The 56,800-nt window shown below is 61.2% G+C and carries 53 protein-coding genes (2 of these 53 only partly in view); 27 read left to right on the top strand and 26 right to left on the bottom strand.

The features are described from left to right. Positions 1-1,086: the 5' portion of a PQQ-dependent sugar dehydrogenase gene (locus D0Y96_RS09010; RefSeq protein ID WP_199480223.1), read on the bottom strand. The gene continues 159 nt to the left of window position 1, outside the view; the window shows 1,086 of its 1,245 coding nt (coding positions 1-1,086); its start codon is at positions 1,084-1,086; its stop codon lies off the left edge, out of view. Positions 1,087-1,483: 397 nt separating this feature from the next. On the opposite strand from D0Y96_RS09010, the gene D0Y96_RS09005 reads away from it, so the two are divergent. The 6 genes from D0Y96_RS09005 to D0Y96_RS08980 all read left to right on the top strand — a co-directional run bounded on the left by D0Y96_RS09005 (position 1,484) and on the right by D0Y96_RS08980 (position 8,410). Next, on the top strand, positions 1,484-2,374 hold the full coding sequence (locus D0Y96_RS09005; protein WP_117299041.1) for an SMP-30/gluconolactonase/LRE family protein: 891 nt from the start codon (positions 1,484-1,486) through the stop codon (positions 2,372-2,374). Positions 2,375-2,592: 218 nt separating this feature from the next. After that, entirely contained in the window at positions 2,593-4,260 is a 1,668-nt protein-coding gene (locus tag D0Y96_RS09000) for a toll/interleukin-1 receptor domain-containing protein (protein ID WP_117299040.1), read from the top strand. A 431-nt stretch (positions 4,261-4,691) separates the two neighbouring features. After that, a complete protein-coding gene (locus tag D0Y96_RS08995) occupies positions 4,692-6,002 on the top strand; it encodes a serine hydrolase (RefSeq protein WP_158562321.1) in 1,311 nt (436 codons plus the stop codon). Between the two features lie 104 nt (positions 6,003-6,106). Then, on the top strand, positions 6,107-7,600 hold the full coding sequence (locus D0Y96_RS08990) for an aldehyde dehydrogenase family protein (RefSeq protein WP_117299038.1): 1,494 nt from the start codon (positions 6,107-6,109) through the stop codon (positions 7,598-7,600). An 82-nt stretch (positions 7,601-7,682) separates the two neighbouring features. Then, positions 7,683-7,958: a type II toxin-antitoxin system Phd/YefM family antitoxin gene (locus tag D0Y96_RS08985; protein ID WP_117299037.1), complete on the top strand. Its 276-nt coding sequence runs from the start codon at positions 7,683-7,685 to the stop codon at positions 7,956-7,958. Then, entirely contained in the window at positions 7,955-8,410 is a 456-nt protein-coding gene (locus D0Y96_RS08980; protein WP_199480222.1) for a putative toxin-antitoxin system toxin component, PIN family, read from the top strand. Before D0Y96_RS08985 ends, D0Y96_RS08980 begins: the two co-directional genes overlap by 4 nt. A gap of 25 nt (positions 8,411-8,435) precedes the next feature. On the opposite strand, the gene D0Y96_RS08975 is transcribed toward D0Y96_RS08980, so the two are convergent. Together D0Y96_RS08975 and D0Y96_RS08970 are read right to left on the bottom strand one after the other, a co-directional pair. Continuing rightward, on the bottom strand, positions 8,436-8,939 hold the full coding sequence (locus D0Y96_RS08975) for a DinB family protein (RefSeq protein WP_117299035.1): 504 nt from the start codon (positions 8,937-8,939) through the stop codon (positions 8,436-8,438). A gap of 70 nt (positions 8,940-9,009) precedes the next feature. Continuing rightward, positions 9,010-9,468, bottom strand: coding sequence for a DUF3574 domain-containing protein (locus D0Y96_RS08970; RefSeq protein ID WP_117299034.1), 459 nt, complete (start codon positions 9,466-9,468; stop codon positions 9,010-9,012). Between the two features lie 171 nt (positions 9,469-9,639). On the opposite strand from D0Y96_RS08970, the gene D0Y96_RS08965 reads away from it, so the two are divergent. Then, a complete protein-coding gene (locus tag D0Y96_RS08965; protein WP_117299033.1) occupies positions 9,640-10,194 on the top strand; it encodes a hypothetical protein in 555 nt (184 codons plus the stop codon). A gap of 10 nt (positions 10,195-10,204) precedes the next feature. On the opposite strand, the gene D0Y96_RS08960 is transcribed toward D0Y96_RS08965, so the two are convergent. Continuing rightward, positions 10,205-11,497, bottom strand: coding sequence for a hypothetical protein (locus tag D0Y96_RS08960; RefSeq protein WP_117299032.1), 1,293 nt, complete (start codon positions 11,495-11,497; stop codon positions 10,205-10,207). Positions 11,498-11,647: 150 nt separating this feature from the next. Here D0Y96_RS08960 and ald point away from each other — a divergent pair, with 150 nt between their 5' ends. Beyond that, positions 11,648-12,763, top strand: coding sequence for an alanine dehydrogenase (ald, locus tag D0Y96_RS08955; protein ID WP_117299031.1), 1,116 nt, complete (start codon positions 11,648-11,650; stop codon positions 12,761-12,763). A 142-nt stretch (positions 12,764-12,905) separates the two neighbouring features. Here ald and D0Y96_RS08950 read toward each other — a convergent pair whose 3' ends face one another. After that, on the bottom strand, positions 12,906-13,664 hold the full coding sequence (locus D0Y96_RS08950; RefSeq protein WP_199480221.1) for a hypothetical protein: 759 nt from the start codon (positions 13,662-13,664) through the stop codon (positions 12,906-12,908). A 148-nt stretch (positions 13,665-13,812) separates the two neighbouring features. Between D0Y96_RS08950 and D0Y96_RS08945 the strand changes: the two genes are divergently transcribed. After that, on the top strand, positions 13,813-16,116 hold the full coding sequence (locus D0Y96_RS08945; RefSeq protein WP_252263620.1) for a sensor histidine kinase: 2,304 nt from the start codon (positions 13,813-13,815) through the stop codon (positions 16,114-16,116). Beyond that, positions 16,113-17,474 (top strand): sigma-54-dependent transcriptional regulator, encoded by a 1,362-nt coding sequence (locus D0Y96_RS08940; RefSeq protein ID WP_117299030.1) that lies wholly within the window; start codon positions 16,113-16,115, stop codon positions 17,472-17,474. Before D0Y96_RS08945 ends, D0Y96_RS08940 begins: the two co-directional genes overlap by 4 nt. Positions 17,475-17,479: 5 nt before the next feature. Here D0Y96_RS08940 and D0Y96_RS08935 read toward each other — a convergent pair whose 3' ends face one another. The 8 genes from D0Y96_RS08935 to D0Y96_RS08900 form a co-directional block, all read right to left on the bottom strand. Then, entirely contained in the window at positions 17,480-18,334 is an 855-nt protein-coding gene (locus D0Y96_RS08935) for a DUF1003 domain-containing protein (protein ID WP_350449016.1), read from the bottom strand. A 142-nt stretch (positions 18,335-18,476) separates the two neighbouring features. Further along, on the bottom strand, positions 18,477-19,589 hold the full coding sequence (gene era, locus D0Y96_RS08930; protein ID WP_117299028.1) for a GTPase Era: 1,113 nt from the start codon (positions 19,587-19,589) through the stop codon (positions 18,477-18,479). Further along, entirely contained in the window at positions 19,586-20,866 is a 1,281-nt protein-coding gene (locus D0Y96_RS08925; protein ID WP_117299027.1) for a hemolysin family protein, read from the bottom strand. Before D0Y96_RS08925 ends, era begins: the two co-directional genes overlap by 4 nt. Next, a complete protein-coding gene (gene ybeY, locus D0Y96_RS08920) occupies positions 20,863-21,447 on the bottom strand; it encodes an rRNA maturation RNase YbeY (RefSeq protein ID WP_117299026.1) in 585 nt (194 codons plus the stop codon). The genes D0Y96_RS08925 and ybeY overlap by 4 nt, the downstream gene beginning before the upstream one ends. Positions 21,448-21,577: 130 nt before the next feature. Further along, positions 21,578-22,438, bottom strand: a complete 861-nt coding sequence (locus D0Y96_RS08915) for a FecR family protein (RefSeq protein WP_350449015.1) — start codon at positions 22,436-22,438, stop codon at positions 21,578-21,580. 293 nt (positions 22,439-22,731) lie between these two features. Continuing rightward, positions 22,732-23,733, bottom strand: a complete 1,002-nt coding sequence (locus D0Y96_RS08910) for a PhoH family protein (protein WP_117299025.1) — start codon at positions 23,731-23,733, stop codon at positions 22,732-22,734. A gap of 286 nt (positions 23,734-24,019) precedes the next feature. Then, a complete protein-coding gene (locus D0Y96_RS08905; protein WP_117299024.1) occupies positions 24,020-25,519 on the bottom strand; it encodes a hypothetical protein in 1,500 nt (499 codons plus the stop codon). Between the two features lie 166 nt (positions 25,520-25,685). Next, positions 25,686-26,279 carry a DJ-1/PfpI family protein gene (locus D0Y96_RS08900; protein ID WP_350449014.1) on the bottom strand — a complete coding sequence of 198 codons (594 nt, stop codon included), beginning with the start codon at positions 26,277-26,279 and terminating at the stop codon, positions 25,686-25,688. Between the two features lie 132 nt (positions 26,280-26,411). Between D0Y96_RS08900 and D0Y96_RS08895 the strand changes: the two genes are divergently transcribed. Then, complete coding sequence (locus tag D0Y96_RS08895) at positions 26,412-27,299, top strand: aldo/keto reductase (protein WP_117299023.1); 888 nt, start codon at positions 26,412-26,414, stop codon at positions 27,297-27,299. A 10-nt stretch (positions 27,300-27,309) separates the two neighbouring features. Here the strand turns inward: D0Y96_RS08895 and D0Y96_RS08890 are convergent, their stop codons facing one another. After that, the gene (locus D0Y96_RS08890) at positions 27,310-29,754 is read right to left on the bottom strand and encodes an ABC transporter permease (RefSeq protein WP_117299022.1); all 2,445 of its coding nucleotides are present in this window, start codon (positions 29,752-29,754) and stop codon (positions 27,310-27,312) included. Between the two features lie 26 nt (positions 29,755-29,780). Beyond that, positions 29,781-32,210 (bottom strand): ABC transporter permease, encoded by a 2,430-nt coding sequence (locus D0Y96_RS08885; RefSeq protein WP_117299021.1) that lies wholly within the window; start codon positions 32,208-32,210, stop codon positions 29,781-29,783. Positions 32,211-32,555: 345 nt separating this feature from the next. Between D0Y96_RS08885 and rpsT the strand changes: the two genes are divergently transcribed. Next, positions 32,556-32,834 (top strand): 30S ribosomal protein S20, encoded by a 279-nt coding sequence (gene rpsT, locus D0Y96_RS08880; protein ID WP_117299709.1) that lies wholly within the window; start codon positions 32,556-32,558, stop codon positions 32,832-32,834. 172 nt (positions 32,835-33,006) lie between these two features. Here the strand turns inward: rpsT and D0Y96_RS08875 are convergent, their stop codons facing one another. After that, entirely contained in the window at positions 33,007-33,642 is a 636-nt protein-coding gene (locus D0Y96_RS08875) for a hypothetical protein (protein WP_147324992.1), read from the bottom strand. A gap of 65 nt (positions 33,643-33,707) precedes the next feature. On the opposite strand from D0Y96_RS08875, the gene D0Y96_RS08870 reads away from it, so the two are divergent. Further along, positions 33,708-34,076, top strand: a complete 369-nt coding sequence (locus D0Y96_RS08870; RefSeq protein ID WP_147324990.1) for a hypothetical protein — start codon at positions 33,708-33,710, stop codon at positions 34,074-34,076. Between the two features lie 632 nt (positions 34,077-34,708). Here the strand turns inward: D0Y96_RS08870 and D0Y96_RS08865 are convergent. Next, the gene (locus D0Y96_RS08865) at positions 34,709-35,971 is read right to left on the bottom strand and encodes a metallophosphoesterase family protein (protein WP_117299018.1); all 1,263 of its coding nucleotides are present in this window, start codon (positions 35,969-35,971) and stop codon (positions 34,709-34,711) included. Positions 35,972-36,290: 319 nt separating this feature from the next. On the opposite strand from D0Y96_RS08865, the gene D0Y96_RS08860 reads away from it, so the two are divergent. Then, positions 36,291-36,827 carry a hypothetical protein gene (locus tag D0Y96_RS08860; RefSeq protein ID WP_147324988.1) on the top strand — a complete coding sequence of 179 codons (537 nt, stop codon included), beginning with the start codon at positions 36,291-36,293 and terminating at the stop codon, positions 36,825-36,827. Between the two features lie 49 nt (positions 36,828-36,876). Further along, entirely contained in the window at positions 36,877-37,416 is a 540-nt protein-coding gene (locus D0Y96_RS08855; RefSeq protein WP_199480220.1) for a GNAT family N-acetyltransferase, read from the top strand. On the opposite strand, the gene hslU is transcribed toward D0Y96_RS08855, so the two are convergent. From hslU to D0Y96_RS08840, 3 genes are all read right to left on the bottom strand, one after another. Continuing rightward, positions 37,417-38,967 carry an ATP-dependent protease ATPase subunit HslU gene (hslU, locus tag D0Y96_RS08850; protein WP_117299015.1) on the bottom strand — a complete coding sequence of 517 codons (1,551 nt, stop codon included), beginning with the start codon at positions 38,965-38,967 and terminating at the stop codon, positions 37,417-37,419. It abuts the gene before it with no gap. Between the two features lie 37 nt (positions 38,968-39,004). Continuing rightward, entirely contained in the window at positions 39,005-39,619 is a 615-nt protein-coding gene (gene hslV, locus D0Y96_RS08845) for an ATP-dependent protease subunit HslV (protein WP_117299014.1), read from the bottom strand. A gap of 187 nt (positions 39,620-39,806) precedes the next feature. Next, positions 39,807-40,376: a YbhB/YbcL family Raf kinase inhibitor-like protein gene (locus D0Y96_RS08840; RefSeq protein ID WP_199480219.1), complete on the bottom strand. Its 570-nt coding sequence runs from the start codon at positions 40,374-40,376 to the stop codon at positions 39,807-39,809. Between the two features lie 328 nt (positions 40,377-40,704). Between D0Y96_RS08840 and D0Y96_RS08835 the strand changes: the two genes are divergently transcribed. Beyond that, complete coding sequence (locus tag D0Y96_RS08835) at positions 40,705-41,199, top strand: hypothetical protein (RefSeq protein ID WP_117299013.1); 495 nt, start codon at positions 40,705-40,707, stop codon at positions 41,197-41,199. 58 nt (positions 41,200-41,257) lie between these two features. Then, positions 41,258-42,196, top strand: coding sequence for a cation diffusion facilitator family transporter (locus D0Y96_RS08830; protein WP_117299012.1), 939 nt, complete (start codon positions 41,258-41,260; stop codon positions 42,194-42,196). Here D0Y96_RS08830 and D0Y96_RS08825 read toward each other — a convergent pair. Then, positions 42,193-44,073 (bottom strand): ATP-dependent DNA ligase, encoded by a 1,881-nt coding sequence (locus D0Y96_RS08825; protein WP_117299011.1) that lies wholly within the window; start codon positions 44,071-44,073, stop codon positions 42,193-42,195. The genes D0Y96_RS08830 and D0Y96_RS08825 overlap by 4 nt on opposite strands. Positions 44,074-44,402: 329 nt before the next feature. Between D0Y96_RS08825 and prfA the strand changes: the two genes are divergently transcribed. Genes prfA through D0Y96_RS08800 form a run of 5 tightly spaced genes read left to right on the top strand, consistent with a single transcriptional unit; the run spans position 44,403 to position 48,257 of the window. Next, entirely contained in the window at positions 44,403-45,479 is a 1,077-nt protein-coding gene (gene prfA, locus D0Y96_RS08820) for a peptide chain release factor 1 (protein WP_117299009.1), read from the top strand. Positions 45,480-45,537: 58 nt separating this feature from the next. Beyond that, on the top strand, positions 45,538-45,813 hold the full coding sequence (locus D0Y96_RS08815) for a BrnT family toxin (RefSeq protein ID WP_117299008.1): 276 nt from the start codon (positions 45,538-45,540) through the stop codon (positions 45,811-45,813). Further along, entirely contained in the window at positions 45,791-46,087 is a 297-nt protein-coding gene (locus tag D0Y96_RS08810) for a BrnA antitoxin family protein (protein WP_117299007.1), read from the top strand. The genes D0Y96_RS08815 and D0Y96_RS08810 overlap by 23 nt, the downstream gene beginning before the upstream one ends. A gap of 41 nt (positions 46,088-46,128) precedes the next feature. After that, positions 46,129-46,962: a peptide chain release factor N(5)-glutamine methyltransferase gene (prmC, locus tag D0Y96_RS08805; protein ID WP_117299006.1), complete on the top strand. Its 834-nt coding sequence runs from the start codon at positions 46,129-46,131 to the stop codon at positions 46,960-46,962. 14 nt (positions 46,963-46,976) lie between these two features. Then, positions 46,977-48,257, top strand: coding sequence for an aminopeptidase (locus D0Y96_RS08800; protein WP_117299005.1), 1,281 nt, complete (start codon positions 46,977-46,979; stop codon positions 48,255-48,257). Between the two features lie 47 nt (positions 48,258-48,304). Here D0Y96_RS08800 and D0Y96_RS08795 read toward each other — a convergent pair whose 3' ends face one another. Beyond that, a complete protein-coding gene (locus D0Y96_RS08795; RefSeq protein ID WP_117299004.1) occupies positions 48,305-49,144 on the bottom strand; it encodes a hypothetical protein in 840 nt (279 codons plus the stop codon). A gap of 210 nt (positions 49,145-49,354) precedes the next feature. Further along, entirely contained in the window at positions 49,355-49,918 is a 564-nt protein-coding gene (locus D0Y96_RS08790; protein ID WP_117299003.1) for a glutathione peroxidase, read from the bottom strand. Positions 49,919-50,142: 224 nt separating this feature from the next. Between D0Y96_RS08790 and D0Y96_RS08785 the strand changes: the two genes are divergently transcribed. Then, positions 50,143-51,135 (top strand): zinc-dependent alcohol dehydrogenase family protein, encoded by a 993-nt coding sequence (locus D0Y96_RS08785; RefSeq protein WP_117299002.1) that lies wholly within the window; start codon positions 50,143-50,145, stop codon positions 51,133-51,135. A 10-nt stretch (positions 51,136-51,145) separates the two neighbouring features. Here the strand turns inward: D0Y96_RS08785 and D0Y96_RS08780 are convergent, their stop codons facing one another. Genes D0Y96_RS08780 through clpB form a run of 3 tightly spaced genes read right to left on the bottom strand, consistent with a single transcriptional unit; the run spans position 51,146 to position 54,508 of the window. Next, positions 51,146-51,556, bottom strand: coding sequence for a type II toxin-antitoxin system VapC family toxin (locus D0Y96_RS08780; protein WP_117299001.1), 411 nt, complete (start codon positions 51,554-51,556; stop codon positions 51,146-51,148). Continuing rightward, positions 51,556-51,801 (bottom strand): type II toxin-antitoxin system Phd/YefM family antitoxin, encoded by a 246-nt coding sequence (locus D0Y96_RS08775; protein WP_117299000.1) that lies wholly within the window; start codon positions 51,799-51,801, stop codon positions 51,556-51,558. Before D0Y96_RS08775 ends, D0Y96_RS08780 begins: the two co-directional genes overlap by 1 nt. 52 nt (positions 51,802-51,853) lie before the next feature. Further along, entirely contained in the window at positions 51,854-54,508 is a 2,655-nt protein-coding gene (gene clpB, locus D0Y96_RS08770; protein ID WP_117298999.1) for an ATP-dependent chaperone ClpB, read from the bottom strand. Between the two features lie 353 nt (positions 54,509-54,861). Between clpB and D0Y96_RS08765 the strand changes: the two genes are divergently transcribed. The 4 genes from D0Y96_RS08765 to nusB all read left to right on the top strand — a co-directional run. Next, positions 54,862-55,155 (top strand): type II toxin-antitoxin system Phd/YefM family antitoxin, encoded by a 294-nt coding sequence (locus tag D0Y96_RS08765; protein WP_117298998.1) that lies wholly within the window; start codon positions 54,862-54,864, stop codon positions 55,153-55,155. Further along, positions 55,152-55,538 carry a type II toxin-antitoxin system VapC family toxin gene (locus D0Y96_RS08760; protein WP_117298997.1) on the top strand — a complete coding sequence of 129 codons (387 nt, stop codon included), beginning with the start codon at positions 55,152-55,154 and terminating at the stop codon, positions 55,536-55,538. The genes D0Y96_RS08765 and D0Y96_RS08760 overlap by 4 nt, the downstream gene beginning before the upstream one ends. A 175-nt stretch (positions 55,539-55,713) precedes the next feature. After that, on the top strand, positions 55,714-56,610 hold the full coding sequence (gene ribH, locus D0Y96_RS08755) for a 6,7-dimethyl-8-ribityllumazine synthase (RefSeq protein ID WP_117298996.1): 897 nt from the start codon (positions 55,714-55,716) through the stop codon (positions 56,608-56,610). Further along, on the top strand, positions 56,607-56,800 hold the beginning of the coding sequence (gene nusB, locus D0Y96_RS08750) for a transcription antitermination factor NusB (RefSeq protein ID WP_117298995.1). 232 nt of this gene lie beyond the right edge of the window; 194 of the gene's 426 nt are visible here — the first part of the coding sequence; it begins with the start codon at positions 56,607-56,609; the stop codon falls past the right edge of the window. Before ribH ends, nusB begins: the two co-directional genes overlap by 4 nt.

Genomic DNA, 56,800 nt, shown 5'->3' with positions numbered 1-56,800 from the left:
GTTAAGCGATTCCGTTGCCATACCGCCGATCAGAGCCGAGCCCTTCCACTCCGGAAACATTGAGCCGTTGTAGAAGGCAAGGTTGCCCGGCGCGATGACCGGCTTCCAGTAGATGACGGGCTTCGCCAGATCCGGGCGCGTGTCCGGACTGGGGATCGGCACGCCATCGTAATTCATCCCGTAGGAGACCAGCGGCCAGCCATAATTTTTGCCGGGCTCGATCAGGTTCAGCTCGTCGCCGCCCCGCGGACCATGCTCGAGTTCCCACAGCCGGCCGTCGGGCGCAAAGGCCAGACCATAAGGCGTGCGGTGGCCGGTAGTCCAGGTCTCGGACGGTGTCAGATTCGGACCGGGGAAGGTATACGTTCTTACCACCGGAGCCGTTTGGGCAGCTACGGTATCCGCCGGCGGATCAATTACAGGCACGCTGGCAGCGCCTTTCTTTCCTGCCATCGGATTGCCTTTGGCCGGCTTGCCATCCAGCGTCAGACGCAGAATCTTGCCCAACGGCTGATTGGGGTCCTGGGCCGGCGTGAAGCGCTGCCGTTCGCCAACGGTGAGGAACAGGTATTTGCCATCCGGCGAAAAAGCAACCTGCGCGCCGAACTGGCCGCCATTGCCCCGCTCGCCATCGCGCCAGATCACCGCAAGCTCTTCAAGGCTTGCCGAATCCTGGCCGATCACCAGCTTAGCGCGCGCCAGCGCCAGGCTCGAACCGCCGTCGCCCGGCTCAGAATAGGTGAGATAAATGTAGTGGTCTTTGGCATAGTGGGGCGACAGAAAGACACCCAGCATGCCGCCCTGTCCCTTCCAGAGAACAGCCGGCACATTCTTCACAGGCGTCTTGTCTCCCTGCTGCGTGACCAGCCACAGAGCGCCGACTTTTTCGGTAATCAGCATGCGGCCGTCGGGCAGAAACGCAATCCGCCAGGGCAGATTGAGGGTCGTTACCTGAACCATATTGAAGGGCAGGCTGGCCTCGGGCTTCTGTTCGCCTGCATTGATCTGCGCAAAGGCGTGGGTGGCCGGCAGAGCCGCGAACAGCCCCGCAAATACCCCCAGGATCACTGCTTTTTTAATCCTCATTTTCCCTCTGTCTGTATGAATTCGTCCTTCATGAGCCCGTCGTAAAACCCGTTCCCGGCATCTTCGGCGCGGTGTTTCCCGCGTTTCACGCACCTTATCGCTGACTTGCGCCTATGAGCATTTATACAGGTTTGGTCTGACCTCGTTCGCAGTCCCGGCGTGAAACTCCGGAACCGCGCGATGCTTTCAGGCACGGAGGGCGGCGCAGGAAGGCCGGATCGGGGTTCGCCCGCGGCCGCAGGAAGCTGCTCCTCTCTGCTTATAATCTCTTCCCATAACTCTGCTTATCACGCATACTGGACCAGCGAATCCAGCACGGCTTCCGCTCCTTCTGCAAATTGAAATCCGGATAAACCATCGGGCAGTCGTACATAAGCCCCTTTGAGGAGACTTTACGATGTGTCTTTCGAACGCTCGTCGTCTTGCTGTCTGCATCGCTCTGGCAATGAGCTTTGCGCAGGCCGCTTTCGCCGCTGAAATCCTGATCGCCGATGCGAAGTCCCAGCCGGAAAGCCTGACTGTGGCGCCGGGCGGCGTGCTGATCGTGGGCAGCGCCAGCTCGCCGTTTGTCTATAAGGTGCGTCCAGGCTCTTCCACCGCCGAGAAGTTTGTCGATGCCAGCGCCGAAGGCCCTGGAACGTTTTTCTTCGGCATGCTGGCGGATGCTTCCACCAATACGCTGTGGACCTGCCAGCTGACTCCGGTGCCGAACACCACTCCGGCACGGCGGCACACCGCGCTGAGAGGCTTCGATCTCAACACCGGCGCGCCGAAGCTCCGCTGGGACCTGCCCGGGGACAATACCGTGTGCAACGACTTTACGATCGGACCGGATAAAGCGCTCTATATCAGCGACACCGCCACCGGCAGAATCTACAGGCTTCCGGCAGGCGCTTCCAGCGCGGAGCTGTACCTCGAGGCCAAGGTGCTTGAGGGCATCGACGGCATCACCTTCCTGGACGGCACGCTCTATGTGAACAATGTGATCTTCAACAAGCTCTACCGCATTCCCGTCGATGCCTCCGGCAAACCGGGAAAACCGGTCGATATCTGGATGGACCAGCCGGTCAGCGGGCCTGACGGCATGCGCGCCGCGAACGGCAAGCTCTATGTTGCCGAAAATGGCAACGGCACAATCGCCTCCATCACCGTTCATGGCGATAAGGCGAGCGTGATGGTCATTAAAGACGGACTCAAAACGCCGACCGGCATCGAGCCCGCGGGCGATACGCTCTGGTTCACCGAACGCGCCATCGGCAAGGCCGAGTCGGTCCCGATGCCCAGATAGCCGGCCCGCTCAGCAGAGCCCTGATATGCAGCAGCAACGCGGCCTCTCCTCTTTCCTGAGGAGGGGCCTGACTTTTTCGGGGATATGCGCACCTTCAGCGGCAATCCTCGAGAATTCTATGGAATCAGCTTTGGAACCTGAGAATCTAAAATAGGAGATTCTCCGTACATACTCCTAGGGCGGAAGATGTAATTGGAAGTTATCTTTTGGGGTCTCCAATGACAAACTTTGACTTCGATGTGTTCATTTCACATGCCTCCGAGGATAAGGCTGGTTTCGTCACGTCACTCTCAAATGAGCTACGAAAACATGGACTGAAAGTGTGGTTTGACAAGTTCACGCTGAAGGTAGGCGATAGTTTACATCGTTCTATCGAGAAGGGACTTGCCCGTTCGCGCTATGGCGTCGTGGTCTTTAGTCCAAAATTCCTTACAAAAAATTGGCCCCAAGCGGAATTGGATGGGCTTTTTGCAAGGGAGATGGATGGACACAAAGTCATTTTGCCGATTTGGCACAATATATCTTCCGCCCGCATGAAAGATGCTCTGCCGATGCTGGCGGACAAAGTTGCTCTAAGAAGCTCAGATGGCATCGAAGCTGTCGCACGATCGCTGGTCGAGGTCATTCGGCCTGAACTTCTTGAACTGGATAATAAAAAAGCGTCTGCCTTTGAAGCTGCGGATACTTTCATGGCGGAGGCGCGGAGGAAACATCCCGGTTACGATTTCGCAATTCAATCCGGCTCATTCTCCGCCCCCAAACTAACTGGCGCGCCATCTGCGATAGCGAACGCAAAGCAACGAATTCAAATCAGTGTTTCTGATCCTGCAATCATTGGAACATCTCCCGGTGGACGTATTGAGTTTTTTGGAGAAGGCGCAAGAAAAGCGATTGAATTTGTACGTACGGGCAAACCACAAAAGTGGGAATCTGGAGAGTTCCGGTTGTTGGATTGGAATGTGCCTCTTATGCCCACGCACGTGGAAGGAAGCACGCTGGAAGTCGGAATAGACAATAACCTGCTCAATATTCCGCCGAAATATATGCGCGTCGAGGTTAGGTCTCGCCCGCCTATTGTATTTCCAATAATGGAGATGAAACCTGTTCGTCTTGGCACGGATGAGGTGGAAGCTATTCTTTCGGATAAGGAAACACCCCTAAGCATCAGTCTCGTGTTTTCTGTCGGCTCTAATTCACTTTCCAATGCGTCTCGGGAGATAGACTTCACACTGTCCTGGGAGACCACGGGAAAGAAAATATCCGAGTGCAAAAACTTGATTGAAGCTATTGATGCGTTACGGCGCGGAAATGTTCTGCGCTTGATTGATATACGTCTCGATAAGCCTATTTTTGAATCAAAAGCGCGCGTGGCTAGTCGTACCGATCCATTTGCAGGAACTTTGCGACGGACCGTTCTTCTGGCATCTCAGATCGAAAAAGAATTCTCCGTGTCCTTGCGAATGCCCGAAGTTGTCTCGGAAGAAGATGGTGAATCATTGTTGCACCTAGATTGCTTGCTGAATGATCACCCATACCAACAGGTAAACGATACGCAACTGCGATTAACGAAAGCTGATGGAGAGGTGGGTGCCGGTCAACTGGCTTTCATCAGAGGCGAATTGTCTGCGACGTACACAGACGTGCCATCGAATTATCCGGGATACTTTCCATTGTTCGGGCAACAAATTGCAACTCGAAATTGGGTTCGGGTTGTGGAGCTTGTTCCGAAAGAACCTTGTGCTTGTCTCAAGGAGTTCAGCGAATCGCCAATAGGCACCCAGTTCAGCATCGAAATTACAGCAAAGGGTCCTGTATTTCTTCGCTGGAGGGACGATTCGATTTTGAGGAATATCGAGGTTGGGAGCCTAGCACAATTACAGCTGTAACCCAATTCGCACAGGCATCCGGTAAACAAAATCAGTGATTCACAACGGTCTACCTCAACATGCATGATCATAGCCGATTCACTCATTGAGAACGGATCAAGGACGATTAGTCGGCTTCTCGTCAGTGATCCATGTCTTTGCATAGATTGACTGGCGATGCGGACGACGGCCGATTTCGTTCCGATTGATTATGATGATCCGGCGAAAGCAACCAGCGTTTTGCTTTCCTGAGGGGACCAGTGAAGGTTGAGCTTACGATGAACATCCCTGAGAGCAGAATTTTGGCTAATGCATGCTTGTCCGCCTGTTTCTGCGCCGTGTCGATACTTCCGGTTTGCGGGCAAACTGCTCAATCAGCCCAACAGCGCATGGAGGCTGTGCAGAGTCACCTCTCTCGATACGTCGTCATTACAAACAGCACAAATGACGAAATGAATCTGGCCTCGCAGATGAAGGCGCTCGGTGTTCCTGCAGTGAGTATCGCCGCCATTCGAAATGGAGCGATTGACTGGACGCAGGCTTATGGCGTTTCGTCCCTACAGGGTGCGCCGGCATCGACGGAGACTTTGTTCGGCGCGGCTTCCATTTCAAAGCCCGTTACCGCACTTGGAGTGCTCAGGCTTGTGGAAGAGGGCAAAATCGACCTGGATGCAGACGTCAATCAGTACCTGAAACGCTGGAAGATTCCGGAGAATCAATTCACCACAACACAGAAGGTCACGGTTCGTGAACTTCTGAACCACACTTCGGGTATCGGGACACATAACGGCGAGATCTATGATCCAGCTACGCCGATCCCCACACTGCTTCAGCTTCTGGACGGTGAAAAGCCTGCGAAGACGCCCCCGGTTCGGGTCGAGGCGATTCCAGGCACGAAATTTGCTTATTCCAATGGCGGTTATCTCGTGCTCTCCCTGCTGATCGAGGATGTGACCGGAGAATCGTTCGCCGCCTACATGAAGCGAACTGTACTCGACCCGATCGGGATGAAGCACAGCACCTTCGACGCGCCGCTGCCGCTCAAGTGGCAGGAGAATGGGGCCACAGCCTATGGAGCAGATGGAAAATGGGCGGTGCCTCCTTCAAAATTTGTTGAGCCGAACCTGGCCGCTGGCGGGCTCTGGTCCACGCCTGCTGATCTGGCGAAACTACTCCTCGAAGTTCAGCGCGAATACGAAGGAAAATCGCACAAAGTCCTTCACCGGCAAACAATCCACATGATGGTTTCGCCCGGCAAGGGCCCCGCGCCGACAAGACGCTATGGACTTGGCTTCGAGGTGGGTGGCAGCCCGGAAAATCCATATATCCGCCACGAGGGTTCCGCGTTTTTCCAGGATGACATGGTGGAATACCTCGGCGGCAACGGCATTGTCGTGATGACGAGTGGCGGCGGAGGCGGAGCGCTCGCCGACGAAGTCCTTCGCAGCGCGGGAACCGTATACGGCTTTCCCGATTTCAAGTCGGTTGAACACACGGTCGCAGACGTTCCGGTCTCGGTTCTGCGTAGCTACGTCGGCACCTATGCTTACGTCAAAGTGGCTCTCGAGGGCGGCCATCTTACTGCGGAGATTCCGGCCGGATCGCCCGCTGCCCAGCTCTATCCGGAATCGTCCACGCGGTTCTTCGTGCTTGATGGACCGCAGGAATTATCCTTCATTCTCGATCCGCAGCAGAACGTTACAGGCACAGAGTTCATCGCACCCATGGGACATCATCGTCTGGACAAAACTGCGGCGCACTGACACGGTGAGCCTGCAAAGAACAGGCTGATTTCCACGCTCTCCGCCTTTTCGACTATGCTGAAGTGTTTTCGGATCGGCGTCTGCGACACAGGGAGGATTTTCACGTGCCAGCAACCACGTACAAAAACCTTATCGGCGGCGAGTGGGTCACCGCTCGTACCGGCAGCACCTTTCAGAACCTCAGCCCGGCGAATCACGATGACGTCATCGGCATCTTCCAGGCCTCCGGCGCAAAGGACGTGGATGCGGCCGTCACCGCGGCTGCCGAGGCCTTCAAAAGCTGGCGGCTCGTCCCCGCTCCGAAGCGTGCCGAGATCCTCTACCGCACCGGCGAGCTGCTGACCCGCCGCAAGGAGCAGTATGCCCGCGAGATGACCCGCGAGATGGGCAAGGTGCTGAGCGAGACGCGCGGCGACGTGCAGGAGGCCATCGATACCGCTTACTACATGGCCGGCGAAGGCCGCCGCCTCTTCGGTCAGACCACCCCGTCGGAGCTGCAGAATAAGTTCGCCATGTCCGTTCGCATGCCGGTCGGCGTTATCGGCATGATCGCGCCGTGGAACTTCCCCATGGCCATCCCCTCGTGGAAGCTCTTCCCGGCGCTGGTCTGCGGCAACACCTGCGTCATCAAACCTGCGGAAGACACACCGCTTTCCACATTCAACCTCGTGCAGACGCTCATCGACGCGGGCCTGCCGCCGGGCGTGGTCAACATCGTCACCGGCTTCGGCCCTGATGCGGGCGCACCGCTTGTCGAGCACCCCGGCGTGCGCGCCGTCTCCTTCACCGGATCGTCCGAGGTGGGCCGCATCATCGGCCAGACCGCTGCAGGACTCTTCAAGCCCTGCTCGCTCGAGATGGGCGGCAAGAACGCCATGATCGTGCTCGATGACGCCAACCTCGACCTCGCCCTCGACGGCGCGGTCTGGGGAGCCTTCGGCACTACCGGCCAGCGCTGCACCGCGACCAGCCGCATCATCGTGCAGAAAGGCGTGGTGAAGGAGTTCACGAAGCGCCTGGTGGAACGGGCAAAGGCTCTGAAGATCGGCGATGGCCTCGACGAGTCCATCCAGATGGGCCCGCAGGTGAACGAACAGCAGATCGAGACCTCGGCCCGCTACTGTGAGATCGCCCGCAAAGAAGGTGCGAAGCTGCTGACCGGCGGCAGGCGGCCTGCCCGCGGCGCGTTTGGCCGAGGAACCTTCTTCGAGCCGACCGTCTTCGGCGGCGTGAAGCCGCAGATGCGCATCGCGCAGGAGGAGGTCTTCGGACCGGTGGTCAGCGTTCTCGAATGCCGCAGCTTCGACGAGGCCCTCGAGATAGCCAACGGCATTCAGTACGGCCTTTCGACGGCGCTCTACTCACGCGACGTGAATCACGCCTTTAAAGCCATGCGCGATCTCGAAGCCGGCATCACCTACATCAACGCTCCAACCATCGGCGCTGAAGTGCATCTGCCCTTTGGCGGCGTCAAGCAGACAGGCAACGGCCACCGCGAAGGCGGCACCGGCGCGCTGGACTTCTACACCACGTGGAAATCTGTATACGTGGATTATTCCGACAAGCTGCAGCGCGCGCAGATCGATGCAGGGGAGTAAGGCCTGTCAAATAATCGGCAAAGAAATCGAGTTTAGCTAAAATAGCTATATCATCTATTTTAGCTAAACTCAGGAATCATTCATGATCACCGTCACCTCAGCGGAAGCACAGAACAAGTTTGGTCAGCTGCTCGATACTGCGCAGCGCGAAACCGTCGCGATTACGCGGCATGGCCGTCCGGCAGCGTTCATCGTGTCGCCGCGGGAAATGGGTGAACTTCTCGACGCGCGGCGCCGGCGCAGCAAGGCTGTATCCAATCTGCAGAAGTGGAGCGCGCAGGCAAAAAAACGACTGAAGCCAGCCGCCGCCAAACTGTCCGATGAGGATATCGTTCGGCTGGTGCACGAATCCCGGTGAGCCGGCGCGTCATCCTCGACACCAGTGTGCTGGTGAGCGCAGCTTTACGCCCTGAATCGATACCTCATCAGGCATTGCAGGAAGCGCTGGCCGTCTGTGCTGTATGCGCAAGCGCAGAGACACTTGCCGAACTGGAACGAATCCTGAGCCTTGAAAAATTCAACCGCTATCTCAATCGAACCTTATGCCTTGAATTTGTCGCTCTGATTCGCCGCCATATCCATCTGTTCACTGTGCAGGACTCAGACTTCGAGGCTGTTAACCCTCCATGCCGCGATCCAGGCGACAACAAGTTTCTCGCACTGGCAATAGCGGCTGAGGCTGACGCTCTGGTCAGCAGCGATGACGACCTGCTGGTGTTACATCCATGGCGCGGTATGAAAATTGTGACACCTGCAGACTTTCTGGCTCACTCCAAAGCGCTGCCCAGGAAGAGCGCGGAAAGTAAATAAGCCGCGGCGTGGAATACACGCTCATCTATTCCGCAGCTCTTCTCGCCCCCATCATCAGATAATCCATCGGCCAGCCTGGGTTGATGCCATGCTGGCGCACCAGCGTCGCAAGCTGGCCATAGTGGCGGATGCTGTGCAGCAGCATATGAAACACAATGGTCTTCGCTGTCGACTCGATCGGCCCCAGCGTGCGCGTCTGAAAGACCATCGTCTGCGACCAGTTATATCCCTCATCGACGAGCATTTCGCGCACCAGCGCCATGGCGCGGTCATGCGTGGCGTAAATCTCGTCTACGGTGCCCGAAGGAATCTGCTCGTAGCTCGTTTCAGGCAGCCCCTTCAGCCGCTCCGCGTAGCGCAGCTCCACGGCGACAATGTGCTGCAGCAGCCCTGAGACAACAGACACGCCGGCCACATCGCAGGGCAGTGCCAGCACCTCCGGATGGTCTGTCAGCAGCCGCTTCCACTTCTCTGAAGTCTTCTCTACCCACGCCAGCACCTCGGTCGCCGACAACGATGGCTCACTCATCTTTCCTCCGTATGCAAAAAGCAGCTTTCGTCCTGTCCTGGCGCGCAATCCGAATCACCGGCATTGCAGCTCAGAAGGAAACATCCGCCGGCTCGGTCACCTTCAGCACCGACTGATCGCCGGTCTTCTGCTTCCACGCTTTGCGAATGGCCTCGATGTTTGCGCGGTTCTCCGCCGTATCTGGATAATCGATCACCAGACACTTCGACCGCAGCCGCTCGGGCTCGGTCTTTCCTTTGTTCAGCCACTGGCCATACACATCCAGCACGCTGAGGCCGTCAGGAAAGCGCGGCGTCACTTCCTTATCCAGAAATGCGCGCCAGTCTGCCTCACTGACGCCGGCCTGCGGCGTGTCCGCCAGTCCGAGGCCGAAGTAGAGGCGCGTATCCACCCATCCCTGCGTGTGGCCGGGATGCGCACGATCGCCGTGCAGCGTCGCCGTCTGCGCAAACGAAGCGACAGATGCGGGAACGACGGTGACAGCGAAAACCAGCGACAGAGCAGCGGGCAGAAGCAATCGAGTCTTCATCGTTTTCCGGATCTTTCCTGTGCGTTGTATTTCGGCCGTGGAAAACCCCTAGCCTGTTTCAAGTCTATGCGTCCCTCAAAAGTCTATGCACGCCGAAGAAGAAAGCGGGCAGGAAAGCTGCTTCTGTCCGTCGCTGCCGGCCATTACGCCTGCGCGTAATAAGATAAGCAGATGCGCGCCCTGCTGCAGCGTCTCGGGCAATTCCTTGGCCGGAAAAGGAATGACAAAGAGGTATGGGCATCGGTCGTACTGCTGCTGCAGACGGCGCCTTCTCTCAGCGATGAGGCGCTGCTCGCCGCCGCCAGGGCCGCTTACCGGAACATCGAGAATGTCGAAATCGTCGGCAGACTCGACAACACACGCATTCTGCGCATCTCCAGCCTTCTGATCAGCGTCATCATCGCCGACGCGCCTTACATCCATCCTTCGCATCCCGTCGAAGAGGCATCGCAGAGCGCTTACGACCGCGCCTGGTCCGAACAGCGCGCCTGGCTCTCCATTGACGCGCCGCAGACCACGGGCAAGCCCAAAGAGGCTCGCATGGCTGTCTACAAGGTTCTGATGGTACTGGCTGAGCACCTCTGGAGCGACCAGTGCACCGGCCTCTATCTGCCGGCCGAAGGCATCACTGCGCCATCCATGGGGGAATGGGGACCCACGCTGCGCTGGTTTGGAGAGAACCAGGAGCGTCGGCGCTCAGAGACGCCGCAGGACTTTCCCTCCTGAAAGCGGCAGATCATGCCGCCCGGGATGATTCGGGCACTCGCTCGCGCGGCGGACGGCTCCCGGTCGAAGACGCCTCCATTCGCCATGCATAGAGGCGGGCGAGCACGGCCATCCAGAGAAAGAGGTTCAGAGCAAAACCGAATCGCGGATCGGAGTTGGTCAGCAGAAACGGCACGGTATAGCACACAGCCAGCACCAGCGTGAACGTGTCGAAGATTCTCCAGCCCATTCGCCGCGACAGAAAAAGCACGATCAGCCACAGGGGAAGAGCGATGCTGATCAGCAGCCGGATCAGGCCCTCCGCCGAACGAAGAGAGTGCACCTTCGTATCCGGGCGGAGCATGGTGAAACACTTCAGCGCGCCGTAGTCGAAGAGCCACGTCGCCGTATGCGTGTGGACGAACTGCAGACCATACTGCATGTACAGCTTCTGCATCGCGGGGTCGGCGTGCTGGTCCGTGGTATAGGCGACTCCGGCTTTGTGCAGCGCCTCCTCAATAGAAGGCTCACCGTTGAGATACTGCCTGAGTGAGTTGCCCGTAAACTCGTTTGCGCCGGCAAAGAAGTTATAGGGACCGTTTTTTGCCCAGTAAGGAGCGCCGTGGGCAAAGCTGCTGAGCGACGCCAGCGTAGCCACGCCCAGTGCCGACATCAGCAGCAGATACAGCGCAAATCTTCCGAACCGCTGCCTGCCCGCCGGAAGCGCCGTCCACAACACAAGAGCCAGTGGGATACCGAGAAACGGCAAGTTGGGACGAACGGCAATGCCCGCACCCCAGACGATGCCCGTCAGAATGGCCTTCGGCAGGCTGACGCCTCGCCACAGCAGCAGCATGCAGAACACCAGGACGGCGAGCGCCGCGCAACTGGCGTCCATGTCCCATATCTTGCTGATGCCGGTCACCATATCCGGGCAAAGCGCAATGGCAAGAGCAAAGACAGAGGCCGCCAGCCTGGAGACGTTCAGCAGCCGGAAAACTCCGTACACGGTGATCGCGAATATCTCATAGATCACCCACTGCAGGAAGATCGGACCGTGCGCGCCGAAGAGGCGCAATGACTCACCCAGCAGCGCCGGGTAAAAGTCGGGTGTAAATGTATCGGCGATTTTTGCGTTGCGGGCAAACTCCTGCGCGTCGATCCAATAGACAGGCATCGGCGTGGAAAAGTGCGTACCCACCGCACCAGCGAGACCGGCCAGCAGAACCAGCAAAAGAAATGCGGGCAGGATATACGGGCTTCCCGATATCTTTCCGGTGGAGAAACGTCCCTCAGCCGCCTGCGCATTGATCGGAAGAGTCATAAGAGAAAAGGCTACTGCTGAATAATGAACCTATTATTGCACCCGCATCTGTCTTCTTCTTCCAGGCTTTCCTGACCGGCCTGCGGATGTTCTGTTCTTCAGCAGCTCTCACAACTGCGATAGGATGGAAAGTTCTCTCAGGGAGCTGCCATGATCATCGGAGTCCCAAAGGAAGTAAAGGATCACGAAAGCCGCGTGGGCATTACGCCTGCCGGAGTGAAAGCGCTGACCGAAGCCGGCCATACCGTTCTGGTGGAGACCAGCGCCGGAGACCTCTCCGCGTTTACAGACGATGAATATCAGGCCGCCGGAGCTGAGATCACCGGCGCGGCCGGCAACGTCTGGGGCCTCGCCGATATGGTCGTCAAGGTCAAGGAGCCTGTCGAAAAAGAGTACCGCTTCTTTCGCGAAGGTCTTGTGCTCTTTACCTACCTGCACCTTGCTCCGCTTCCCGAGCTCACCGAGCAGATGCTGGCCAGGAAAGTCACCGGCATCGCCTATGAGACCATCCGCGATCGCGCCGGGACGCTTCCGCTGCTGACGCCGATGTCCGAGGTCGCCGGACGCATGTCCGTGCAGGTTGGCGCGGCCTATCTTGAAAAAGAGCGCGGCGGACGCGGGCTGCTGCTGGGCGGTGTGCCCGGCGTGCCGCCCGCAAATGTGTGCGTCATCGGCGGCGGCATCGTGGGCACCAATGCGGCGAAGATCGCTGTCGGCATGGGCGCAAAGGTTACGCTCGTCGATCTGAATCTTAATCGCCTGCGCGAGCTCGACGACATCTTCGGGGGCAGAGTCTTCACTCTCGCATCGAACTCATACAACATCACCCGCGCCGTGCAGGAGGCCGATCTGGTGATCGGCGGCGTGCTTATTCCGGGCGCTGCAGCGCCGAAGATCGTGACGAAAGAGATGGTTGCAAAGATGAAGAAGGGCGCGGTCATCGTCGACGTAGCCATCGATCAGGGCGGATGCATCGAGACTGCGCATCCCACGACGCACAGCGACCCGTCCTATGAAGTAAACGGCGTGGTCCACTACTGCGTGACGAATATGCCCGCCGCTGTACCAAACACCTCCACGCTGGCGCTGACCAACGCGACCTTTCCTTACGTCATGCGGCTGGCGCATCAGGGCGCGAAGGCGGCGATTCTGGCAGACGACGGCATTCGCGACGGCGTAAATACATACGACGGCACGATTACGTGCGAGCCGGTCGCCGTCTCTCAGAAGAAAGCATGGAAGCCGGTGCGCGAGCTGCTTTCCTGAAAGAGTGCAAAGCTCAGAGCACAGCGCTCAGAAAAAACAAACGCCACCTCATCTGAGTGGCGTTTTGTTTTGTGCAGAATTTTTCATTGCCAGGAGCAACATCCCAGCAGTTTTAGTTCGATTCTGAGCCCTGAGCCCTGATTTACTGTGCCGTCACGTGAACCGGCCGTTCGAGACGGAAGGTCAGCAGCGTCTCCGACGGCAAAAAGATCTGCTTGTTGCCGGTCATCGCCGATCCTGCCGTACCTGCCCCACCGCCAACAAGACCACCGATCAGCGCGCCTTTGCCGCCTCCGGCGATGCCGCCGATAATCGCGCCCAGTCCCGCGCCGCCACCGATGAACCCGGCCGTGCGCTTGCCTTTTCCTTGTTCGGCGCGCTCCATGGTGCTGGTTTCAACCGGATAGCTGCCCCAGTTTGTGCGCACCCGGTCGATGCGCAGCGCCAGCAGCGCTCCGCCCTTGAAGTGGCCGAGCGGCTTCGCGTCGACGACCGTCCCGGTCGCATGCGCGCCACGCGGAATCACCGTCTGCCCGTCGACAATCACCGGATCGGCAACCGTCGCGCCGAAGGCCTGACCGGGCTGGCTGATCTTCGAGCCGAGATCCTGATCCAGCCGCACCCGCAGGTGGGTCCGCACAGGAATCACCAGCACCGTAGGCGCAGGCGCGGCAGGCGCGCTCTGTGCCGCAGTTGTATCGGCCGGAACAGCAGCCGAAGACGTCGGAGCCGCAGCAGGGGCCGCCGGCGCGGCAGCCGGCTGTGCGCTCTGATCCTGCGGCGGAGCCGGAGGATTCTGGGCCGCAGGCTGCGCCTGAGGATTCGTGGCAGCCGTCTGCTGGTCGCTCTTCTTGCTGCAGCCGCTGGCCAGCAGCAGGCCGGCCAGCATCAGTGAAACCATCGGAAAAGTCTGTCGTCTGAAGGTCATAGCGTCCCCTTGTGATGCCATTTTCTATGTTCCGGTTGCGTTTGCGCTACTCCGATTCCCGTCTATCTCTGTGGACGCGGTTTTCACGCGCCTATAATCTCCTCGACGGGAGCAGTCCGACTTGGCGGAATCCAGACACCGGCGCACAACCCTGATCATTCTCGCTGCAGGTATGTTCCTGCTGCTCTTCGTTCTCGCCGCGCTCAATGCCTTCAATCTGCGTTTTCTACATCCGCGCAGCACCGGGCAGATCCTCATCTTCACCTCGCTCTCGGTGGTTGTCTTCCTGCTGCTCATCACGGTGATGGTGCTGCTGTCACGGAATACCCTGCGGCTGCTGGCCGAGCAGCGCAGTCATGTGCTGGGCTCGCGTCTGCGCACGCGCATGTTCATGGGCGCCGTGCTGCTCTCCTTCGTTCCCGCATTTTTCATGTTTCTCTTCAGCTTTCTGCTGATGAACCGCTCCATCGACCGCTGGTTCTCGCAGCCCGTCGCCGAGCTGCGAGAAGACACCTCCCGGCTGGCCATGGAGCTTTCGCACTACGCCGCGCTCAACGCGCGGGCCGAAGCCGAGTCCTTCGCGCGCTCGCCCGAATTTACGCAGAGCTATGAAACCGGCAACACCCAGGCGCTGCTCGATGACATTCGCGCGCATCGCATCACTCTCCAGGGCGGCTTCACCGTACTCTATCGCGACAACGCAGCCGTCGCGCAGTATGAGCTGCCTCCGGCCTCCGGAGCGGTCGTCGTCAGCTCCTGGATCGACAGCGACGCACAGGCGCAGCCGGAGCCCTCGGGCGGGCCGCTTACCGCCACCGTACTCAGCGCCTCGCAGCGTACGGACGAGCCGGTTCTCTCCGTCGGCGGACGCGAATTCGCGCTGGGCTCGGCCAGCCTCGCCGGCGGAGGCACCATTATCGTCGGCCTGCCCATGCCCTCCGGCCTCAGCTCGGTCATCCGCCAGGTGCGCGTCGGCGCGTCAGAGTACTGGATGCTCTACCGCGAGCGCCGCACCATTCGCACCACTTACTTTCTGCTTCTGCTGCTGCTCACCGTTCTGGTCTTCTTTGCCAGCAGCTGGCTGGCGCTCTATCTCTCCAAGCAGATCACCCGGCCGGTCGAAGCGCTGGCCGACGCCATGAACGAGATCGCTCAGGGCCACTACGATCAGCGCATCACAGTCACCGCTACCGGAGAGATGGCTGAGCTGACCGTATCGTTCAACCACATGGCGGCCGATCTCGAACAGAGCCGCCGGCTCGCCGACACCTCGACGCGCGAGCTCTCGCAGGCCAACCTCGCCCTGCAGGCGCGGCGCAACGAGCTGGAGACGATCCTTGAGACTATCCCTACCGGCGTCGTCACCCTCGATGGCGAACGCCGCATCCTCGGCACCAACCGCACCTTCGCCGATCTGCTCGGTCTCGACCTGCAGCGCGATCTCTCCGGCGTGCCTCTCGATTCGCTGCTGCCCCTCGAAATGACCGAGGAGCTGCAAAGGCTGGACCGCCGCGCGCACCGCATGGGCGTTGCTGCGTCGGAGTTCGAGATGCGCACCACACGCGGCCGTCTCAGCATCTCCGCCACCATGGCCGCGCTCGATCTGGGCGAGAGCCGGCGCGGCTCGATTCTTGTCATCGAAGACGTTACCGAATTCCTGCGCGCGCAGCGCCAGGTCGCCTGGAAGGAAGTGGCGCAGCGTGTGGCGCACGAGATCCGGAATCCGCTGACGCCGATCGGCCTCTCCGCCGAGCGCATTCGCCGCCACATCGACCGCAATCTTCCGGAATCGCCCGCCGTCATCCGCAAATGCTGCGATGTCATCCTCGGCTCGGTCGAGTCGATGCGCACACTCGTCGACCAGTTCGCCGCGCTCGCCGAGTTTCCCGCGGCGCAGCCGCGCCCCGCAGCTCTCAACGCCATCGTTGAAAGTGCCGTCAGCCTCTTTCACGGACGCATCGAAAACATTCGCATCGAGCAGCACCTGACCGCGGATCTTCCGCCCGTCATGGCCGATCCCGAGGCGCTGAAGCGCGCCCTGGCCAACCTCATCGACAATGCCGCCGAGGCCATGCAGGACAGCCTGCTGCGCGTTCTCTCCATCGAGACCTGCCTGAGCGAGCATCGCGGCATCGCCGAGATTGTAGTAGCCGACACCGGCCCCGGCCTTACCGACGAGATGCGCGAGCGCATCTTCCTCCCCTGGGTTTCGACCCGGCAGCGCGGCACCGGCCTCGGCCTCGCCATCGCCGCCAAGATCGTGCAGGATCACGGCGGGGCCATTCGCGCCGAGCGCAACGCGCCCGCCGGGGCACGCTTTATCATCGAACTGCCGCTGGCGGAAAACCCGAACGGAAACGGGAACGGCCATGGCAGCGGAAAAACCGCCGCCGCGCTCACTTCCTCCGGCGCCATTCTGTCATGAACCATATCCTCATCTGCGACGACGAAGCGGAGATTCGCGAATCGCTGGCGGAGATCCTGCGCGAAGAGGGCTACTCCGTCGCCGGAGCCGGCACAGCGACCGAAGCCCTGACCCTGCTGCATGATTCCGCCTGGGATCTGTTGCTGCTCGACATCTGGCTGCCCGACCGCGACGGCCTCGAAGTGCTTGCCGAGCTCGCTTCGATCAACCCCGACGGACGCCCCGAGGTCATCGTCATCTCAGGGCATGCCACCATCGAAACCGCGGTCAAGGCCACCCGCCTCGGCGCCTTCGACTTTCTCGAAAAGCCGCTGAGCCTCGAACGTACACTGGTTCTGGTGCGCAATGCGATTGAAGCCCGCCGCCTGCGCATGGAGAACATCGAACTGCGGCGGCAGTTCTCGCTCGAATCGCAGATCACCGGCGAAAGCGTCTCGGCCAAAGCTCTCCGCCAGCAGATTCGTCTGATGGCGCCCACCAACGGACGCGTACTGATCTACGGCGAATCCGGTTCCGGCAAGGAGCTGATCGCGCGCGCCATCCACGCCGAAAGCCTGCGCAGCGAGCGCCTCTTCGTCGAGCTGAACTGCGCCGCCATTCCTGAGGACTACATCGAAAGCGAGCTCTTCGGCTACCGCAACAGCGCCATCGCCGGCAACGCTCCGGAGAAGCGCGGCGCCTTTGAGCGCGCCAACAGCGGCACTCTCTTTCTCGATGAGGTCGGCGATATGAGCCTGAAAACCCAGGCCAAGATTCTGCGCACCCTCGATGAGCAGCGCTTCGTACCCGTCGGCGCCACGCAGCCCGTCAGCGTGGACGTGCGCGTCATCGCGGCAACCAATAAAAATCTCGAGGAGGAGATCGCCAAGGGCAATTTCCGCGAGGATCTCTTCTACCGCCTCAACGTCATTCCCTTCTATGTGCCGCCGCTGCGCGAGCGCCGCGAAGACATTCCGCTGCTGACGCGCGAGTTTCTCCGCGCGTTCGGACGTGAGTATGGACGGCCGCGCATCGAGATCGCCGATGACGCCGTGGAGCTGCTGCGGCAGTATCACTGGCCCGGCAATGTGCGCGAGCTGAAGAACATCGTCGAGCGCGTCGTCATTCTCAATCCGCAGACGCAGCGCATCGAGCGCAAACACCTGCCCATGCTGGTGCATCGCACCGCAACGCGGCAAAGCACCGATTTCTCGACCCTGCAGAACGCGCGCGAAGCCTACGAGCGCGAATACATTCTGCGCAAAATCGACGACTGCCACGGCAATATGAGCCGCGCAGCCGAGGCGCTGGGCCTCGAGCGCAGCCATCTCTACCGCAAGATGCGCGCTCTCGGGATCGCCGTGCGCGAGCAGGTATAACGGCTTTACAGGGAAGACCTCTGCGGCGCATCCGCACGTCCGGTCAGCGTCTCGCGCAGCAGATCGTCCACATCGCCCAGCTTGTCGCTCAGCAGGTTCAGCCTGCCTGCAAGCCGCTGAATCTCGGCCTCCGCGCGCCGGTTGACCTCATAATCCAGCTCGCCGCGCAGCCGGTCTTTCATATCCTGGCGGTTCTGGCTCATCATGATCACCGGCGCCTGAATGGCCGCGAGCATCGACAGAAACAGATTGAGCAGGATGAACGGATACGGGTCCCAGGACTTCTGCCTCAGCGCCACGTTGATCGTGGTGTAAATCATCAGCACCACGCAGAACGAAATGATGAATGTCCACGAGCCGCCGAACTTTGCCACCGTGTCGGCGATGCGCTCTCCGAAGGTCGACTCCTCTTCGATCACCTCGTTCACGTTGCGGCTCGCCCGGCCGCGCACCAGCTGCTGCGATGCATGAAACTGACGGCTCGCCATCGTCAGCAGATCCATACCCGCCTGCGGCTTCCGCTGCAGCAGTGCAGTAATGTCATCGCGGCTGATCTCGATGCAGACCGTCGCTTCCACAGCGACCGCATTGGTCTGATGTGGCGTCTGCTCCAGCATGGAGGCAAACCCAAAGAGCTCGCCATGCTGCGGCTCGTCGACCAGCACCTGCTGATGATCCTCATCGACGGTGGTCACCTGTACCGCGCCGGAGATCAGGATGTAGGCGTTCTTTCCCGGGTCGCCGATTTTGTAGATGCGCTGCCGCGGCGCAAATGTCTTCCGCTCCACCTGGGCAGCCAGAACCGCGCCTTCCTCCTCATCGAGCAGGGAAAAGAGCGGAACATGCTTGAGTTCATCCATACTGCAGGCCATCGTTCACCTCGTTCAGCCTTATCTATCCGGCTCGCTTTAAGAGAGGATGAATTTTCGCCACAGGATGGGATACCGCAGGCCCGGACAGAGAGAAGATCGGCATCGATCCCCGCGCGACTCCCGCAAAGTGCTACTCCGAAGATTCGTCCTTATCGTTTCGCGAGGCAAGATCTTCAAGCTGTCTGCGCCAGTCGAGAGACTCGAGAAAGCCGCGCGACTCCCGCCAGTTCTCTTCGACGATCACGCGCAGCTCCAGATAGACGCGGGTACCGAGCAGCGACTCGATCTCTTTGCGCGCGCCAGCGCCGATCTCTTTCAGCTTGCCGCCGCCCTTGCCGATCAGGATCGCCTTCTGCCCCTGGCGCTCGCAGTAGATCGCCGCCGCGATGCGGGTGAGCGGCAGCCGCGGCTCGGGTCTTGCGGGCTCGACGGTTCCGGCTTTCATGGGGCGCGGCTTGCGGATCTTTTGCGGAGGCTGCGGAGGCGGCTCCTCGAACTGCTCGACGACGACGGCCGAGGCATACGGCACCTCCTCGCCCGTCTCCATCAGAATGCGCTCGCGAATCAGCTCCGCCACCAGAAAGCGCTCCGGCTGATCGGTGAACTGATCCTTCGGGAAATAGCGCTGCCCCTCCGGCAGATGTGCGATCAGCTTCTCCACAAGGCGGTTGAGCCCGTCGCCCTTCCTCGCCGAAATCGGAATCACCTCTGTAAAGGAGTGCAGCGCGCTGAGCTGCGCGATCATCGGCAGCAGCTTTTCGCGCTCGATGAGATCGATCTTGTTGATGACCAGAAAGACCGGGCAGTCGAGTTTGCGAATCAGCTCGAAGACGAATGCATCTTCACTGTCTTTCTTTGTGCTGTCTTTCTTTGTGCTGTCCTTCTTTTCGTCCTGCGGCTTCTCTTCGTTCTCCGGCTCCGGCACCAGCAGACGGCGTGTGGCATCCACCATCAGAATGACGACGTCGCGTGTTTCAAGCGCTTCATGCACTTCATGCATCATGCGCCGGTCCAGCAGTGAGCCGGGCTTATGCACGCCGGGTGTATCGACAAAGACAATCTGTGCCGCAGGGTGCTTCCCTTTTTTGGCCTCGACCTCCACAATGCCGCGGATGCGGTTGCGTGTCGTCTGCGGCTTGCTGGTCACGATGGCAATCTTTTCACCGGCCAGGCGGTTCAGCAGTGTCGACTTGCCTGCGTTCGGCCTGCCGACGATCGAAACAAATCCGGAGCGCAGCTTCATGCGGCACTCTCCGCCGCGCGCGAAACGCGCAGCCGCACGATCCGGCGATCGGTTGACGCCGTCACCTCGAAGCGCAGGCCATACTTCTCGATCACTTCGCCGGCGAGCGGAATCCGCCCCGCCGTTTCACTGACCAGGCCGCCGACCGTCGTCGCATCCATATCTTCCGGCGAAACAAAATCGTCTTCCAGCAGCTCTTCAAGACGCGTAATTTCCAGACTACCCGGCACTACCCACGCTCCTCCCGGCTCGCGAGTCACCTCCGAGCCGTCTTCATCCTCATGTTCATCGCGGATCGCGCCCACCAGCTCCTCGATCAGGTCCTCGATCGTCACCAGCCCGGCCACGCCGCCATACTCGTCGATCACAATGCTCATATGCTGCTTGTCGCGCTGCATCTCGCGCAGCAGCTCATTCACTTTTTTGGTCTCGGGAACAAACATCGCCGGCCTCTGAATACTGGTGACCGTGCGCGTGCGCGCCGCCTCATCGGTGACCTGCAGCAGATCGTGCGTGAACGCGATGCCGATGATATTGTCGAGCGTCCCGCTGAAGACCGGCACGCGCGATAGCGGCCGCTCACGAATGATCTCAAGAAACTGCTCAAGCGTCAGCGAGCCGGGCACGGCCATCATCTCCGGACGCGGCGTCATTACCTCGCGCACCACCTTGTCGCCGAACTCGACCGCGGAGCGCACCAGATCGCGCGCGCTCTCTTCGATAATGCCTTCTTCCTCCCCCGCTTCGAGCAGCGCATCCACTGCGCCGGAGTCGTCCGCCTCATCGTTATGCTCGCGGCTCTCCGCCAGCGCCGCAATCGACAGCAGAAACTGCAGAAACAGCGTTATCGGCAGCACCGCCCACAACATCACGCGCAGCAGCCAGGTCCAGCGCTTCACCCACAGTCCCTGCGTGCGCGTAAAGAACATGAAGGGCAGCAGCTGGTTGAACAGCACAATCACCAGCACCACGCCCAGCGCCACCTGCGCTATCTCGGCCGGAGCCGGCAGGTCATGCGGAGGACGGTCAAAGAGCAGCATGCTGAAGACAAACGTGAGACCGGCCATCGCCAGCATCGCCAGAATCGCCGCCGAAAGCGCAATGCGCTCGCGGCTCAGACCCAGGTGCGGCTCAATATTCTGCTCCCAGACGTCGATATTTTCCTGGAACTCGCGCGCCAGCAGCCGGCCCATCTCGGAGTACAACCGCTCGATGTACGACGAGAAGGTAAGCACCACCAGCAGCACCGCGATCAGAACAGCGGCAAGCGGGGTCATGGCCGCTTCCCCTTTACAGCTTTTTTAACTGCGGCGGTTTTCGCGGCTGTTCCGGATTTCGCCTGAGCTCTCCGCCCCGGCGAAGATTTGCCGATGGAGGCTCCGGGCCCTGTGCCCTGCGCGCCATTTTTCGCGCGCTCGATCAGCCCGGCCGTAAGCCCCAGGCGGCGGCGCAGCAGCGCCTCGCGCCGCGCCATCTGCCCATTGTCAGCCTCGTGGTCGTAGCCGGCCAGATGCAGCAGCCCATGCAGGATAAGAATCTTCAGCTCGGCAGCCAGCGGATGCTGCTGCTCCTCTGCCTGCCGTGCCGCCGTCTCGACCGAGATGGCGAGATCGCCCGCATGCGCCGCGGCCCTTCCCTTCGGCATCTCCGCCGCCGGAAAGGAGAGCACATCGGTGGCTTTATCTTTATTGCGGAAGTCGCGATTCAGCCGACGAATCTGCGCATCGCCGGTCAGCAGCAGCGAAACGCTGCCGCGCAGCCCGGCCAGCTCCGTCCCCTGCCCGAGAAAAGCGGTCAGCTCGCGTCTGCGCAACGTTCGGCCGAATGTAGTTTGTATCGCAGGATCAATCAGGATCATGGTGAGGCGCGCTCCAGCCTCTGTATACCGCCAGGCGCACAAAAAACAGCAGGGAGGGCTTTACCCTCCCTGTCAATGGTATCGCAGGTATCGCAATCGCGGGCCGGTCACATCACCGGAAGAGCCGAGTTCAGCGGCGGCCTCCGCCCATTCCCCCACCGTGAAAACCGCCAGCCGATCCGCCGTGGAAGCCGCCGGCCGCTCCGCCATGAAAAGCGCCCGGTGCGCCGTGGAAGCCATGCGCGGGGCCGCGGTAGACGCCATGATAGCCGTATCCGTAGTATCCGCCGCGTACTGGGCCATAGGCATATATCCACCAGGGGGAGTAGAAGCCCCATCCGAAGGGGTTCAGAAACATGCCGTCTCCCGGCAGCCAGGTATAGGAGAGCAGCCAGGGGTCCCACATCCAGCCGGGAGCATAAGCCGATCCGGCATATTCGGTGGCCAGCTGCGAATTGGCCTGCGTGAGGTACTGCGAGCGCAGACTGCTCCAGTTGTAGAAATCGTCTTCGGAAGAGGCGGGGTCGAATTTCACGGACTTTTCCGCCTCGCCGGTGAGGGCAAGCATGTGATCGCCCTTCACCACCTCAGGCTTGCCGGAAGCATCGAAGACAGCCGCTTTGCCGTCGAAGACGCGAAGGTTCCCGGGGGCTGCGTTGAAGGCATAAAGGCCGTTCTTCAGAAGCTGCGTGGTGGTTCCGTTTTCGGCGACTTCAACGTTGTTCTGACGAAGAAGATTGTCGGCCTCCACCTCGGCCTGACCATGGACCAGCTCCAGTTCTGTATGTGTCAGGCCAGGCGCGACCATGCGCACAGCGCTGTTTTCATCGAGACGGAAAAAAATGCCCGGAGTAAGAAGAATTTCGACGCGGCCGTTGCCGGTGGTGAGCACCTGGCCGGGATCGAGCTGCGCGCTGCCAACGGCGCGCTGGGTAAGCGGCTGACCGGCAATGGCAGCCGATCCTTCCACATAGTTAATCGTTCCCGGCACGGCCGGATTCGCTTCCTGCGCAAACGTGGCAGACGCAAAAAGAAGCGCAAAAGAAAGAGTGAGAAGTCCTTTTGGCTTCGAAAAGATCACTTTTATCAACCTCGATTTTTAGATGGAGGTCGAAGTAAAAAGTATCTGCCCGAGATCAAACGCGCTTTGACCGAATGCAGGTCAATTGCCGGTGGAGGAACAACAAATCGCAGCGAATCGTGTTGACCAGGACAAGCCCGGAATCAGGCAGGTAAGCATGCCGCGCGGACTTCGCGGAGATGCAAAAGTCCGCGCAGGCAGAGTTAACTGGCGGCGTGCGCTCCGGTCGCGGGCATGGCGAGCGGAAGCTCCTGCTGATTGCGGCCAAAGCTGTCGTAGGCGCGGATGATGCGCTGCACCAGATGATGACGCACGACGTCGCCATCCTGAAAGTGAATGAACTGAATCCCGTCGACGCCGGTAAGGATGTCGATGGCCTCGATCAGACCCGACTTGCGCGGATTGGGCAGATCGATCTGCGTGATGTCTCCGGTGATCACGGCCTTCGCATTGTTGCCCAGACGCGTCAGGAACATCTTCATCTGCTCGCTGGTCGTGTTCTGCGCCTCGTCCATGATGATGAAGGCATCGTTCAGCGTGCGTCCGCGCATGAAGGCCAGCGGCGCAATCTCGATCACATTGCGCTCCAGCATCTTGTCCACGCGCTCGGGCTCGATCAGGTCGTACAGCGCGTCGTAGAGCGGGCGCAGGTACGGATCGACCTTCTCCTGCAGTGTGCCCGGCAAAAAGCCGAGCCGCTCGCCGGCCTCGACCGCCGGGCGCACCAGCACAATGCGGCTCACCTTTTTGGCCAGCAGCCACGAAGCCGCCATCGCCACCGCCAGATAGGTTTTGCCCGTGCCCGCCGGACCCACGCCGAAGACCATGTCGGACTGCTCGATGGCCTCGACGTAGCGGCGCTGATTGATCGAGCGCGGCTGCACCATGCGTTTGGCGCCCGCCGAGCGCTGGCGGCCGCTTTCCCCAAGGCTGCGCAGCGTAATCGAGGGATCGCTCACCACCAGCCGCAGCATGCCGTTCAGCTCTCCGTTCTGGAGCGTGACGCCCGAACGCCGCAGCGCTTCATAGTCGTGAAAAATGCGCTCCACGCGAGACACATCTTCCGGTGCCCCCTCCACCATCACCGCATCCGATTCCAGATCGATGCGCACATGGAGAGAGTCTTCCATCAGTCTCAGATTTTCATCGCGGGTCCCGAAGAGGGGCTCAAGGCTGGGCGTGATTTCCAGAGCTTTCTTCATCAAAAGGAGATATCACCTCCTGGCGCTCCCGCAGAAACAAATGCGGACGCCAATTGCAGAGTGGATGAGGATGTACGGGAGACGAGTTGCGTGCGGGGAGACACCACATCCGTTAGATGCGGCATCCTGAGCTTCGAATTGGCGGTCGGCACCAAATCCTTGCTGTTAATGGGGCCAGAGTAGCCCCGCTTCCCGCCGCCGTCAATGGGCAATCTGTAAATTCGAGCGACGCGGTGCCAAAGTGGTTCCTCTGTGCATTCAATGGAAAAAATGCCGCCGCGAGATGCGGTCAGACGGTGGCCGGTTTGAGCGAGATGACCTTTGCCACCAGATCGCCCAGCAGCCTTTCCTGCCCCATCAGATCCTGAATCTCGTCATAGGTCTTCCCCATATCGGCCCACAGCCTGTGCACCGTGTCGCGGGGATCGAGGCCGGAGAGATCGGTCTTCGTGACCGGCTTGCTTTCCGCCATGCTGCCGAGCTTGCCCGACAGTTTGCGGAGGTCGTAGCCGGCGTCGACGGTGCGCTTGTCCTGCCCGAGCATGCTGGCGAAGATCACAGCGCGGCGCTGCTGTGCCGCCATCTGGTCATTCAGCATCTCCGCCAAAAGGATATTGAGGCCCATGATGGCCTTGCCGGCGCGATCGGTAATGGTCTTCTCCTGCGCCGTGGCCTTCGTGATATACGCTTCGACGGTTCCCATCAGATGCATGAGGATTTCGACGCTGCCTTCGAGGACCTTGGCGGCGACGAAGATCTCGAAGCGGTCCTCGAAATTCATCAGAGCTTCGAGCGCTTCGTTGCTCGACCGGCTGGTTCCCCGCAGCGCCTCGAAGAGCTTCTGCAGCTGCTCGAAGCCGCGGAAGCCGGTGAGCAGACCGGTGCCGGTTTCCGGATGCGGAGTAACGGCGGAGTCGCCGAGGATGACGGCGGGAAAGTACGGGCTGTACAGATGGCGCACGCGCTGGATGGAGATTTTGAATGCGCCGACATTCGATTCGACGCCGGCAAGCTGGCTGAGCACCTGGCGCTTGTAGCCGTCTCCCACTGCTCCGAGCATGTTGCGCAGGGCCGTGTTGTCACCGCGAATCTGCTCGAAATCCCTGGCGGTACAGCCCTTGAGGGTGAGCAGCAGGTAATTATGCTGCGTGGAAGAAAGATCGGTGGCGATGCCGATCTTTTTGATCTCATCGGTGAACTGCCGGCGCAGCCGGTTATCGTATTGCGGCTTGCTGCTGTCGCCCTCGTAGATTCCGAAGACGCCGAAGTTCTCGGCCTTCAGCACTTCGTAGCTGAAGCCCAGGGTTTCGAGCACGATGCGCTCATTGACGGCGCCGCCGCCCATGGCGATGACGAGAAGATCGCAGTCCACGATCTCGGAGCGCCCTTTGGTCTGGAGCTTCTTCGTCGCGTTGTCCCACTGCGCGATGTTGAGCCTCATCTTCTTGTAGCGGCCGTTGCCGAGCCTGCCGTCGCCGGTGATTCCGGTAATGACGTAGCCGCGCTTCATCTTCACGCCCACGTCCTCGGCCTTTTCATAAAGAGCCTTTTCCATGGTGGATAGCGGCGCGACGCCGGAGGTCTTGTCTTTGATGGTCTTGTCGACAAGATTCAGCTTCTGCAGATGGCTGCGGATGGGATTTTCGAGCGAAGGAATGTTCAGGCGCGAGTAGTCAAGCCGCTTTTCGATGACGGTGACTTTCGCTTTTTTGAACTGGGTTTTGGCCTCGATTGCAGAGAAGAGACCAATGGGACCGCCGCCCATAATGGCAATGTTTTTGATGGACATACGGAGGGGTTCTTCTTTCTGAAGTGCAGTCGTACGAAGGCGCCGCGTGGCGGCACTAGTCTAGCCGGTCCCCCCGCATCCCGGCAATCTGATTTGAGAAGAGCGGAACGCGCTTTGCACGGCTCACGGGCGGCAGCCATCGAAGAGCTTTCATTGCTGCGACGCTTCAGCCTTTTGCCGCCAGATGCGCTTCCAGCACGACAAGAAACTTTGCCAGCCAGTCAGGATGCGCCGGCCACGCAGGACCGGTGACCAGATTGCCATCGGCAAAGCCGGCCGTCATCTCGGCCGGGACATACGTACCGCCCGCCAGCTCCACCTCCGGAGCGCATGCCGGATATGCACTGACCTTTCGCCCTGCGATCACCTTCGCGGCGGCCAGAATCTGCGCCGCATGGCAGATCGCCGCAATCGGCTTGCCCGCCCCGGCAAAGTGCCGGACCATCGCAAGCACCTTCGCATCCAGCCGCAGATATTCCGGAGCGCGGCCGCCCGGCAGCACCAGCCCGTCGTAGTCTTCGGCGCGCACTTCCGCGAAGGTCGTATTCAGCACGAAGTTGTGGCCGCGTTTTTCCGAATAGGTCTGGTCGCCCTCGAAATCGTGAATTGCCGTACGCACCCACTGCCCCGCCTTCTTTCCCGGACAAACGGCATCCACGGTATGCCCGACCATCTGCAGCGCCTGAAACGGCACCATGGTCTCGTAATCCTCCGCATAGTCGCCCACAATCATCAGCAGCTTCGCTTTCGCCTGGCTCACGCTCTGTTCCTCCGGACAATATGAGATACACTCCGCGGAGCACTCCGCAAATCGCCGCCGCGGCGCATTTGCCGTCTCCGGCCCTCATCCGTCATCTTAATGACACAAGGTCAAATCAAGGAGAATCCCCGCATGAGCCAGACCGCCTCCACCGTCTCCGCCGCAGCCGCCGGAACCATCACCCTCGGCGATCTCACCGTCAACCGCCTGGGATACGGCGCGATGCGCATCACCGGCAACGGCATCTGGGGACCTCCCGCAGACAAAGCCGCTGCCCTCGCCACGCTTCGCCGCACCGTCGAGCTGGGCGTGAACTTCATCGACACCGCCGACTCTTACGGTCCGAACGTCTCCGAAGAGCTGATCGCCGAAGCCCTGTCGCCTTACCCCAAGGACCTGGTCGTCGCCACCAAGGGCGGATGGGAGCGCGTCGGTCCTGCGCAGTGGACTCACAACGCCAGCCCGAAGCATCTTGAAGCCGCCGTCGCCGGCAGCCTGAAGCGCCTGAAGCTCGACCGCATCGACGTCTATCAGCTTCACATTCCCGATCCCGCCGTCTCCTTCGACGCATCGATGGAAACACTGGCAAAGCTGCAGGAAGAGGGCAAAATCCGTCACGTCGCGCTCTCGAACGTCACGCTCGAGCATGTGGAGCGCGCGCGGAAGATCGTGCCCATCGTCTCCGTGCAGAACCGCTACAGCTTCGCCGACCGAGAATGGGATTATCTGCTCGATCACTGCGAGAAGAACGGTATCGCCTTCATCCCGTGGGCTCCGCTCGGCCAGAACCGCAAGGCGCATGAGGTGATCGAAAAAGCGGCGAAGCAGCTTGGCGCGAACACGCTGCAGGTGGCGCTCGCCTGGCTGCTGAAGCGGTCGCGCGCCAGCCTGCTCATCCCCGGCACATCGTCGGTTGCGCATCTGGAGGAGAACGTTGCCGCCGCATCGCTCCGGCTCCCCGACGATGTCTATGCCGAGCTGGCCGCCGTCAATCCGCCCCCGATGAGCCTGCGCGGGTAATCCGGCCCGCTCAGTCGCAGCGCAGCGCCGTCATCGGATCCATCTCCGATGCGCGGCGCGCGGGCAGCGCGCAGGCGATGGCCGAGGCCACAAGCAGCAGCGCGATCACCCCCGGCAAAACCCGCGGATCGCGCGAGCTTCCGCTGGCCCACTGGGCCAGCACTCTGTTCAGCACCAGCACCAGCACAATTCCCGCAAGCATCCCTCCGCCGACGCTGGGCAGCATCGAACGGAAGACGATGCGCAGAACGTGGCCGCGCTGTGCGCCGAGCGCCATGCGAATGCCGAACTCGTTCGTCCGCTGCTCGACGGTGTAAGAGACGACGCTGTACAGCCCGACGGCGGCCAGCACCAGAGCCAGCACGGCAAAGGCTCCGAAGAGCCACGCCACCAGATGCTCCTGCTGCCACTCCGGCTCATTGCTGATCCAGTGCTCGAGGTCGTTGACCTGGCTGGTGACCTGCTGATCGGGATCGACGGAGTTCACCTCCGCGGCCACAGCGTGCAGCAGAGAGAGCGGCGGAACATCCGAGCGGATCAGAATCTGCGTGTACATCCCCATCATGGTCGTGAAGGGAACAAAGACTTCAGGCAGGATCGGCTTGCGCAGGCCGTCGTTGCGCTTATCGGCGATGACGCCGACAATCTGCATCCATCCGTCGGCTCCCGGTCCGGCAAGAGCATACGGCGGCGCGCTCCGCATCGCGAGCTCAGGCACGCGCAGAGAGTGCCCGAGAGCATCTCCGCCGGGAAAATAACGCCGTGCCAGGGTCTCATTGATGACGGCCACGTGCGCGGAATTGTGGCTCTCGGCTTCTGTCCAGACACGGCCGTGCTCGAGAGGAATGTGGAGGATGGGGAAATAACCCGGGCTGACGAAGTTCAGGCGGATCTGCTGGTTGTCGCTCGGCGCCTGGCCGAGGATCTCCATGCTCGTGTTCGCACCATTCGAGGGCGGCGTTGCGTTGCTGGAGATGGCTGCCATCTTTACTCCGGGAACGGTGGCGGCTTTGCTGCGCAGCAGCTCAAAATAGGCCGCGCGCTCGGGCCAGGTCTTGTAGGTGCCGTCATGCACCGGAATGCCCACGGACATGACGTTGTGCGGATCGTAGCCGAGAGGCGTGTGCAGCAGCTGCAGAAAGCCCTCCATGGCGGCGCCCGCCCCGGCCAGCATCAGCAGCGTCAGGGCAATCTGCCCGCCGATCAGCATGTTGTTGGTCAGGCGGCCGCGTACCCCTCCGGCGATGCGGCGGGTGCTGGACTGCATCACCTGGCTGACCTCCGGGTGCGAGAACTGGAGCGCCGGCCACAGTCCGAAGAGAATGCCGGTCAGCAGCGCAACGCCGACGCTGAACAACAGCACCGGCAGATTGATCTGGATGGCCGCTTCATGCGGGAAGGAATATGGCGGAAGCATGGAGACGATGAGCGCCAGCAGCTTCCAGGCAAGCAGGACGCCCAGCCCGGTTCCGGTCAGCGAAAGCAGCAGCGACTCGGTCAGAAGCTGGCGCACAATGCGCCGCCGCGAAGCGCCGATGGCCGCCCTCACGGCAAACTCGTGCTGCCGCGCGGTGCCCCGCGCCAGCAGCAGAATGGAGACATTGCCGCAGCCGATGGCCAGCAGCAGCGCCACCGCGCTGAAGAGCAGGTACAGCGTCCCGCCGAGCTGCTTCACAAAGTCCTCGTTCAGGCCGATCACGTAGAACTGCGCCCAGTGCGGAGGAAAGTGCGACGGCGTCTCTTTGGCAAACTGCCGGATCAGCGGCGTAAGCGCGGACGATGCCTGCGCATGCGTCACCCCCGGTTTGAGACGCAGGCCGACATAGTAGCCGCGGCTCGGGTCCTGGTTGATCTTCAGCGGCAGATAGACATCGCCGTCGTCCCAGGTAAAGCGCGGCGCGGCTACTCCCACGATGGTGTAGTTCTTCCGCACCAGCTGAATGGTTCGGCCGAGCACTGTGGGATCGGAGCTGAAGTGGCGCTGCCAGAATTTGTATCCGAGCACGGCAACCGGCTGCGGGTCCTGGCCGTCCACCGCATCGGAGGGCATCAGCCCCCTGCCCAGCAGCGGCGGCACGCCCATGTAGTTGAAGGTGTTCGAAGTCACGTAGACGCCGTTCAGGTCTTCAGGGATATCGTGGCCGGTGACGGTGAGATTCCAGTCGTCGCTGATAAAGGCGTCTTCGACCACCGGCGATTTACGGATGATCTGCCACTGGCCCGCGGTGAGACCGAAGCCGCGCTCCTGGCCCGAGCTGTCCTTCAGCCGCATGTGCACCATGCGGTCCGGGGCGGCATAGGGGAACGGGTTCATCAGCACGGCATAGATCACGCTGAAGACGGCCGTCGTCGCGCCGATGCCCAGCATCAGCGACAGGACCGCCGTCAGCGTAAAGCCCGGCGCTTTGATCAGTTGCCGCAGGCTGAAGCGGAAGTCCTGAAACACGGTTCGCATGGCATCCTCCTCCGGGGCGGTTTTTTCTAATCCTCGCGCAGCAGCCGCGCCGGATCGATGCGCAGAGCCCGCTGCACAGGGCCTGCGATGGAGAGCGCTCCGGTGAGCAGCATGGTGAGGGCAACGGTGAACAGCACGAGCGGGTCCTGTGCGGAAGCCTGATACACAATGGCGGCGAGAAGCCTGCTTGCGGCCACACCGAGCAGCAGACCAACAGACGATCCTGCGGCGAGCAGGACGAGCATACGCCCCAGCGAAGCGGAGACGATCTGCTTCGCCTGCGCGCCAAGGGCGACGCGGATGCTGAGCTCGCGCAGCCGCTTCGTGACGGTGTAGGAGGCGAGACCGAAGGTTCCGGTGATGGAAAGCAGCAGGCCGAAGAGACCGAAGAGGCCGAGCGCCATGGTCGCGGCACGCGCCGGGAAGAGCTGCAGGCCCAGCTGATGACGCCAGCCGCTCGACTCCTGAACCGGCACCGCGGGATCGAGCTCGCGGACCACCTGGCGGAGGGTCGCGGCCATCCCGGTCACGCCGGGACGGGGGCGCACGACGAGCGACATGGAGGTATACGGGCTCTGCTCGATGGAGTGGAACATAGCGGGCTGCTGCGCTTCGCTGAGCCCCTGATATTTGCCGTCCTCGACAACTCCGATAATCTGCACCAGGTGACCGGAGCCGTCCTTGAAATAGCGCCCGGTGGCCTGATCGGTGTGAAAGAGCCTGCGGGCGAATTCCCTGTTGACGATAGCGACCGGCGGCGCTTTCGGGCCGTCGCTCTGGCTGGCATCGCGGCCGAAGAGAAGCTTTGTGCCTGCTGCGTGGAGGTATCCGGGAGAAATGCTGTAGACGGAGGCATCGAAGGCCTCCGTCGAGGGACGGAACTCGACCGCCGACTGCGGGTAAACGCTCCACGTGGACTGGTCGAGCGCAAGCGGCGTGGTGTTGGCATAACCGGCGGACCGCACGCCGGGAAGCTGCAGGACGCGATCCAGAAGGCGATGCTGGAAGCGGGCGGCGTCTTCCTGCCTGTAACCGGCCAGGCCGAGATCGAATTTGGTGATCACGGCATTGTCCGGGTCGAATCCGAACTGCATGCTGACCGCCTTCTGCAGGCCGCGCAGAGAGACGAAGGCAGCGGTAACCGTCACGCAGCAGAGCGCGATCTGCACGGCAAGCAGCACGTCGCGAAAGGCCCAGCGGCGCCCCGCTCCCTGATGGCTGCTGCCCGTCTTGATGGCTTCATTGGGATCGGCGGCGAGAATCTGCCGCAGCGGCATGATGCCGAAGAGCATGGCGGCAAGGATGGAGAGCAGAAACGCGGCGGCCAGCAGCGACGGCTGCGGCATCACGGCAAGCTGGATGGGAAAGTTGCTCGGCGGGCGGTAATGGCCGAGAGCCGAGAGTCCGAACCAGGCGAGCGCGCCGGCGCAGGCGCCGCCCGCGACGGCAATGACGGCCGCCTCGGTGAGGATCTGGCGGACGATGCGCTGCCGGCTCGACCCGATAGCCATGCGGATGGCGATCTCGCGGGCTCGGTCGGCGGTACGCGCGGCGAAGAGGCTGCCGAGATTGGCGCAGGCGGCAAGCAGCACGATTCCCGCCAGGCCCATCACTCCGGCCAGAAAGCCGCGTGCCGGGGCGCCGAAGAGATCACCCGCCAGGCCGGGCTTCGTGAGCCTGAGCTTCAGGTGCTCTTCCTCTTTGGGGTACTGCTTCGCCACGCGGGCGGCAATCGCGTTCACATCGGCCTGCGCCTGCGGCAGGGTGACGCCGTCACGCAGGCTGACGATCGACCAGGAGCCGTGGTTGTAGCGGGTTTCGAGCCAGCTGTACCCCTCGAACTCTTCTTCGTTGGCCATGGGAACGAAGAGATCGGGCTGAAGAAACTTTTCCGTGCCGTAAAAGCCAGCCGGCGTGACTCCGACAATCGTGCAGGGGTGCTTGTCGATGCGGACGGTTTTGCCGATGATGGCGGGGTCGCCGCCGAAGTAGCTCTTCCATGCCGCCCAGGAGAGAACGGCCACCTGCGAGGCTCCGGGATGAGCATCGTCGGCCGGCTGCAGCAGACGGCCCAGCGCGGGGCGGATGCGAAGCACATTGAAATACTCGCCGCTGATCTCGTATCCCCAGACGGGATGGGTGGTGTTGCTTGCCTCCAGCCCGAAGTCATTGATGCGGAGAGCGGCCACGGAGGAGAAGACTTTGTTCTGGTCGCGCACATCGCGAACCTCCGGCCAGGAGAGATTCACGCTGCCGGGCTCATCCGGCTGGAGCGTCATGACGCGGTCGGCATGGGGCACGTCGAAGGGGCGCAGGATGAGCGCCTGCAGAACGCCGAAGACAGCGACGTTGGCTCCGATGCCGAGAGCGAGAGTGATGATGGCCGTAAGAGCAAAGCCCGGGGAATGCCGCATTCGACGGAGGGCAAAGCGCAGATCCTGAAGCAGGCTTCGCATGACTTTCTTCTCCAGAGACTTCTTCGGGGAGGGACCGGTCCGCCTGTGAAGAAGCACTTGTGATGCCAACTGCAGCCAGGCTTTAAGTCATTGAATTCGTTACGATGAATGCCGGACGGACGAGGCCCTCGTGTCCGGTTTGCAGGCAGCCCTGTTCATCCACGGACAGTACGGGCCATGAAAGCAGAGGGGAAGGCCGCTCCGACGGCGCATTGCGGGTTATGGTGCGCCATTCCGATTGACCTTGAGGCGGAAAACCCCTAAACTTAGGGATTGCAGGGGATGTGGCAAGCGAGTCTCTTCTGCCTGCATCCCATTTCCATAAGGAAAGCACAGGATTTCATCATGGCGAACCATGTTTCGGCGCTCAAGCGCGCCCGTCAGTCCGAAAAGCGCACCGCAGTGAATCGCGCCAACAAAAGCCGCGTGCGCGGCACCCTGCGCGCCCTGCGCGAGGCCCTTCAGAAGGGCGATCACAAGGCTGCCACCGAGCAGTACAACAAGACCGCTTCGGCGCTCGACAAGAGCGTGCAGAAGGGCGTGCTCCACGCCAACACTGCGTCGCGCTACAAGAGCCGCCTGAACGCCCGCGTCAAGGCGCTGGCGACGAAGAAGGCCGCCTAACCCGATTCGATTTCCGTTCAGACAAAAACGCCGGGATCGCTCCCGGCGTTTTCCTTTGCCCGGTTTTCAGCCGATCAGGCCTGGCTCAGCCAATCGTCCGCGTCGCCGGACTAACCGTTACCCTGTCGTCGCAGCTCTTGAGCGTGAGCACGTCTCAACTTTGCTCCGAAGATCAGGGGTTTGGGCTGGGGGTAAGAACACCGCCATTGGTCAAAGCATACGTTCGTCCCCCAAGCGCTGGACTTTTTGAGGCGCTGTAGTAGACCGTAAAGCCATTTCCGGCAATATTTGAAACGGATGTCCCGGAGATGCCCTCCGGGTCGGTAAGCGTCGTGATTGTCGAATTCGCGGTTACACTCCAGGTGCTGGTTGCGTCCAGCATCAGGGACTCTCCGGCGGAGGCAGCCCCGCGCAGGCTGGAGCCATGCGAAAGGCTTACCGTAAGGGAGTCTGACTGTACTGCATAGATATCTCCGCTTAACACCGCATTGCTGGCATTCAGAGTCACCCCACCGGCCGACACACTGAGGAAGGTCCCGGTATTCGGCGGAAGGGAAATGTCGCTCAGAGAAATCGTGGCCGGTTCGCTGACAGCAAACGTTATTCCCGCCGCAGACGATCCACCCGTCATGTTGAACGATCCGGCCTCTCCAGACACGGCATCTCCGTTGCCGGGGCCGATGCTGACAAGGCCGCCGGAGGTAACGATACCGCTTGTCAGAGTCACCGAGCCGTTTCCTTCGATCTCCGCAAGATATTTTCCGGATGCACCGAACGTTCCGCCGTTCGCGAGTATCATCCCCGCCATCGACGGCGCTTAAGACGGCATTCGAACCGGATGGCGCCACAGCTGTGACATTGTTCAGCGTGATCATGCCTCCCTGGTCCGCGGTAATCGCATTGACTCCATACGCGGCGTTCGCGTCGCCCTGGCAGCAGAATCCTCCAATGGTGACGGCGGTGCCGGAAAGCGTCGCCAATGCACCATTTCCGACAGCGGAAACTCCGCCTGCGTCAGGGATCTGCGCGCTGATCGTACCGCCCGTCATCGTCAGAGCGCTTCCGGAACCCAATGTGGCGCCGCTCCCGTACACGAATACCGCCGAGTTCAGACCATTGCTCCTGCTGTCATCGAGCGAGCTGGTACTGCTGTTGCTCGTGATCGCTGGATTGACCAGCGTAAGGCCGGAGCCGCTGTTTTTCACGCAGACAGCGCTCTGGTCTGTGCCGGAGGCGGTATAGCTCTGACCGCTCTGCGTCACCGTGCCGTTGCCGGCCACATATGCGCCGGTTCCCATGCCGCAACTGGCGGAAGCAGACGGGCTAAGACTGCTCACCATAAGAGCGACGGGAATGGACGTGCTGGCTCCGCCGGTTCCTTCATACAGCGCCGTCAGAAAATGTGTTCCGATATCGAAGCTCTCAGTCGATATACTGATCGTCGCCCTGCCGGAATCGAGCTCAGCCCTTCAAGCAGAGTGCTTCCGCCATTGAATGCGTCCTGAAAGACTACGGTTCCGAACATGGAGGGCGTCACCGTCGCCGTCAGAGTGACACTGTCTCCCTGAACCACTGCCGCGGAAGAGACCGTAAGGTTCGTCGTTGTGGGCGAAGGATTTGATCCGCAGTTCTCCGTACAGCGAGTGACAATCGGCCCGCCCCCGCAGGCGGTAAGCCACAACACGCAGATCACAGATAACGACAATCCGGCAGAAAGGAAGCAGTATCTTTTCAGGGAGTTCATTTTTCAGAGATTTCATTCCTGAATACATATAAACAAAAAAAATCTGACACAAATCATTATCTCGGCGCATGCACCGGAGATTGTTTACAGGAAACAATCTTCTTTGCGAAGCAGTTACCTGAAATCAGGCTCAGCTGATCGTCCGCGTCGCCAGATCGATCGTCACCGTGTCATCGGGCGTCTTGGTGGTCGAGCCATCCGACTGGGGATGAAACTCGACGGTCATCGTCTGCGCGTTCACCACAACCCGCAGATAGCCGTAGTCGGTGTCGTCGTAGCTCTCGAGGGTGAGCGTGTCGTCGACCTTGTACGGCGTACGATAGGTCCCGCTCATTTTGCTCAGCGGCGAATGCCCCCCGCAGCCCGCGACAATATACGGAGTCTGATAGCTGTTCACGATGCGGGTAAAGCGCTGGTAGTTATGAGCGTGCCCGGAGAAGACCGCGTGCGGCCACACTCCCGCCGCCTGGCAGGCGCTGTCGATATCGGCCAGCATCAGCGGGCTTCCGCCATGGACCGATCCGCCGGAGAACGGCGGATGATGCACAGCGATGATCACCGCCCCGGTGAAGTCGTCGGTCGTCACCCGCTTCAGCGCCGCGGTAAGAAAATCCACCTGGCGGCTGTCCAGCGTGGGATAAGTCGTGCCCTGCGCCGAGATCACTCCGGGGTCTTCGAGCACATTGCTGTAAACCCCCAGAATCCGGACAAACGGCGCCTCCAGCGTGAAGTACACGCCGGGAGCGATCATCGTCGTCCGCAGCAGACCACCCGCGTCCGGTGACTGGGCCGCAGAGGCGGCACAGAAGTTGCGCAAAAAGGCATCGAGCGTCGGAGCCGAATCGCTCGGGTAAACGATGCCGTCGTGGTTGCCGGGGATGGCGATAATCGGCGCCGGATACGAGCGGTACGGCTCGAAGAACTGATCGTAGTAATACGTCGCTTCGCCGAAGTAGTAGACCACGTCGCCCAGATGGAAGAAGAATGACGGCACATCCGCGGCGCTGGTTTCGCTGAAGTCGGTCACCATCTTGTCGGCGACCAGCGACTGCGTCGACGGACCCTCCACGCTGCCCGTATCGCCCACGCTGTGAAAGACGATCTGGCCCGAGCTCTGGATGGTCTGCGTGATCGTCTCTCCCTGGCTGCCGAATACCTGAGCCAGCGTCAGAACCGGCTCGACGGCTCCGCCGCGCGCCGGCGGCACCACCTGCACGCCGGGCGTGTCCTTATCGCTCTGGTCGGTGACCGGGTTCCGAAACGAGGTCGGGTCCGGAGAAGGCGCGGGCTGCGCGAAGACCGGATCACCGCTGGCCTGCGGGGCTCCCGGCTTGCCTTTTCCGCCGTGACCCTTATGACGATGTGCAGGAGAAGAATGCGATTCGTGTGCCATGGGAGACCTCCGAAGCAGAGTGCGACACGGCCAGCATAGTAGGTCCGGATACCGGCCGGGGTGAAGATTTTTTCACAATTCATCCGCCCTTCCTTCGCACTTGGGCATGCCGAGTGCTAAGAAAGTTGGGCAGGTTACCTGTTTAACATCTTGTTAACCGAAACGATTTGGGTACAGTAGTGATCCATACATGCGGAAGATGTGCCGATTCCTGACCGGGCGCTGCATCCTGGTGCCGACCGGAGGGCATACGAGCAGATCGAAACAGCCGTCCTGGCATGCGTGAGAGCATAGCCGGCAGCGGCGAGATGGAGATGCAATGGTTCCACTGGTCCCACGGGAGCATATGCTGCGCCAGTTCTTTCACGAAGTCGTGTCCGGGTGCTACCCCACATACACCGGCCTCGACGACTCTGAGGTGACGACTTACATCGCCGACCTGCTGACAGAATTCACTGCCTCGGAAAATCTCTACCGCATTCGCGACGCCAGCGGAAAACCGCTGCGTGAAATCGGCGAAATGCTGACGGCATCGGACCCGGTGCTTGGCTCCGCTCCCTCCTTCGACGCGGAACGCGAGATGCGCCGCCACATCGGCGACTTCGCGCTCTTCTCGACCGGCATGTATCCGGAATCGATGCACATGCGCCGCAATCCTCTGGACGCGGATTTTATGGAAATGGTCCGCACCGGCAAGGAGAGCTACTACATCGTCTCGCAGTTCGATCTCTTCGAGTACAAGCAGGAAGCTCCGTTCTTTGCCCGGCTCTCGGAGGAGTTCGAGCGCTGCATGTACGGGCTCACCAAGGTGCGCGAAGAGCTCGACCGCCTGGGTGCGCCGAAGATGCTGATGTAGGACTGGGCCGTCCAGCATACCGCTTCGCCCAGCTCAACGGATAAGCTCTGTGCGCCTGTGGTATTTTGCGGAGATGAATTTTCTCATCCGGCGGGCAGAGGCCGCTGACGCGGCTTCGATTGCATGCGTACATGTGGAGAGCTGGAAAAGCACCTATGCGGGAATCGTTCCTGCCGACTTCCTGGCTTCTCTGCGGGTTGAGGAGCGGACCGAGGCGTGGCGAGAATGGATCGGTCATGGAAATCCGTTCATTCTGATCGCGGAAGATAACTCGGGAATTTTCGGCTTCGCAGGCGGCGGGAAGCTGCGCGGCGAGATTGCCGGCTACGATGCCGAGCTGTACGCCCTGTATCTGCTTCCGCAGCATCAGCGGCGCGGGGCAGGTACCCGGCTGGTCCGCGCCCTGGCAAAGGAGCTGAAGGGGCAGAACTTTCAGAGCCTTGCGGTATGGGTCCTCGAAAGAAACCCATCCCGGGAATTCTATGCGCGTCTGGGGGGCATTCCGATTGCGCGCCAGTCGATCGACATCGGCGGAGAGTCTTTTGAAGAGATCGCCTTCGGATGGCCGAGACTCAGCGATCTGGCGTAGCTAGAGAATGTATCTCGACAGATCCTGATCCTTCACGATCGACGCGACCATCTGGCGCACGTACTCCGGATCGATGACGACGACCTTCTCGCTGCCTGTCGCCGTCTCGCGCTCCATCACCGGCAGCGGCGCAGTGGTTCCGTCGATGACCGCTGCCAAAGAGGGCACCGTCCCGTCCTTCTTCTGCTGCCCCCTGGTCAGGTCGGGAGCGAGGAAGCTGATCTCGTCGAGCACGCGCTCCATAATCGTGTGCAGCCGGCGCGCGCCGATGTTCTCCGTCGTCTCGTTCACGCGGAAGGCGAAGTGCGCCATCTCCTCGATGGCCTCGCGGGTAAACTCCAGCTTCAGCCCTTCGGTTTCAAGCAGCGCCGTGTACTGGCGGACCAGCGACGACTTCGGCTCGGTGAGAATGCGGATGAAGTCTTCGACGGTGAGCGACTGCAGCTCCACGCGGATCGGGAAACGCCCCTGCAGCTCCGGAATCAGATCGCTCGGCTTCGATACATGAAAGGCTCCGGCGGCGATGAACAGAATGTAGTCCGTGCGCACCATGCCGTAGCGGGTGTTTACGGTCGTGCCTTCCACGATCGGCAGAATGTCCCGCTGCACGCCCTCGCGCGACACATCCGGGCCGTGTCCGCCCTCGCGCCCGGCGATCTTGTCGATCTCATCGAGGAAGACGATGCCCGAGTTCTCTACGCGTTCGACGGCGGTGCGAGTGACCTGATCCATATCGATCAGTCGGCCTTCCTCTTCCTGCACCAGATACTCGAAGGCCTCGGCAACCTTCATCTTCTTTTTGCGCGTGCGCTGTCCGAAGATGTTCGGCAGAACATCCTTCAGATTGATGTCCATCTCCTCCACGCCCTGGTTGGAGATGATCTCGAACGACGGCGCGTTGCGCTCGCGCACGTCCATCTCCACCATGCGGTCGTCGAGCTTGCCCTCGCGAAACTGCTGGCGCAGCTTCTCCCGCGTCCGCTGGTGCGAATCGCCGCCCGAAGCTGACGCCGGAGCCGGCAGCGTGATCGTATTGCCTTCCACGTGAGGCTGCTGCTGCCCGCCCGGCGAAGCCGCAGGTGCTGCGGCAGGCGGCGGCAGCAGCAGATCGAGCAGCCGCTCCTCCGCATTCAGCTCGGCCTTGTCTTCCACCTCTTCGAGCTTCTCTTCGCGCACCATATCGATGGCGATCTCGACCAGATCGCGCACCATCGACTCGACATCGCGCCCCACATAGCCGACCTCGGTAAACTTCGAGGCCTCGACCTTGAGAAAGGGCGAATTGGTCAGCCTGGCCAGGCGCCGTGCGATCTCCGTCTTGCCCACGCCCGTCGGCCCGATCATGATGATGTTCTTGGGCATGATCTCGTCGGCCAGCTCCGGCGTCAGCTTCTGCCGCCGCATGCGGTTGCGCAGCGCAATCGCCACGGCGCGCTTGGCCGCCTTCTGTCCCACGACATACTTGTCCAGCTCCACCACAATCTCGCGCGGTGTCAGCTCATCGAGCGCCAGCTCCTGGTCTTCTGCGGTTCCGGGAAGGTAAATAGCCATAGATGCCTGCTCCTTTCGAGCGGCCGCTGCGAACGGCTTATGCTTTCAGCTCTTCAATCGTGATCTTGTCGTTGGTATAGATACAGATCTGTCCGGCGATGCGGAGCGATTTTTCGGCAACCTCGCGGGCCGGCAGATCGGTATTCTCCATCAGAGCGCGCGCCGCCGCCATGGCGTAGGAGCCGCCGCTGCCGATCGCCGCAATGCCCTCGTCGGGCTCGATCACATCGCCCGATCCGCTGATCAGAAAGGTCTGTCCCACGTCGGCCACAATCAGCAGCGCTTCCAGGCTGCGCAGCATCTTGTCGGTGCGCCAGTCCTTGGCCAGCTCCACGGCGGCCCGTCCCAGATTTCCCGCATACTGCTCGAGCTTGCTCTCGAAGCGGCTGAAGAGCGAAAAGGCGTCGGCGGTCGATCCGGCAAACCCGGCCAGAATCTTGTCCTGATACAGGCGGCGAATCTTGCGCGCGCCATGCTTGAATACGGCTTCGCCCATCGTGACCTGGCCATCAGCGGCCATGACCACGCTGTTGCCGCGGCGCACGCAGACAACCGTTGTGGAACGGATGCGGGGAGCGCTGGATGACGCGTTGTTCTGTGCGGAAAAACGACCGCCGGAAGGGGCGGTCGCGGAAACCCTGCGATTCGACATGTCTCTTTGGAGTATAGCGCAGGGGACTGGCCGTCCAGGCGGACGCGCCTTCGGCGCAAAGACAAAGACCCGGCCTCCGCGGGCCTTATTTTTCCGCTCTCTGTTCCCTGCTTCCCGGAATTATCCTTCCGGACCGGATGGTTGCCCCCGTCCGGATTTCCGGACAGGGGATCAGGACCAGACCGAATCAGCGATGAAACCGGCCGAAGACCACGCCTTTGCCAAGAATGTGTCCGTCCATGGCCTTCAGCACATCCTCACGCGTCGCATCCGGACCGAGATCGAGCTTCGTGTCCAGCGCAAAGAGCTCCCAGGTGTAATGGTGGTAGGGGCCGGCAGCCGGCGCGCCCATGCCCATATAGCCCACCGTGCCGCGCTGATTCTTCCCCTGGATCGTCCCGTCAGGAAGCTGCGCCGTCGCCGGCACGCCCTCGGGCAGGCTGGTCGCCGTGCCGGGAATATTGAATATCAGCCAGTGCAGCACCTCCTGCGTGCTGTGACGGATGGAAGTATCCGGATCGTGAAGAATCAGTGCGAACGTGACCGTTCCGGCCGGAACGTGGCTCCATTCGAGCTTCGGAGAGACCGCCGCCGGGCCGGCATTCATCGTGTATGGATCGGGAATGATGCCGCCATCGGCGAAGGCACTGGTGGTGAGCGTCAGCCCGGGGCCGGCCGGAGGCTTCGGGGCTGCCGGTTTATCCTGCGCAAACAGCGGCGCCGACACTAACACTGCACAAAGGATCGCTGCTTTCATCGCTGCTCCTGTCTCTGACTGTTTTTCCATGGCCGGTCGTATTTTGACGCCGGCCGTTCGGACGCCGGAGATGTCTGCACTGAAGACCCGCCGCCAGCCGGATAACGCGGCAGGCTCTTCTGATTCGATGGACAAAACTATAACGCGACTTTCCGTCCGTGGTGAATCGCCGCACCGTTCTTCAAACCGTAATCTGCGCTGCCTGTAAAGCATACGGTGGAATGATATGCTGCATCTGTCTGTATCAGAGTAGTTCCACGGATGACGGCGGCACAGACAAAGCGCCTTCCTGTCCGGGCCTGCCCGATCCGGACACCCGGAGAGTCCGATGAGCGGATTTTCACTGCGCGACCCCGAGGTTATTGGAGCCATGGCGCTCGCCGTACTCTGCGCCGGTGGCGTCGCCGCGCTTTTTGCATTGCGCAAACGCCCCTCGCTCGAAGAGCTGGAGCGGCAGCGGCGCGCGGATCTGGTGCTCAGCGGCCGCATCATCGACGGCACCGTAATCGATATCTCCGAAATGGGACCGGGAGAGAACGGTCAGCCCGACGGCATGCAGCTCATTCTTTATAAATATGAGATCGGCGGCGTCGAGTACGAGTGCTCGCAGGACGTGACCGCGCTGCGCGATCAGATCAATCTCAAAGAGACGCAGCTCGGCATTCCCTGCTCGGTGCGCTACGACGTGCATCGTCCGGAAAACAGCATTGTGGTGGCGGAGGGCTGGAGCGGCCTGCGCGACACCATGCACTACGTGCCTCCTCCGCCGCCGCGCCGCAGATCGAATCCAGGGAAGCCCCGCACCTGGAATCCAACGGTGTAAAAACCGGATCGTGAAACTCCGTTGAATCTCGGATCGCCAAGCCGATAGACTGAAGCTGATGCATGTTCATGCCACGACGGCCGCCGCACAGAAGAAGATGCAGCGCGTGCTGCGCTTTTCTCTGATCGCAACCCTCGCCTATGTGGCGCTCACACTGCTTGCCGGATGGCGCGCCCATTCGCTGGCGCTGATCTCCGAGGCCGGCCACAACGCATCGGATGCGCTGGCGCTGGTCCTCTCCTTCGTCGCCGTTTACTTTCAGGGACGCCCGGCTACCGACAAAAAGACCTTCGGCTATCAGCGGGCCGGCGTGCTGGCCGCATTTCTGAACGCGCTCACGCTCGTGCTCATCGCCATCTGGATCGGGGCTGAGGCCATTCATCGCTTCGGCCATCCGGAGGCGGTGCAGCCGCGCATCATGATGCTGGTGGCCGCAGCCGGCGTGCTAATGAACGGTGTGATCGCCGCTCTGCTCTGGCGGGTCAGCCACGACGTCAACATCCGCAGCGTCTTCATCCACATGCTCGGCGATACGCTGTCGACGGCAGCGGTGATTGTGGGCGGCGCCGCGATTCTCTTCACCGCGCAGACATGGATCGATCCCGCGCTGTCGCTCGTGATTGCAGCCCTCATCCTGTGGTCTTCGATCTCCATCGTGCGCGAGACGCTGAACATTCTGCTCGAAGGCACGCCACACGGCATCTCTTTGAGCGAGATACGCTCTGCGCTCTGCGGCATCGAAGGCGTCGAAGATGTTCACGATCTTCACGTCTGGAGCCTCGGCTCACAGACGCACGCCCTTGCCAGCCATGTAACAATCGCCGACATTCCGCTGTCGGAGAGCAATCGTATTCTCGAAAAGATGAAGCACACGCTCAGCGACAGGTTCCACATTCACCACACCACACTGCAGTTCGAGCACACGGAGTGCGAAGTGGCGCACGGATGCGTAATGCCCGTCGAAGAGATGGCCGGGCATCATCACCACCATCACTAGCTGGGCAGCGAAGAAGCGCCCAGTTCAGGCTGCCCCGCATAAATTTCCTCGACGCGCTGCAGCGTGTCGATCTCCTCGACAGGCTTGTCGGTTCGGATTCGGACGATGCGCGGGAAGCGCAGCGCGAAGCCGCTCGCGTGGCGGTCGGAGCGCATGACGTTGTTGAAGGCGACTTCGAGGACGATCAGGGGCTCTACCGTACGGAAGGTTCCGAAGTCTTCGAGGGTGTGGGCTTTGAAGAAGTCGGTGAGTTCGGCGATTTCGGCGTCGGTGAGGCCGGAGTAGGCCTTCCCGACATTCTTCAGGTTGAGATTATTTGATTCAGAGCCATTCGCTGTCGCGCCATCGCGCACGGCGAAGGTGTAGTCGCTAAGGACGGCGGCGCGGCGTCCGTTGCCGAACTCGGCTCCGGTAACGACGACGTCGAGCGTGGCCAGCTCGCGCTTGAGCTTGAGCCAGGCGAGTCCGCGGCGTCCGGGCTGATAGGTGCTGGCGAGCGATTTGAGCATGACGCCTTCGTTGCCGCGATTGCGGGCTTCAGAATAGGCGCGGTCCAGTTGTTCTGCCGATGCGAGAGGCGTGGCGGGCGCGAGCATCAGGCGCGGGAAAAATGGCTGCGCGGTTTCCGGCGCGAAGAGACTGGCCTGTCCTCGCTGTACGGCTTCTGCGGTGACGGGGCCGTGGGTGGCGAGGAAATTTTCGAGCAGCGTTCGCCGTTGGCGCAGAGGCTGTTCGAGCTGTAATTCGGAGTTGCCATAGAGCAGATCGAAGGCCATGAAGACGACGGGGATCTGCTCGCGCATCTGCTCGGTGACGCGCTTGCGGCCGATACGCTGCTGGAGCGAGGAGAACGGCAGGGCACGCTGCGCGGCGGCATTCCAGGCGAGAATTTCGCCGTCGAGGATGACCGGCTCGGGGATAGCGGCGAAGGCTTCGATGAGGTCGGGGAAACCGTCGCTCAGGTCTTCGCGGCTGCGGGAAAAGAGGCCGACGCGGCCTGGCTCGGAGGAATCTCCGCAATGAAGCTGCGCGCGGATGCCGTCGTATTTGTCCTCCATTTGGACTGGCCGTCCAGGCAACCGCGCCTTCGGCGCCTCGGAAGAGACCTCATTAGCAACCGTCGCGGCGCTTTCGCTGGATGCTCGAAGGAATCCGGTTTCTTCCGCCTCAGTTTCCCTGGCGAAACGGTCTATGGCTTCGTCGACGGTGGCGACGGGGCTGGCGAGCATGAAGCCGAGGGGATGGAAGAGCTTCATGCGGGCCTCGGCGAGCGTGCCCTGCGCGGCCATCGCCACCACTTTGCCGAGGTTGCCGAGGAGCATGCCGGCGCGACGCACGGCGGGGACTTCCGTATCAAAGGCTGCGGCGATGGCCTCTTCGACGAGGCTCTGCTGCACGCCGGTGCGCATGTCTCCGAGGATGAGCTTGATGAGGTATTTGGCTTCGACGGGCGTGGCCTGCGCGAGGAGATCGGTCACCAGCCGCAGCTTTGGCGCGGAGCCGCGGGCGGCGGCGAGGTGGTCGAAGGCGGTTTCAAGAGCGGCGAGAGTGAGGGTCGCGGCGTGCGCGAGGCGGGCGGCGAGCAGATCGGCTGAGGCTGCGCCGAAGTCTCCGTGGCGGCGGTAGGCGGCGTGCATGGAGTTGCGGTCGGCTCCGGTGAGCTGGGCGACGGCCTTGCTGAGGAGCGAGCCTCCGGCGTTGAGGGCGCGGCGGTCGGTTTCGGCGAAGGGCGAGCCGGAGAGCCAGAGGACGGCGCGAGAGGCGTCGGCGATAGGCAGCGATTTGAGGTACTGGGCGATGAGGGCGCGCTTTTCGAGCTTCTTCGTGGTCGCGGCGAGGGCGTCGCACAGCTCGGCGAAGGGCAGGAAGAGGCTCATTCCGGATGGCTCCCCAGTTGACTATAGATGGTCGATGGGCGGGCGGCGTGCAGCGTCTTTTCTGGCTGCGGCGCATCCAAAAGAGCGGTAAACTAAGACAGATGCGGCAGAGTTTCACCTTCGGCACCCTTCTCTACGACGTTTCCAGGGATACGGCGTCCTCGTTGAAGTTCGCGCAGCGCCGGCGCTCCCTGATGGTCGCGCCAGCTCAGGAGCGTGGGCTTCGAGAGACAGCGTTCCTGGAAACGCGTTAGCGGCTCCCAGCCGCTGTCGCTCCGCTTCACCCTTCCCATCGAAATTGATCTTTGAAACGCCCCTGAGAGCACACCATGTTTGAACGCCTGGAACAGATTGAAGCCCGCTATGAAGAGCTGGGACGGCAGATGGCCGAGCCGGAGATTATCTCCGACCAGCAGAAGTATCAGAAGATCGCGAAGCAGCACCGCGAGCTGGAGCCGGTGGTCGATAAGTTTCGCGAGTATCGCGAGGTTCGCACGGGCATTGCCGATGCGAAGGGCATGCTGAACGAGAGCGATGCGGAGATTCGCACGATGGCCGAAGAGGAGCTGGCGCAGCTCGAAGAGCGCGAGCCGAAGGTCGAGGAAGAGCTGAAGGTGCTGCTGCTGCCCAAAGACCCGAACGATGAGAAGAACGTGGTTGTCGAAATCCGTGCAGGCACGGGCGGCGATGAGGCGTCGTTGTTTGCGGCGGAGATGTTTCGCATGTACTCGCGGTTTGCGGAGCAGCACCGGTGGAAGGTGGAGGTGCTGTCTTCGTCGGAGTCGTCGGTGGGCGGACTGAAGGAAGTGATCGCGATTATCGAAGGCGACCGGGTGTACTCGCAGCTCAAGTACGAGAGCGGCGTGCATCGGGTGCAGCGGGTTCCGGCAACGGAGACGCAGGGGCGCGTGCATACGTCGGCGATTACGGTAGCGGTGCTGCCGGAGGCGGAGGAAGTGGATGTGAAGATCGAGGCGAAGGACATTCGCATCGATACGTTCTGCTCGTCGGGGCCGGGCGGGCAGTCGGTGAACACGACGTATTCGGCGGTGCGCATTACGCATCTGCCGACGAATACGGTGGTGAGCTGCCAGGACGAGAAATCGCAGATCAAGAATCGCGAGAAGGCGATGCGCGTGCTGCGCTCGCGCCTGTATGAAGTGGAGATGGAGCGGCAGCAGCAGGCGCTGGCGAAGGAGCGGAAGCAGCAGGTGGGATCGGGCGACCGCAGCGAAAAGATTCGCACGTACAACTTTCCGCAGAACCGGCTGACGGATCATCGCATCGGACTGACCATCCATCAGCTTGCCGATGTGATGGAAGGACGGCTGCAGCCGGTGATCGACGCGCTGATTGCACACTTCAATGCAGAGCGGCTGAAGGCTGAGGCCGAAGCAGCCGCCTGAGTGCAGACTGCACGGACGTACTCTTGCGGAGAAGACAGCAGGCTCTTATTGTGCGGGGGTGAAGATCACGTTTGATGCGGCCAAGAATGAGCGCAATGTCCGTGAACGCGGCCTTCCCTTTACGCTCGCTGCGGAGTTTGATTTTCAGACAGCGGTCACAGTGGAAGACACCCGCCGCGACTACGGCGAAAAACGATATCGCTCTCTTGGCTGGATTAACGATAAGCTTTATGCGCTGGTGTTTACATTCCGGGGCGAATCTGTTCGCGTCATAAGCCTGAGAACAGCGAACCGAAAGGAGAGAAAGCGATATGCCGAAGCCTGTCAACCCTGAGCTGATCGACGATGAAAATCCGGAGTGGACCGAGGAAGACTTTGCCCGCGCCAAAAGCTTTTCGCAGCTTCCCGAATCGCTTCAGCGCAAGCTGCGCTCTCTGAAGTCTGCTCCCGAGGCGGAAAAGAAACCGGCTCGGAAGCAGATTTCCGTCAGCCTTTCGAGTGATGTCGTCGATCAGCTCCAGTCCACCGCCAACTGGGAACTGCATCTGGAAGAAGCTATCCGCGCGTGGCTTGCCCGGCAGGCCCGACGGCGCAACGCCGCGTCGTAGGCTTGCGGGCGCGGCTTCGCCGCCATTCCTGATTGAGAGCTATGGCAACGCTTCGTACGGTACTGAGTGAAGGCGCTGCACGGTTGGCGCATCTGCCGACCGGCCGACGCGATACGGAGCTGCTCTTGCTGCGGGCGGTAGGGCGCGACCGGGCGTGGCTGCTGACGCATCCGGATGAAGAGATTTCGCAGGAACATATTGACTGCTATCAGGCGTGGATTAGGCGGCGGGCGGCACAGGAGCCGGTGCAGTACATTCTGGGCGAGCAGGAGTTTTATGGGCTGCGCTTTCGCGTGACGCCCGATGTGCTGATTCCCCGCCCCGAAACCGAACATCTTGTAGAGGCTTTGCTGGCGAGAGTGAGCCGGGATGCTGCGCTGCGCGTGGCCGATGTCGGAACCGGGTCGGGCGCGATTGCTGTGGCGCTGGCGCATGTGCTGCCGCGGGCGCAGGTGACGGCGCTCGATATTTCGCAGGCCGCGCTGGCGGTTGCACAGGGTAATGCTCAGGCTCATGGCGTCGAGGAGCGGATGCGGTTTCTTCCGTCCGATCTGCTGGGCGCAGTGCAGGGCGAGCGATTCGATGCGGTCGTTTCGAACCCTCCATATATTGCAAGCGGCGAACTTCTTGAAACACAGGTGCGCGACTACGAGCCGCATACGGCGCTGTTTGCGGGCGCGACGGGGCTTGATATCTATGAGCGGCTGATTCCGCAGGCGCGTGAGGCGCTGGCTGCAGGTGGCTGGCTGATGCTGGAGATGGGCCATGGGCAGCGCGAGGCGCTGACCGGATTGCTGGCGGGCTGGAGCGACGTGGAGTTTGTGGATGACCTGCAGGGGATTCCGCGCGTTGCCATCGCGCGGCGCGGGGCGTGACAATAGGAGACGTGATGAATCCCGCAACCGCATTCGCCGATACCAAAGCCGACACGCAGTCTTCACAGCAGGAGTTTGAACGGAAGCTCGATCGCCTGGGCGAGGTTGCCATTCGCACCGGCCTGGGGCTGGCTCCCGGACAGCAGCTGGTGATGACCGCGACGCTGGACGCACTGCCGCTGGTGCGGCGCATTACCGAACATGCGTACAAGGCAGGCGCGGCGCTGGTGACGACGTTCTTCACCGATGAGGAGTCGACGCTGCTGCGCTATCGCTATGGAGCGGATGCGGGCTTCGATACGGCGGCTTCATGGCTCTATGACGGCATGGCGGCGGCGTTTAAAGAGGGCGCGGCGCGGCTGGCGGTGGCGGGCGGGAATCCTTCGCTGCTGTCGCAGGAGGACCCGGAAAAGGTGGGGCGCGCGAATCGCGCGGTGTCGAAGGCGTACCGTCCGGCGCTGGAGCTGATTACGCGGCACGAGATTAACTGGACGATCGTTTCGTGCGCGACGCCGGCGTGGGCCGCGGCGGTGTTTCCCGATCTGGCGCCGGAAGCGGCGCTGGCGAAGTTGTGGGATGCAATCTTTGCCGCGTCGAGGGCCGACCTGACGGACCCGGTAGAAGCGTGGAAGCAGCATGATGCCAACCTGCATCGGCGTGCAGCGACGATGAACGAGAAGCGCTACGCGACGCTGCATTTTCGTGGGCCGGGGACCGATTTACGTGTCGGCCTGGCAGACGATCACCTGTGGCTGGGCGGCGGAACGACGGCGGGCAACGGGCGGTACTGCATTCCCAACATGCCGACGGAAGAGGTTTTCACAACGCCGCACAAGGACCGCACGGAAGGCACGGTGACGGCGACCAAGCCGCTGTCGCATCAGGGGACGATGATCGAGGGCATCTCGGTGCGCTTTGAGGGCGGGCGCATTGTGGAGGCGCGCGCGACCAAAGGCCAGGAAGTGCTGCAGAAGATGATCGACACGGACGAGGGCGCGCGGAAGCTGGGCGAAGTGGCGCTGGTTCCGCATTCGTCTCCGATTGCGGCGAGCGGCCTGCTGTTTCTGAACACGCTGTTCGATGAGAATGCCGCGTGCCATATCGCTCTGGGACAGGCGTACAGCAGCTGCCTGAAAAATGGCGACAAGCTGACGCCGGAAGAGCTGGCGGCGAAGGGCGCGAACGACAGCCTGATCCATGTGGACTGGATGATTGGGTCGGGAAAGATCGACCTCGATGGCATTACCGCGACGGGCACCGTCGAGCCGCTGATGCGGCAGGGCGAGTGGGTGTAAGGCGGTTCCGTCTCCGGATACGCCTTACAGCAAACGTCCTGCCGCTGTCAGTTCGCAAGTCTCAGCTGAGACTTTTCTTCTTTCGTAAGACAGGTATTGTAATTGGGATGGTTAAGGCGATGGTAGAGATAGATGTCCTCATGCCAGGCTTCCGGCGGCACGGCCTTGAATGTATAGGCCGGAGAGAGGTGATCACGGAGCTGCTTCCGCTCCGGAGCGAGGTTGAACTGCCGGATCGCCTCCCGCTCGCCGATGCCGTCGGTATAGGCATTCTCCGGATATCCCCGGATGTCATCGAAGTAGCACCAGATACGCGGAAGAGTGTTCGCCTGGCTGAGAATACCGAACGCCGCCATCGTGGATGAGTAGAAGTCCAGGTCGAACATAATAGCCCCAATCGGGGCATGCGCCGCTGGCTCCCATCCGATCACTGTCTGTGCTACATCTCCGATGACCAGCTCAGCCCGCCCAGCGATGCGCGCCTCCAGAGCGGGACGGTCCATCTCGTAGGAGCCCGGAGGCCAGCAGTACAGCAGATCACGCGGGTCGCTGCTTGGCGGAAGTCCCTTCCCCGTATCGAACCCCACGACCCGAACCTCTACACCCATCTCTTTCTCAATCGCTCTTTTGTGCTCGCAGAGACAGATAAGCCCGTTCCCGCCGGCCACTCCGAACTCCAGAACAGTGATCGCCTTGTATCCAAGCGCTTTTGCTTCCTCTGCGGCATGGTAGAGGCACCATCCGTAATGAGGACGATTGACGGCTCCAAGATACAACCGGGAACGATAAGAGCCTGTCGGCCAGGTACGGAGCAGTTTGCGGATGGCCAGCGTTCTCAGCGGAACCGGCCTGGCCATGAGGGAAAAAACGCGCTCCTGCGTGCTCATAAATCTCCTTTGCCCAATTTTCCGGAGATGCCAGGCAGTCCTGAATCCATGAGGGGAATCCGCACGGTTCCAGATCTTCTTTCGCCCGCAACAGGCATCACCGGCAAAGCTTCCACTGTGTACTTACAGGCTACTATCTCCTGGCAGAGTAGAAACCGCAACCTTCAGATATGACTGTTCAGACATGGAATATTGTGCGGGATACGGATTTCATGAAAATGAATCCGCTGTTATCTCCTTCTCAATCGCGGCCGTGATCACCGGATCTTCCGGCGTCAACTCGGGCGAGAAGCGGGCGACAACGTTGCCTTTACGGTTAAGCAGGAACTTTTCAAAGTTCCAGAGGATGCCGGGGGCGGGGTTCGTGACGAGGCCATAGCCTTCGAGGTCGGCGCGAAACTTTCCCGGGTTCGGCGTCGTTGATTCGGGTTCGGCAGCGATAAGGGCCTGATAGAGCGGATGCGTGGCGTCGCCGGTGACGGTGATTTTTTCGTAGAGCGGGAACTCGACGCCAAAGTTCAGCGTGCAGAAGGACTGGATTTCGGCGTTGGTTCCGGGCTCCTGGCCGGCGAAGTCGTTGGCGGGAAAGCCGAGCACGACGAAGCCGCGGTCGCGGTACTGGCGGTAGATCTTTTCGAGGCCTTCGTACTGAGGCGTGAGACCGCACTTTGAGGCGACGTTGACGACGAGGGCGACATTGCCCTGAAACTCGCGCAGCGTGGCAGGCTCGCCGGTGATGCGGTTTACAGGGATGTCGTAGATCGGTGTGCTCATGATGGCTCCGTCGATGAGGTTGTTTCCAGGTAGATGCTTGGGACGCGCGCGGAGTTACGTGAAAATCAGGCTGCGTGGCTTTGGCGGGGGATTGCCGGGGTTTATCGGGAAACGACTTCTGCATCGGCTCGGTGGGGTCGTCCATCCAAAACGCATGCCGTCGTTCGGGAGCGGGCTGGGTTTTCAGAAGCGGGCTGGGAACGGCGGCGCACAAGGAGATTGGAATGCCGAAGATCGTTCGTTTTCATGAAGCCGGCGGGCCGGAGAAGCTGAAGTTCGAAGAGCAGCCGTCACGGCAGCCGGGCAAGGGAGAAGTGCGGCTGAGGGTCGAGGCGATTGGGCTGAACCGGGCGGAGTCGATGTTTTATCACGGCCAGTATGTGGAGGAGGCGCGTTTGCCCGCCGGGCTGGGATATGAGGCTGCGGGAGTCGTCGAAGCGGTGGGGCCGGACGTGGACAAAAACTGGCTGGGCAAGCGGGTGTCGACGATTCCGGCGTTTTCGATGAATCAGTATCCGATGGTGGCCGAGGAGGCGATTGCGCCGGTGTTCGCGCTGGGCGAGTATCCGGCGAACCTCTCTGCGGCGGAGGGCGCGGCGATCTGGATGCAATATGTGACGGCGTGGGGCGCGCTGATCGGAATTGCGAAGCTGACGCAGGGGGATTTCGTGATCATTCCGGCGGCGTCGAGCAGCGTGGGGCTGGCCGCGATCCAGATTGCGAAGGCGGAAGGCGCGGTGTCGATCGCGACGACCAGAAAGAACAGCAAGAAGGCCGAGATTGCTGCGCTGGGCGCGGACCATGTGATTGCGACGGAGGACGAGGATTTTGTGGCGCGGGTGTCGGAGATTACCGGCGGCAAGGGTCCGCGGGTGATCTTCGATCCGGTGGCCGGGCCGTTTCTGGAGACGCTGGCGCAGGTGGCGGCGCCGGAGGGGATCATCTTTCAGTACGGATGGCTTTCGATGGAGCCGACGCTGTATCCGCTGGTAACGGCGCTGGTGAAGGGCCTGAACATTCGCGGCTATACGCTGATGGAGTTCACGCAGAATCCGGAGCGGCTGCCTGCGGCGAAGAAGTATGTCTTCGACCGGCTGGCGGATGGGCGCTTTCAGCCGAAGATTGCGAAGACATTTCCGTTTGCACAGGTGGTGGAGGCGTACCAGTATCTGGAGTCGAACGCGCAGATCGGGAAGGTTGTGGTGACGGTTCCGTAAGGACGGACCGTTAGCTGACTTCACCAATGAGGGGGACGGCCTCTGCTTTCGCGGCGCGGATCAGGTCCGCATCGAGCGTGGCGAGGACTGTTCCATTGCGCTGCGCAAGTTCGAGATAGCACGCGTCGTAGACAGTGAGCCGGTGGGTCCGGGCAAGGCGCAACACCTCCGCTTCACTGGGCGCGCGATCGAGCGTGATGGGAAGCCCGGACAGGAAGCGCAGAAAAGCTGCGGTCTTCGCTTCGGTCAGTCGTCCGCGACGTTCGTTCATCAACAGAGCATTTCGAATTTCCAGCCACCAAAGGCTGGGCACTACGGCGGGATCGGTCTGCAGACGTTTCTCTGCCAGAGCGGCATGAGGATGACCTTCGTCGGAGAATGACCAGCTTAAGGTAATGGAAGCGTCCAGAACAAAGGGCATCAGTACTTTCTTCCTTCGTCCCGCGCTGAGAGTATCTCCTCGACAGTGATACGACCGTTGCTGCGGCGAAATTCCTTAAGTGCCGCAAAAGCCTCTGCGACTTTGTTTTGATCGGGTCTGGCTTCCGATGTCAACCGGGCAACGGGGCGGCCGTGGCGGGTAATCACCACGGTTTCTCCGCGCTCCACGTCGTCGAGGAGCTGCAGAAAGTGTGTTTTTGCCTGGGATGCCTGAACTTCTCTCATACAGACATTATTGACCAGTCATTTCGACTGGTCAATAATGTGGTTTCACTGCTTACGCCTGGCCGATGTGGATGTGGCTCTCGATCGGAATGCCGGCCCGGGTTTTGACTTCGATGCGCAGATGATTGCTCCGCGGGTCGGCTTCGATGCGCACATGGTCGCCGTGCAGCACTTCACCGTCGAGGATCTTCATGGCCAGCGGGTCCTGAATGAGGCGCTGTAAGGCGCGCTTCAGCGGCCGCGCTCCGTAGGCGCGATCGTAGCCCGAGGTCAGCAGCTGGTGGCGTGCCGCGTCGGTGAGCTCGATGGTGATATGACGCTCGGCCAGCAGCTTTTCGAGATCCTTCAGCCGCAGATCGACGATGTGCGTGAGCTGCTCCTCGCCGAGCGGACGGAAGATCACGATGTCGTCCACGCGGTTCAGGAACTCGGGACGGAAGCTCTGTTTGAGCACATCCATCACCTGGTTGCGGGCCTTCTCGAAGGCGACTTCGCTGGTAAGCGATTCGCCCTGCAGAAGTGCCGCGCCGAGGTTCGACGTCATGATGAGCACCGTGTTCTTGAAGTCCACCGTGCGGCCCTTAGAGTCGGTGAGGCGTCCGTCGTCGAGCACCTGCAGCAGGACGTTGAAGACATCCGAATGCGCCTTTTCAATCTCGTCGAAGAGGACGACGGCATAGGGACGGCGGCGAATGGCTTCGGTGAGCTGGCCGCCTTCGTCGAAGCCGATGTATCCGGGAGGCGCGCCGATGAGACGGGCCACAGAGTGCTTCTCCATGTACTCGGACATATCGATGCGGATCATGGCCTGCTCGTCGTCGAAGAGGAACTCAGCGAGAGCGCGGGCGGTCTCAGTCTTGCCGACGCCCGTCGGTCCAAGAAAAATGAAGGAGCCGATGGGACGCTTCGGGTCGCTGAGGCCGGCACGCGAGCGGCGGATGGCGTTGGCCACTGTCGTCAGGGCGTCGTCCTGCCCGATGACGCGCTCGCGCAGACCTTCTTCCATGCGGACAAGCTTCTTCACTTCGCCTTCGAGCATTTTGGTGACGGGGATGCCGGTCCACTTGCTGACGATGGAGGCGATGTCTTCTTCATCGACCTCTTCCTTGAGCATGCGGTGCGATCCGTCGGCGCCTTCCTGCTGCGCGTTGAGCTTCTTCAGTTCGGTTTCAAGCTTCGGCAGCTCGCCGTACTGAATCTGTGCGGCGCGTTCGAGGTTGCCGCGGCGGGTTTGCTCGTCGGCTTCGAAGCGCAGAGCTTCGACCTGCTTCTTGACGTCGCTGAGGCGGGTGATGGCCTCGCGCTCTTTCTGCCAGCGGGCGCGCAGGCCGGTGGTCCGCTCGCGCAGGGCGGCCAGCTCGCGCTCGACGGCTTCGAGGCGCTGCTTCGAGTTGTCGTCGCTCTCGCGCTTGAGGGCGGCGCGCTCGATTTCGAGCGACGTCGCCTGGCGCTCCAGCTCGTCGATTTCTGTGGGGACGGAGCCGATCTGGATGGCGAGCGACGCCGCTGCCTCGTCGACCAGATCGATGGCCTTGTCGGGCAGAAAACGGTCGGAGATGTAGCGGTGCGAGAGCGTCGCGGCGGCGACGATGGCCGCGTCCTTGATGCGAACCTTGTGGTGCGCTTCGTAGCGCTCCTTGAGACCGCGCAGGATGGCGATGGTGTCCTCGACATTCGGCTCGCCGACGAAGACGATCTGGAAGCGGCGCTCGAGGGCCGCGTCCTTCTCGATGTACTTGCGGTACTCGTTCAGCGTGGTTGCGCCGATGGCACGCAGCTCACCGCGAGCGAGCGCAGGCTTGAGCATGTTGGAGGCGTCGATGGCGCCCTCGGCTGCTCCGGCGCCGACGAGGGTATGCAGCTCGTCGATGAAGAGGACGATCTGCCCGTTCGACTCCTCGATCTCCTTGAGGACGGCTTTGAGGCGGTCTTCGAACTCGCCGCGATATTTTGCGCCGGCGAGCATGGAACCGAGGTCGAGCGAGATGACGCGCTTGTCCTTGAGAATTTCGGGCACGTCGCCGTGCACAATGCGACGCGCGAGGCCTTCGACGATGGCGGTTTTGCCGACACCAGGCTCGCCTATGAGCACCGGATTATTTTTGGTGCGGCGCGAAAGGACCTGGACGACGCGGCGAATCTCCTCGTCGCGTCCGATGACGGGATCGAGCTTGCCGCGGCGGGCGAGCTCGGTGAGGTCTTTTGCGTATTTTTCGAGCGCCTGGAACTTGGCTTCCGGATTCTGATCGATCACGCGCTGCGCGCCGCGCACGGTGCTGAGGCTCTTAAGGATCGCGTCGCGCGTGGCTCCGAAAGAGGCCAGCAGCAGAGCGGCGCCGTCGTTCTTCTGCCCGGCAAGGGCAAGCAGCAGATGCTCGGTCGAGACGTAGTCGTCCTTAAAATTTTCAGCCTCTTTGAAAGACTGCTCGAAGACTTTGTTGATTGCGTTCGAGGCCCCGGGCTGCGCGGATGCGCCGCTGACCTTGGGCAGCTTGCTCAGGGCGTCCTGCGCCTGCGCGGCAAGCTGCGGCGTGGGCACGCCGACCTTCTCCAGCACGGGCACGATGATGCCCTCTTTGTCGCCGAGGAGGGCGGCGAGCAGATGCAGCGGCAGCAGCTCGGGGTTGCCGTTTTCGGCGGCAAGCGCGCTCGCGGCCTGCACGGCCTCCTGCGACTTTACGGTGAATTTATCCCAGCGAATTGCCATGATTCTCCTGTAGCTGATGATGCGAGTAGCTGGTGAAACGGCCGGCGATGAAACCGTCAGCGGCAAGGCGGCCAGCGAGACAACCTGCCGACCGTTTTATGGCTGACTGCTAACTGCCTGCCCCAGGCGCACGGACCGAGTCCCTGCGCTCTGGCAGACCTCAACCTGCAGCTTATTCGACGCCACTATAGCACAAATGATTCATAAAATATGAGTGCATTCATATCAATAATAAGAGTCTGTGATAAACCCCTCATTTGAGTACGCTTTCCTCTCAATCGGCATTTTTTGAGATGGCTTCTTGACCTTCAGTATCCATCTTGACTAAGATAACTTAGCAGGATGACTCTGCCATGATTACTGCCACCATCTTCGAAGCAAAAACAAACCTTTCCGAGCTGGTAAAGAAGGCTCAGGCCGGCGAGGAGGTCGTCATCACCTCCGGCCGCGAGAAAACCCCGGTCGCTCGCCTGGAAGCCATTCAGCCGGTCGAGAAAAAGCGGCTGGGATTTCTCGCAGATCCGAATTTCGTCCTCGGAGATGCTTTCTGGGAGCCGCTCTCCGATGAGGAGATGGGCTTCGGTCCCGGAGAAGAAGACCCGCTGCTTTCCACTCCTGATCCGGCGATCCGCCGCGGCGACAGATGAAACTCCTTCTCGACACGCACACTCTGATCTGGGCTGGCCTGGCGCCGGCCGAGCTCAGCTCAAGCGCCCGCGCGCTGCTCACTGACGAAGCGAACCGTCTCTTTGTCTCCACAGCCACGGCCTGGGAGATTGCAACCAAAGTCCGTCTTGGTAAATTGCCCGGAGCCGAACGCCTTGAGCGCGAGTTCCTCGATCAGGTAACAGGCGCCGGCTATGAACTGCTGCCCATCTCCGCTGCCGTCGCTCTGCGGGCCGGCCGTCTCGCCGGGGATCATGGCGATCCATTCGATCGCATGATTGCGGCTCAGGCGCTGGCAGAAGACATGCTTGTGATCAGCAAAGACACGAAGCTCGACGCCTTCGGCGTTCGCCGCCTCTGGTAGGGCTGGCCGTCCGGGCATGCTGAAGCCGTGCACCGATACAGAACTGATTTCCCAGCAACCTCTTCAGTCGCTTTTGCAGCAGCTCTCTTTGTCGTCCGGTATGATTCGGCATCACGCAAACCGGCGCCGAAGGCGCGAGTGCCTGGACGGCGAGTCCCTGTTACCCTCAAAGAGTATGGTTAAGGGCATTACATGCATTCAGCCGGTCGCCTCGACTGAGCAGCTGGCGCTGCTCGAAAGCTTCTTTTCCGCGCTGGGGTTCGAGCCCGGCAAGGGCTGGGACGACGCTTCGGGCCGGGGCCGCGCCTTTCTCGCGCCCGTCGGCAATCTGGAGCTGATCGAGGGCGAGCTGCCTTCGCAAAAAGCAGGAATCTTCGTCGAGGTCACCAGCCTCGACTCCGTACGCGAGACCACGCAGGCATGGCTGAAGAAGCACGCTCCCTCCGCCGCCCTCGACGCGATCGCCGACACCGACTGGAAGAGCCGCCTCTTCGCTGTCGAGCCGGTTCCCGGCTTTTCCATCGCCTTCTGGGAGTGGCAGGAGCCGCTCAGGGGCAGGCCGGTCGCCCTTGAAGGCGACCTCTCCGCCGAAGGCATGAAGTTTGCCATTATCGTTGCCCGCTGGAATGCCGTGATCACCGACCGTCTGCTGCAGGGGGCTCTGGATTGCTTGTATCGCAGCGGCGCGAAGAAAGAAGACGTGCAGGTTCTGCGCGTGCCCGGCGCGTGGGAGATTCCCTCCGCCGCCCGCAAAATCGCCGAATCGAAGACCGTCGATGCCGTCATCACCCTCGGCCTGCTGCTGCGCGGCGAAACCGCCCACTACGAGGCCATCTATAACGAGGTCTCGCGCGGCATCGGCCAGTCGCAGCAGGAGACGGGCATTCCCCACGCCTTCGGTGTGCTGACCTGCGAGACGCTCGAGCAGGCGCTGGACCGCGCCGGTCTGAAGGCCGGCAACAAAGGCTTCGAGGCCGCCTCGGCCGCCATCGAGATGGTCTCGCTGCACAAAAAAATTGAGGTGAAGACGGGCGCGAAAGATGTCGAACAGAAGACAGGCGTCTCCGCATGACCATCACCGGCAAACGCCGTAAATCGCGGGAACTGGCCATGCAGATGCTCTTTCAGGGCGACGTAGGCAAACAGAACCCCGACGAGGTCCGCAAAAGCTTCTGGAAGACCCGCGACGATGTCGATGACGACACGCGCGGCTTCGCCGAAGACCTTTTCCGCGTGGCTACGGCGCGTGAGGAAGAGATCGA

Source organism: Paracidobacterium acidisoli (genome assembly GCF_003428625.2).
GTDB classification, from domain to species: Bacteria; Acidobacteriota; Terriglobia; order Terriglobales; family Acidobacteriaceae; genus Paracidobacterium; species Paracidobacterium acidisoli.
The sequence above is the reverse complement of the archived record's forward strand: the minus strand, read 5'-3'. Positions and strand labels throughout refer to the sequence as shown.

Excerpts from the sequence above, each read along its gene's own strand:
- D0Y96_RS09005 (WP_117299041.1), top strand. The coding sequence starts at position 1,484 with ATGTGTCTTTCGAACGCTCGTCGTCTTGCTGTCTGCATCGCTCTGGCA.
- D0Y96_RS09000 (WP_117299040.1), top strand. The coding sequence starts at position 2,593 with ATGACAAACTTTGACTTCGATGTGTTCATTTCACATGCCTCCGAGGAT.
- D0Y96_RS08995 (WP_158562321.1), top strand. The coding sequence starts at position 4,692 with ATGAATCTGGCCTCGCAGATGAAGGCGCTCGGTGTTCCTGCAGTGAGT.
- D0Y96_RS08985 (WP_117299037.1), top strand. The coding sequence starts at position 7,683 with ATGATCACCGTCACCTCAGCGGAAGCACAGAACAAGTTTGGTCAGCTG.
- D0Y96_RS08975 (WP_117299035.1), bottom strand. The coding sequence starts at position 8,939 with ATGAGTGAGCCATCGTTGTCGGCGACCGAGGTGCTGGCGTGGGTAGAG.
- D0Y96_RS08970 (WP_117299034.1), bottom strand. The coding sequence starts at position 9,468 with ATGAAGACTCGATTGCTTCTGCCCGCTGCTCTGTCGCTGGTTTTCGCT.
- D0Y96_RS08965 (WP_117299033.1), top strand. The coding sequence starts at position 9,640 with ATGCGCGCCCTGCTGCAGCGTCTCGGGCAATTCCTTGGCCGGAAAAGG.
- D0Y96_RS08960 (WP_117299032.1), bottom strand. The coding sequence starts at position 11,497 with ATGACTCTTCCGATCAATGCGCAGGCGGCTGAGGGACGTTTCTCCACC.
- ald (WP_117299031.1), top strand. The coding sequence starts at position 11,648 with ATGATCATCGGAGTCCCAAAGGAAGTAAAGGATCACGAAAGCCGCGTG.
- D0Y96_RS08950 (WP_199480221.1), bottom strand. The coding sequence starts at position 13,664 with ATGGTTTCACTGATGCTGGCCGGCCTGCTGCTGGCCAGCGGCTGCAGC.
- D0Y96_RS08940 (WP_117299030.1), top strand. The coding sequence starts at position 16,113 with ATGAACCATATCCTCATCTGCGACGACGAAGCGGAGATTCGCGAATCG.
- D0Y96_RS08935 (WP_350449016.1), bottom strand. The coding sequence starts at position 18,334 with ATGGATGAACTCAAGCATGTTCCGCTCTTTTCCCTGCTCGATGAGGAG.
- era (WP_117299028.1), bottom strand. The coding sequence starts at position 19,589 with ATGAAGCTGCGCTCCGGATTTGTTTCGATCGTCGGCAGGCCGAACGCA.
- D0Y96_RS08925 (WP_117299027.1), bottom strand. The coding sequence starts at position 20,866 with ATGACCCCGCTTGCCGCTGTTCTGATCGCGGTGCTGCTGGTGGTGCTT.
- ybeY (WP_117299026.1), bottom strand. The coding sequence starts at position 21,447 with ATGATCCTGATTGATCCTGCGATACAAACTACATTCGGCCGAACGTTG.
- D0Y96_RS08905 (WP_117299024.1), bottom strand. The coding sequence starts at position 25,519 with ATGTCCATCAAAAACATTGCCATTATGGGCGGCGGTCCCATTGGTCTC.
- D0Y96_RS08895 (WP_117299023.1), top strand. The coding sequence starts at position 26,412 with ATGAGCCAGACCGCCTCCACCGTCTCCGCCGCAGCCGCCGGAACCATC.
- D0Y96_RS08890 (WP_117299022.1), bottom strand. The coding sequence starts at position 29,754 with ATGCGAACCGTGTTTCAGGACTTCCGCTTCAGCCTGCGGCAACTGATC.
- D0Y96_RS08885 (WP_117299021.1), bottom strand. The coding sequence starts at position 32,210 with ATGCGAAGCCTGCTTCAGGATCTGCGCTTTGCCCTCCGTCGAATGCGG.
- rpsT (WP_117299709.1), top strand. The coding sequence starts at position 32,556 with ATGGCGAACCATGTTTCGGCGCTCAAGCGCGCCCGTCAGTCCGAAAAG.
- D0Y96_RS08875 (WP_147324992.1), bottom strand. The coding sequence starts at position 33,642 with ATGGCGGGGATGATACTCGCGAACGGCGGAACGTTCGGTGCATCCGGA.
- D0Y96_RS08870 (WP_147324990.1), top strand. The coding sequence starts at position 33,708 with ATGCCTCCCTGGTCCGCGGTAATCGCATTGACTCCATACGCGGCGTTC.
- D0Y96_RS08865 (WP_117299018.1), bottom strand. The coding sequence starts at position 35,971 with ATGGCACACGAATCGCATTCTTCTCCTGCACATCGTCATAAGGGTCAC.
- D0Y96_RS08860 (WP_147324988.1), top strand. The coding sequence starts at position 36,291 with ATGGTTCCACTGGTCCCACGGGAGCATATGCTGCGCCAGTTCTTTCAC.
- hslU (WP_117299015.1), bottom strand. The coding sequence starts at position 38,967 with ATGGCTATTTACCTTCCCGGAACCGCAGAAGACCAGGAGCTGGCGCTC.
- hslV (WP_117299014.1), bottom strand. The coding sequence starts at position 39,619 with ATGTCGAATCGCAGGGTTTCCGCGACCGCCCCTTCCGGCGGTCGTTTT.
- D0Y96_RS08840 (WP_199480219.1), bottom strand. The coding sequence starts at position 40,376 with ATGAAAGCAGCGATCCTTTGTGCAGTGTTAGTGTCGGCGCCGCTGTTT.
- D0Y96_RS08835 (WP_117299013.1), top strand. The coding sequence starts at position 40,705 with ATGAGCGGATTTTCACTGCGCGACCCCGAGGTTATTGGAGCCATGGCG.
- D0Y96_RS08830 (WP_117299012.1), top strand. The coding sequence starts at position 41,258 with ATGCATGTTCATGCCACGACGGCCGCCGCACAGAAGAAGATGCAGCGC.
- D0Y96_RS08825 (WP_117299011.1), bottom strand. The coding sequence starts at position 44,073 with ATGAGCCTCTTCCTGCCCTTCGCCGAGCTGTGCGACGCCCTCGCCGCG.
- prfA (WP_117299009.1), top strand. The coding sequence starts at position 44,403 with ATGTTTGAACGCCTGGAACAGATTGAAGCCCGCTATGAAGAGCTGGGA.
- D0Y96_RS08810 (WP_117299007.1), top strand. The coding sequence starts at position 45,791 with ATGCCGAAGCCTGTCAACCCTGAGCTGATCGACGATGAAAATCCGGAG.
- prmC (WP_117299006.1), top strand. The coding sequence starts at position 46,129 with ATGGCAACGCTTCGTACGGTACTGAGTGAAGGCGCTGCACGGTTGGCG.
- D0Y96_RS08800 (WP_117299005.1), top strand. The coding sequence starts at position 46,977 with ATGAATCCCGCAACCGCATTCGCCGATACCAAAGCCGACACGCAGTCT.
- D0Y96_RS08795 (WP_117299004.1), bottom strand. The coding sequence starts at position 49,144 with ATGAGCACGCAGGAGCGCGTTTTTTCCCTCATGGCCAGGCCGGTTCCG.
- D0Y96_RS08790 (WP_117299003.1), bottom strand. The coding sequence starts at position 49,918 with ATGAGCACACCGATCTACGACATCCCTGTAAACCGCATCACCGGCGAG.
- D0Y96_RS08785 (WP_117299002.1), top strand. The coding sequence starts at position 50,143 with ATGCCGAAGATCGTTCGTTTTCATGAAGCCGGCGGGCCGGAGAAGCTG.
- D0Y96_RS08780 (WP_117299001.1), bottom strand. The coding sequence starts at position 51,556 with ATGCCCTTTGTTCTGGACGCTTCCATTACCTTAAGCTGGTCATTCTCC.
- D0Y96_RS08775 (WP_117299000.1), bottom strand. The coding sequence starts at position 51,801 with ATGAGAGAAGTTCAGGCATCCCAGGCAAAAACACACTTTCTGCAGCTC.
- clpB (WP_117298999.1), bottom strand. The coding sequence starts at position 54,508 with ATGGCAATTCGCTGGGATAAATTCACCGTAAAGTCGCAGGAGGCCGTG.
- D0Y96_RS08765 (WP_117298998.1), top strand. The coding sequence starts at position 54,862 with ATGATTACTGCCACCATCTTCGAAGCAAAAACAAACCTTTCCGAGCTG.
- D0Y96_RS08760 (WP_117298997.1), top strand. The coding sequence starts at position 55,152 with ATGAAACTCCTTCTCGACACGCACACTCTGATCTGGGCTGGCCTGGCG.
- ribH (WP_117298996.1), top strand. The coding sequence starts at position 55,714 with ATGGTTAAGGGCATTACATGCATTCAGCCGGTCGCCTCGACTGAGCAG.